The following is a 56,827-nucleotide window of genomic DNA, read 5'->3' as shown; positions in this document are numbered from 1 at the left end:
TATACGAAGATGGCGCACGAAGGCATCAGCCACATTGTGGCGCTCGCGCCACCGGACGATCCGTCGAACGGCTGACCGCAAACAAAATGCCCGGCGCGTTGCGCGCCGGGCATTGCCAATCGGTGCCGGCTCAGTGCTTGTCGTCGAGCTTCTTCGGCTTCGGCGGCGACGGCACCTTCGCGTACTGGAACGCGGGCGTCGCCTTCAGCGCATCCTTCGTCGCGCCCGGCAGGTAGATGTTGCCGTTGCGCACGTCGAGCGATGCGATCGGCACCGCGACGTCATGCGCGGCCACGCCGAGGAAGCCGCCGGCCGACACGATCGCCGCCGATACCGAGCCGTCCGGCGCGACGATCAGGTCGCGCACGGTGCCGACCTTCTGGTTCTCGTCGTTGTAGACGGCCTTGCCGAGCACGCTCTTCTTCACGCTCCAGCCTTCGAGCAGCGCCTGCGATTGCTCGACGGTCACGCTGATCGGCTGCGCACCCGCGATCTGCGCATGTGCGCTGACGCTCGAGGCGAGGACGGTTGCTGCGATGAGGGTCTTGTAGAAAGCCATGCTGTTATGCACTCCGGTGAATTGTTGTCGGTGTCGGCGGCCGGCCAAGCCGCCTCCGTGCATGCGCCGCGTGAAACGAAAAGGCCTCTGTACGACGCATCACACCGGCCCATGGTAGCGCCACTCGCGAAACGCTGCATCGGACGTGATGACGCAGCCGCTGTCAGGCGCGTCTTGCCATGGCGACGTTACGGATACCGCAGCGAATCACGTACATCGCCCTCGTCACGCGCTGCGCGCCTGCACGCGCCGTTGCCGCACTGCCTCCGCCAGCACGTCGAGCACCGGCTCCGTCTGCGTCCAGCTCAGGCATGCATCCGTGATCGAGACGCCGTACTTCAGCGGCACACCCGGCTTCAGGTCCTGGCGCCCGGCCTCGAGATGGCTTTCGACCATCACGCCGACGATCCGCTGCTCGCCCTGCGACAGTTGCCGCGCGAGATCCTGCGCGACGTCGATCTGCCGGTCGTGCGACTTGTTCGAATTCGCATGCGAACAGTCGACCATCACCTGCTCGCGCAGGCCGGCCTTGCGCAGCACCGCGCAGCTCGCCTCGACATGCTCGGCGTCGTAGTTCGGGCCGTTCTTGCCGCCGCGCAGGATCACGTGCGCGTCGTCGTTGCCGCGCGTCTCGAAGATCGCGGCCATCCCCATCTTCGTCATCCCCATGAACGCATGGCTCGCGGCCGCGGCGACGATCGCGTCGGACGCGACCTGCACGCCGCCGTCGGTGCCGTTCTTGAAGCCGATCGGGCAGCTCAGGCCCGACGCGAGCTGGCGATGGCTCTGGCTCTCGGTCGTGCGCGCGCCGATCGCGCCCCACGCGATCAGGTCGGCGATGTATTGCGGGCTCAGCAGGTCGAGGAATTCGGTCGACGCCGGCAGGCCCAGTGCGTTGATGTCGAGCAGCAGTTGCCGCGCGGCGCGCAGCCCTTCGTTGATGCGGAAGCTGCCGTCGAGGCGCGGATCGTTGATGTAGCCCTTCCAGCCGACCGTCGTGCGCGGCTTCTCGAAGTAGACGCGCATCGTGATCAGCAGGTCGTCCTTCAGCGCATCGGCGGCGATCTTCAGGCGGCGCGCGTAATCGAGCGCCTGGTCGTGGTCGTGGATCGAGCACGGGCCGACGACGAGCAGCAGCCGGTCGTCGCGGCCGTGCAGGATGTCGCCGATCGCGCGGCGCGTATCCTCGACGAGCGTCTGCGTGGCGGCCGGCACCGGCAGTTCGTCCAGCAGCAGCGCCGGCGAAATCAGCGGGCGCACGGCGCCGATGCGGACGTCGTCGATGCGCGTGGTGTCCTGCGTCGCGTCGGCGCTGCCTACCTCGCGATCGTGGGAAGGATTGTCGAGGTTCTGCATGGTGATTCTCCGGGGGACGTCTGGAATGATGGGCAGGCTCGATTATGGCACCCGGGCGGGACGGTGGCGGGTTGCGGCGGGGAGACCGACGCGGCGGCCTTGCCGCAGCGCGACGCAGATCAAAAGGCGAAAAGAAAAAGGCGACCCGCGAAGGGTCGCCCGGCCATGCGCCGCCTCACTCGCGGCGTGGCGGCTAGTGCAGCGTCTCGGGCGCCAGCGAATTGCTCGGCAGCAGCGACGTCAGCCAGCAATTGCTCGGCGCGGCCCTCCCGTTGAAACGGTCGTAGAGCCACGGCAGCATGCCGGCCACCCACGGCACGATCGCGCCCGCATGTTCGAGCGGATACTCGTTGTACGTGACCGGCGTGCCGCTGGCGCAGAACTTCTGCGCCAGCGCGCGCACGTCGTACGCCATCATCACGCCGTCGCCCACCTGGCTGCTGAAGGTGCCATCGAGCGCGCCGGCCGTGCCCTGGCCAATGAACATCGGGATCGTCGGCGATGCGGCCAGCCCCGCATTCACCTTGTTCGCATACGTCACGTACACGGGAATGCTGTTGATGTCGTTCGCGTATTGCGGCTTGAACAGCGTGCCCCAGCGCAGCCCCGTGTACTTCGGCAGGATGTAGGCGAGCGACTGGCTCTGGATGTCCTTGAACACGGCGACGCCGGTATCGCTGAGATAGGGCGTCAGGTCGAAGCCGTAGCCGCGCGACAGCCCGGCCAGCGCGGCCGCGGCCACGCCGCCCCACACGATGCTGCCGTCGACGTAGCGCAGGTTGTGCGCGGGATCGACCAGCACGCCGCCTTCCGCCGCGCCGACGAGCTGCCGGTTGATCTCGGGCGCATAGCTCGGCGCGAGCTGCGCGGCCCAGTTCGTCGCGATCGCGCCGCCGGAATAGCCGATCATCGCGACCTTGCTCGACGGATTCAGGCCCGTGGACGGCGTATTGAGCGCCGCGCGGATCGAATCGAGCGTCGTCATCCCGTATTCGGGGCCGGCGGCGAAGTCGGCCGTCTGGCCTTCCGTATCGGGCACGATGACGTTGTAGCCGAGCAGCAGCAGCGTCGACAGCGGGATCGATTCCGCGCTGTAGAGCAGCGTGCCGACGTTGATGATCTTGGTCACGTCGCGGTCGCCGGCGATTACCTGCGACGGCTCGTCGTACGGATTCAGCGAATCGTAGGCCGACTGGTACGAGATGGCCTGGCCGTTGCTGACCGGGCTCCGGATCACCGACGTCACGTTGACGACCGGCTGGTTCAGCGCGTTATGGGTGCGATACAGCAACTGCTGCGCGGTCAGCGCGGTGGGGATGCCGGCCACGTGGTAGGTGACGTTGCGCGTCTTGAGCACCGTGCCCGGTGGAATCGATGCCAACGGCGTGGTGCCGGTGTACGTGTAGAACGGGTCGGATACGGCTGGCGCGGCGGCGCTGGCTGCCGGCGCGTTGATGGCCAACGCGGCGGACATCGCTGCCGCGGCCATCATGAAACGTCTGGAGGACATGGTTGGGGCCCCTGGGATAACCTGCTTTCATCGAAGGAAGTTCGCGGTGTTGCAGACCATCGCGTGTGCCGCTTCAAAACCGTTTCCGAGCCATCGACTGTCTCCTGTGAATGAGTAATCCGGCCTGTTCTGAACCTGTAATTTTAGTAGGACTACAAACCGGATGAATTGAAGCACAACGAGCGCGCGCCCGATGGGCGTTTTCGATTGTTTGAAGGTAAACGTCTAAATCGGTCGCCGCGCGATGCGGGTTGCGCAGGCCATTCGGCCGACTGTCCGCGTGTTGTCGAAGTGCCGTACGATCACGGCTGTCCGGTACCGAAGGCCACGTCGTGCGATGCCGGCCGCGCCGCATACTGACTGCCTGTAACCGATCGCTCCCTGCCCAATCGATACGCCACGATGACCGTCTCCGAACTGCTCCGCGCCATCCGCCAACCGTATGCCGACCTGCTCGCGAAAGCGGCGGCGCAACCGGCCGTGATCGTCGAACCGGCCTACCGGCGGGCCGACGGCACGCTCGCCACCGAAGGGCCGCTCGCGTTGCCGTGCCGGGCCGACCTCATCGCCACTGAAGGCGAATCGGCCGGCCAGCCGGCGATGGTCGATTCCGCCACGCAGCTGGCGTTCGAGCCGTTGGCGTTCGACCTCGAAACAGCAGCCGTGTCGATCCGCCCGTTCGTGTGGGACTGGGCCGCGATCGAGGCCGATGGTCTCGACGCAAGCGCGGCCGTCGAGGCGTTCAAGGCGTGGTTCTTCGCGTGGTTCGACGTCGACGACGAGAACACGCCGGCCGAAGACGGCCTGCACGGCATCGCTCACTACCTGTCGGAACCGGTTCGCACGGAACACGGGTGGCGCGTCAATGCGGATCTCGGCTCCGCGCCCGAGACGGCCGTCGAGGATCTGCTGTTCCGGCTCGTCGATGCAGGCGCGACGCGGATCGTGCTCGGTTGATGCCGCATTTCATTCTTCACCGACCCATCATGAAAAAAATCCTTGCCGCCCTGCTGCTCTGCGCGTCGCTGCCCGCGTTCGCGAAGGTCTCCACCGAGGTGTACTGCTTCAAATCGGACGGCGACAAACCGGTGCGCTTCGAGATGCGCACCTACTACGACGACGCCGTCGGCTGGTCAGGCGGCATGGTCCGCTATGCGAAAGCGAAAACGGCGCTGCCGCTGGTGGTCGAGCACGTGGACGAGGAAGTGCTCGCCGAGGGCCGCCCGCACCAGTTCACGACAACCTGGGTCGAGATGGTCGACGGCAGGATCAACGGGCGGTACGAGATGATGTCGCAAGGCGCGATGATCTATTCGATGACCTATACCAGCGCGCGCACCGGCAAGCAGACCGCGTTCGGCAGGGTACTGGACGTCGACGCGTCCGAACAAACCGGGTGCCGCTGGTGATGCGCCCGCTGATCCGGATCGTGCTGGTGCTGATTGCGTTGCGCGCGGGCTGTGTCGATGCCACGCCGCGCACGGTCTATGAAGGAACGCTGCAGGGCGCCGGCGCCGTCGTGATGGAACTCGACGATCGCCCGGCTGCGGATGGTTCGATCTCGGGCCGCTACTTCTATGCGCAGCACGGCGTCGATATTCCGCTGCACGGCACGCCCGCGCAACTGGTCGAACCGCTCGTGCGATCGCAGTTGCCGGACGATGCCCGCAGTTCGTTGGGATTCGGCCAGCAAGCCGATTTCGATCATGCCGCGGCCACCTGGCAGGGCACGCGGGACAAGGCCGGCTATCGCGGCCGCTGGATCGATGCGCGCTCTGGCAAGTCACGTAATTTCACGCTGCGGCGCGTTGCGGAATACGATCCCGATGCGGTTGCGCCCGGTGCCGTCGAAGCGATCACTGCCGTGTACGGGAGTGGTGTCGGCAGCGGCATCGCGCGTAGCGCGGACATCGACATGCAGCACGCGCCGTATGCCACGCTGAAGCTTGCCGGGCATGCACGGCCGGTGGGCCCCGAGATCGGCGACGGCACGGTCGCGTACCGGATGTGGAGCGACCCGCGCACGGTGCTCGCATATCCGCGGCTGAGCCGATACCCCGATCCGGCCGTGATGGCGCGAGTCAACCATCTGCTGGAACAACGGCACTGGCAGATGAGTCTCGCGGCGCTCGAATGCGCATCGACGCGCTATAGCGACGACGGGTCGGCATCCGGATCGCTCGGCGGCTACGACGACGAGCAAGTGACGGTCACTTGGCTGTCGCGTGCGGCGATGGGTATCGTCGAATCGGGCAGCCTGTTCTGCGGCGGCGCGTACCCGGACAATCACTACGATCCTGTCACGTTCGACCTGCTGCGCGGCGCGTACCTCGAATGGAACCGCGTGATTGACGCGACCGTGGCGGGCAAGGACGGCAATCCGGAAACGAGCCCCGCGCTGGCGGGTTTCATTACGCGATTGCGCGACAAGACAACACACGGTCTGCAAGTGACGGACGGCAAAGGCGATTCGCTGTCGTGCGCCGACGTGTTCCCCGAATATCTGGCGTTCGAGCTCGATGCCCCCGGCAAGCTGTCGTTCGCCGTATCCGGGATTGGCCACGCGGCAGGCGCCTGCCTCGGGCCGCAACTCGATGCGCCATTTGAGGCGCTGGCGCCGATCCTGAAACCAGGCGGTTCGCGCTATCTCGTACCGGGCGTCAAGCTGAAGTAACGCGGCGATGCGGGTAGTCCCCGCATCGCGCCCCGACCCGGCCGTGCTGCGACGTGGCCATCCCGTGGCGGGCCACCGCCGCCATCTACATCAGCCCGCGTCGCCTTGCGCGTCGACGTCGATGCCCAGCTCGCCGGCCATCCGCAGAACCAGCGCATTCAACCGCGCCACTTCATCCGCGAGGCGCTTCTGTTCGGCCTTCAGCGCTTCGAATTCGGAAGGCGGCACCGAGTCCGCACTGCCGGACTCCGCGCTGGCGAAATCGGCCAAATTCACTTCGCCGCACATCAGGTGCATCCAGCGGTTCTCGCGCGCGCCCGGTGCACGCGGCAGCCGGACGACGAGCGGCTGCGCACGCGCCGCGAGTTCGTCGAGAAACGCCTCGACCGACGAGATGTCCGCGAAACCGTGCAGGCGCGCGCTGTTCAGGCGCAGTTCGGCGGCCGTCTGCGGGCCGCGCAGCAGCAGGATCGTCAGCAGCGCGATCGCCTGGCTCGGAATGCCGAGCACGCGGTTCATGTTGTGCTCGAAACGCGGCACGCGGCTGCTGCTGCCTTCCATCACGATGCTCAGGTGCTTCAGCCCGTCGAGCGCGGTCGTGACCTCATCCTCGCTGACGTTCATCACCGGCGAGCGCGCGGTTTTCTGGTTGCAGCCCGCGGTCAGCGCATTCAGCGACAGCGGATAGGTGTCCGGCACCGTGTGCTGTTTCTCGACGAGCACACCGAGAATGCGGGCCTCGAGGGGCGTGAGTTCGCGAAGGGCGCGTGGCGTGGGCGTATCCGGCGTGGTGTTCATGAGTGGGTCGCAGCGTGCAGCAGGTGAAGGGAAACGGTCGCGGCCCGTCCGGCATCGCGCACGGGCGAGCCATATAATAGCTCGCGTCGCGTGGCCCGGCGCCGCGCGGCGCGCCGGCGCGCGCACTTGCCGCAGCAGGCTTTCGTCCAACGTATCGGCGAGCCCGCGCCGCGCGGCGTCGGATACGCGCAGCACCGCGGATTCCGCCTCCGCACACACGGCGGCGTTTGCACGCCCCGCATGCGAGCGCTACGATATGCGTCACCCCGACGTCTGCGGCGCCGCGCGGCCGCCATCGCACGCAATACCACGCATCGTCTGTCCCGCACGCCATGCCGCCACGCATGCGCACCGCTCGTCGACGCCGCTTATCCCGTTCACCCCTTCGAACAGCTCATCACCATGACCGCATCCTCTTCCGCCCCGCACGTGCGCGCCATCGTCACCGGACACACGCGCGGCCTCGGCGCGTCGCTCGCCGAACAACTGCTGCTGGAAGGCGTCGCCGTGCTCGGCGTGTCGCGCAGCCGCCATCCGTCGCTCGCGTCGCAAGCCGGCGACCGCTTCGCCGAAATCGAACTCGACCTGTCGGACCCGGCGGCCGTCGCGGCCTGGCTGGCCGGCGACACGCTGCGCCGCTTCGTCGACGGCGCGTCGATCGTGCTGCTGTTCAACAACGCGGGCATCGTCGATCCGATCGGCCCGCTCGCCGCGCAAGACCCGTCGATCGTCGCGCGCGCGGTCGGCGTGAACGTCGCGGCGCCGCTGATGCTGTCGGCCGCGCTCACGCAAGCGGCAGGCGCCACGACCGAATGCCGGATCCTGCACGTGTCGAGCGGGGCGGCACGCAACGCGTACGCGGGCTGGAGCGTCTACTGTGCGACCAAGGCGGCACTCGATCACCATGCGCGTGCAGTCGCACTCGACGCGAACCGCGCGCTGCGGATCTGCAGCGTCGCGCCGGGCGTCGTCGATACGGGCATGCAGGCGACGATCCGCTCGACCAGCGAAGACAACTTCCCGATGCGCGAGAAATTCGACCAGCTGAAGTCGAGCGGCGCGCTCGCGACGCCCGAGGCGGCCGCGCGACAGCTGATCGGCTATGCGCTGAGCGACGCGTTCGGCTCGGTGCCCACCGCCGACGTGCGGGAACTGCCGAGCCACTGAGTCACGCGGCACGCGGCACGCGGCACGCGGCGCATCATCGTCCTTCGAGCCGCTTCGTCCAGTCTTCGACCTGCCGCTCCGTCCGGCGCCTTTCGAGCATCGTGCGCCAGCCGGGCGGCAATATCGGCACGGCGCACAGCGCATCGAGCGCGGCCATGTCTAGCGTGCGCCGGTACAGCACGTCGAGCACCGCCGCCAGCGGCCATTGCGGGTAGCGGCGCTCATCCAGCGTCAGCACGTCACCCGACTCCACCCAGCCTTCCTGCAGCACGCGGTAGTACCAGCCGGTCCGGCCGCTTTGCTGCACGAGCGCGGCCATCCGCGGATGATCGAAGCGCGCGTTCAGCTTCCAGCACGGCTGCCGCGACTGCGACACCTGAAGCACGGCGCCGCCCAGCGTGAACACATCGCCGAGGCACACGTCGTGCTCGGTCACGCCGAGCGTCGACAGGTTCTCGCCGAACGCGCCCGGTTGCGCCAGCACGTCGCGCGCGCCGATTTGCGCCGACCACCACGCATAGTGATCGTGCGCATAGTGGTGCACCGCCTTGTCTGGCCCACCGTGATGCCGCGCATCGGCCTGCTCGTCGCCGGCGAAGCCGAGCGTGCCCAGCCACAGACGCGCGTCGACCGGCTGCTTGTCGATCGCGCTGGCGTGCGGCGTGCCGGCCAGCGGCCGGCGCTTGCCGACCTGCACCGCGTCGATGGCGGCAGAGATCAGCGGCCGTGTCGTATCGCTCATGTCGTCACACCGTCGGGCAGCGCCGCGAGCAGGCGTTCGAGTTCGCGCGTGCGCGCGTCGCCGAGCGGCATCAGCGGCTTTCTCGGTTCGCCGGCATCGAAGCCGCGCAGGCGCAACCCGGCCTTCACGGTCACCGGCAATCCGCCGTTGACGATGAACTGCAGCAGCGGCAGCTGCGCATGAAAGACCGTCCTCGCACGCGCCAGGTCGCCCGCCTGCATCGCGTCGAACAGCGCCAGCGGCAACGCCGCATTCAGGTTCGGCGCGGCCGTGCACCATCCGGCCGCACCCGCCGCGAGCGCGGCGAGCGCCATCGGATTGCTGCCGTTGTAGAACGGAATCGCGCCGTCGCTCAGTTGCGCGAGCCGGTGCATCCGCCCGATGTCGCCGGTGCTCTCCTTCACCATCGTCACGTTGTCGACGGTCCGGCAGATCGTCGCGATCAGGTCGGGCGACATGTCGACGCCGCTCGTCGCGGGGTTGTTGTACAGCATGATCGGGATGCCGATGGCAGCGCCGATCGCGCGATAGTGCGCGACGATCTCGTCGTTGGCGAGCTTCCAGTACGACACCGGCAACACCATCACCGCATCGGCACCGGCCTGTTCGGCAAAGCGGGCGCGGCGCACCGCGCCCGCCGTGGTGAGATCGGAAATGCCGACGACGGTCGGCACGCGCCGCTTCACCGCACGAATCGACGCGGTGGCGACCGCGTCCCATTCGGCGTCGGACAGGTACGCGCTTTCGCCGGTACTGCCCAGCGGGGCGATCGCGTGGACGCCATCGGCAATCAGCCGCTCGATCAGCGCTTCGAGCGCTTTCAGGTCGACGCCGCCGTCAGCGGAGAACGGCGTAACCGGGTAGGCAATGATGCCTTTCAGCAGGATGGACACGATAGGTATTCCTCAATGATGATCTGGGACAAGAACGACGAATCGCCCGCTCATGCGACGCAGTCCTGATGCGTCCGCAATGCCCGGCGTGCGTAGTAGTCGAACGTCACCGCATCGCGCTTCGGCTTCGAAATCCAGTCGTGCGCTTCGCGCGCCAGCGCCGGCGGCACCGGCTTGATTTCACCGGCCGCCATCGCGAGCAGCTGCAGCTTCGCGGCCCGCTCGATCAGCAGCGCGAGCATGCACGCTTCCTCGATCGTCTTGCCGACCACGAGCTGGCCGTGGTGCGACAGCAGGATCGCGCGCTTGCTGCCGAGCGCCTTCGAGATGATCTCGCCCTCCTCGTTGCCGACCGGCACGCCGGGCCAGTCCTTCAGGAACGCGCAATCGTCGTACAGCGGGCAGGTATCCATGTGCGACACGACGAGCGGCTGCTCGAGCATCGACAGCGCCGCGACATGCGCCGGATGCGTATGGATGATGCAGTTCACGTCCGGGCGCTCGCGGTAGATCCACGTATGGAACCGGTTGGCCGGATTCGGGATGCCCTCGCCGTCGACGACGTCGAGATCCTCGTTGACCCGCAGCAGGTTCGCCGCCGAGATCTCGTCGAAACCGAGCCCGAGCCGCTGCGTGTAGTACGTGCCGGCCTCGCCCGCGCGGCAGGTGATCTGCCCGGCCAGGCCCGAATCGTGACCGGCGTCGAACAGGATCCGGCACGTGAGCGCGAGCTTCTGCCGCGCGGACCAGCCGCTGTCGCCCACCGCGTTGTCCAGACGCCGCTCCGCCAGCGCGACCAGCGCCTCCTTCGTCAGATTCAGCGTTTCCGCCATGTTCACCTCCTGAATGGATCGGGTCGGTCGCGCCGTCCGCGGCCGCTTTCCCGGCAAAACATGACACACGATACACCACAGGACACTTTGTGTCATGCGTTACAATCGGTTTTTCGAAGGACACCTGGCGCCCCATGACGATTCGCCTGAAGCTGCTCAGAAAACAGAAGGGCTGGACGCTCGACGTGCTGGCCGACGAGACGGGCCTCACCAAGAGCTACCTGTCGAAAGTCGAGCGCGGCCTGAGCGTGCCGTCGATCGCGGTCGCGCTGAAGCTGTCGAAGGCGCTGAACGTCGACGTCGAGCAGTTGTTCTCGGAAAGCCACAACCGCGAGCTGATCACGGTCACGCGCGCCGGCGAGCGCACGACGATGGGCGCCGCAGCCGACAGCCAGGCCCACCGCTTCGAAAGCATCGCGGCCGGCGTCGCGCCGAAGAAGATGTTGCCGTTCGTCGTGCATCCGCCGCACGAATTCGTCGCGTCGACGTTCCGCGAGCACGAAGGCGAGGAATTCCTGTTCGTGCACAAGGGGCGCGTCGAAATCGAATTTCCGAACGAGACGGTGCAACTCAAGGCCGGCGATTCAGTCTATTTCAACGCACTCATCCCGCACCGCACGCGCAGCCTCGGCACCGCGCAGGCGGAGATCCTGGTCATCGTCAGTCACGACGACTAGCATCGTCACCTTTTCGCGCAAGGATCCCCGATGGTCACGAAGGCCACCGCACCGTTCCAGCAGATCAAGACGCTCGTTCGCCAGAACGTCGAAGCGGGCGACTGGCGCCCCGGGGACCGCATTCCGTCCGAGCTCGATCTTGCCGCCCAGTTCGGCGTCGCACGCATGACGGTCAACCGCGCGCTGCGCGAGCTGACCGAGGAAGGCGTGCTGAAGCGCATCGCGGGCGTCGGCACGTTCGTCGCCGAAGTGAAGCCGCAGTCGAACCTGCTGATGATCGCGCACATCCGCGACGAAATCCGCGCGCGTGGGCACGAATATCGCTGCCGCGTGCTGAGCCAGTCGAGCGAGCCCGCGTCGTTCGACGTCGCGGCTGCATTCGGCCTGCCGGTCAACACGCCGGTGTTTCATGTGGTGTGCGTGCACGAGGAAAACGGCCGCCCGATCCAGCTCGAGGATCGCTACGTGAACCCGGCCGCCGCGCCCGGCTTCATCGACCAGGATTTCCAGGTCGAGCCGCCGTCCGAGTACCTGTTCAACAACGTGTCGCACGACGAACTGGAGATCGAGCACGTGGTCGATGCGTCGCTGCCGACCGGCGAACAGGCGCGGCTGCTCGACATGCGCGCCGACGAGCCGTGCCTCACGCTCACGCGCCGCACCTGGACGAACGGGCAGCCCGTCACGTTCGTGCACTTCCTGCACCCGGGCAACCGCTACCGGCTCGGCTCGCGCTTCAAGCCGGGCGCCGGACGCCACCCGACCTGATCCCTTTCCCAACGTAAAAAAGCGCGCGGCGGCCGTTTCGTCAGAAAGCGGCCGCCGCGTCCGTCACGCACACCCGCCCGCGTCAGATCGCGCGGGCCTGCCCCGCGTCACGCGACCACACGACCGGAAACAGCGGGTGATCGAGCGGCGCGCCGTCGGGCAGCTGCTCGGCGAGCCCCGGGAAATCGGGCGACGTCTTCCAGCGGCGCGGCGCGTGACGGATATCGTCGCCGACGAAGCGGATCGAGAACGCACGCCGACGGTTCTGCGTCCCCCCCGACGCGTGCAGCGTGAGCATCCGGAAACACACCATGTCGCCGGGCTCGAGCGCCCAGTGGCGGATCGGAAACGCCGCGCGGTCGCCTTCGATGTCGGGCAGGTCAGCCAGGCTCCCTTCCGGGAACCACTTCGCTTCCTTGTCCATGAACGTGCGCGGCATCAGCCACGGCCCGAGATGCGAGCCCGCGACGAATTCCAGCGTCGATTCGAGCGGCACCGGATCGACCGGAATCCACATGCTGACGTTGTCGTCGCCTTCGATGTTGTAGTACGGCTGGTCCTGGTGCCACGGCGTGCGCTGCCGCGTGCCGGGCTCCTTCACGAGCAGGTGGTCGTGATGCAGTCGCACGTGCTCGGTGCCCATCAGTGCGGCGGCGACCGACGGCGCGGGCGAGCGCACGATGAAGTCGCGATACGCGTCGTTGTGCTGCCAGTTGCAGAAATCCTCGAAGAACCAGCCCGGATCGTCGGGCCGGCTCGCGACTTTCGCGCGCTCGCTCGGGTGCGCGAGATTCGTGTCGATGCCGGCGCGCAGCGCGGCGACTTCGTCGGGCGAGAAGATGCCCTTGACGCAGACCGCGCCTTCCTCGCGGAACGCGGCGATCAGTTCGGGCGTCACGGCTTGTGCGACGCGGTCCTGGATACTCGTCATGGTGTGCCTGTCGATGGAGTGAATCACGGAATCACGGAATCACTGATTCACGGTGCGGACGTCAGTTGCTGCTTCGCACCGTAGATGTCGAAGTCGAAATATTTCGCGGCGATCTTCTGGTACGTGCCGTTCGCGCGGATCGCGACGATCGCGTCGTTCAGCTTCTTCTTCATCGCTTCATCGCCCTTGCGCACGCCCATCGCGACGCCGTAGCCGGTGATCCGCACGTCGGTCACGTCGGGGCCCGCGAACGCGTAGCCCTTGCCGCGCGGCGTTTTCAGGAACGAGTAGCCGGCCTGCGTCTTGTCCTGGAAGGTCGCGTCGAGGCGGCCGTTGACGAGATCCTGGTACACCTGGTCCTGGTTCTGGTACGAGACGATCGTCACGCCCTTGGTCGCCCATTCGGCCTTCGCGTACGCCTCCTGCGTCGTGCCCTGGTCGATCCCGACGCGCTTGCCCGCGAGCGACGCGGCGGTCGGCAGCAGCGTCGAGCCGACCGGTGCGACGAGCGCACCCGGCGACGCATACAGCTTGTTCGAAAAGTCGATCTGCTTGAGCCGCTCGTCGGTGGCCGTCATCGCGGACATGATCACGTCGAACTTGCGTGCGCGCAGCGCCGGAATCATCCCGTCGAAGCCCTGCTCGACCCACACGCACTTCGCATGCAGTTGCTCGCAGATCGCATTGCGCAGGTCGATGTCGAAGCCGGCGAGCGAGCCGTCGGGCAGCTTCGCCTCGAACGGCGGATACGTGGGGTCGATGCCCCAGCGGATCGTCGACGTGTCCTGTGCAAAAGACGTGAGCGGCGCGAACGCGAGCGCGGTAACGAGGAGCTTTGCAGTGCGGTTCATGGTGCGTCCTTGTAGGTCTCGACGCGGCGGGCGAACGCCGGCGTCCGGTGGGGAGCGGTGCGCCGGATCGCCCGGCGCGGTGCGCGAAAGACAGGGACTTCGATGAAACTGCATTGCAGTCTAGACCGCTCAATTTTTGAGCGCAAGCGGGGACAGCGGGCATAGAAAGGCAGTGAAGGCGGACGCGAACCTGAAGGCAAGTGCAGTGGCTGGTCTAGGGCTAAAGCGGTGATTTTTGCGTGTTTACCCTGTGCGAGGTGCATCCGACACACAGCGTATTTCCCCGGATATTCGCGAACGGCGACGTCTACACAGGCGATTGACGCAGCACTTTCCAAGCGCGGTTCAGATCGCTCCAGCAAAGCGCCCTATACCGCCACTGGAGTATGCGCCAGACGCCTCAACAGCCCGCGCGACGCCACGCCCCGTCCGGCGAAACCGCGATTGCCCACTCCGTCCGGCCATGTTAAAAGTCGTCGCACGCATTTGGAAATGAAATGTTCGAATCCACAGAAGTGCATAAATGAATAGACCCCTGTTCGACCTCGACCTGCTGCGCGCGCTCGTGATGGTCGCCGACTGCGGCAGCTTCACGACGGCGTCCGCGCGTCTGCATTCGACGCAGTCGACGGTCAGCCAGAAGGTGCGCCGGCTCGAGGAAATCGCCGGACACCGCCTGCTCGACCGCGGCACGCGCGACGTGCGGCCGACCGACGCGGGCGTGACGGTGCTCAGCTATGCGCGGCGCATGATCGCGCTGAACGACGAGATGCTGGAAGCGTTGTCGGGCGCCACGGTCGCGCTGACGATCCGGCTCGGCGTGCCCGACGATTTCGCGGCGGGCCGCACGACGCATGCGCTCGCGGCATTCAAGCGCGCGCATCCGCAAGTGAAGCTCGAAGTGATGTGCGGGCTGAGCCGCGACATCAGCGCCGCGTACGACCGTGGCGAGCTCGACCTCGTGCTGATCAAGCAGCGTCGCGACAGCCGCGAGGCCGTCGTGCGCTGGCCCGAGAAGCTGCGCTGGATCGACAGCGCGAAGCATCCGTCGATCGATCTCGATCCGGTGCCGATCGTCGTGTTTCCGCCGCGCGGGCTCTATCGCGACGACATGATCAAGGCGATCGAGGAGCGCGGCCGCCGCTGGCGGATCAGCTTCACGACGTCGAGCCTGAGCGGCATCCAGGCCGCCGTCGCAGACGGGCTCGGCATCAGCGTGCTGCCCGCGCGCGTGGTGACGGACGAGCACGTCGTGCTGACCGCGAAGCAGGGTTTCGCGCCGATCGAGCACATGGACATCGCGATCCTGCATCGGCCGACGGCCGACCCGATGGTCCGCGAACTGACGAAGGCGCTCGCGACGATGCTGGAGTTGGAGGAGTAGCAAGCAGGCCGGACGCCGCGGCAACGTGAAGGACGCCGCGGCACGGCCGATACGACGAGATCGCGGGCGCGTCGACATGCCCGAGCGCCCGGCCCTCGTCAGAACATCGTGTTCCCGTTCGCGGCCTGCTCGGGCACGGGTTGATTGACGTCCCAGTGCTCGACGATCTTGCCGTTCTCGAGCTTGAAGATGTCCACGATCGCGCTGCCGCGCGTGCCCGGTTCGCGCACCGCATGCACGTGCAGGATCACGTAGTCGCCGTCGACGAACGAACGCTTGATCTCGCTGTGCGACTGCGGATATTTGTCGCGCAGGAACGCGACGAACTTGCGGAAGCCGTCGCGGCCGTCGGCCGCGTTCGGGTTGTGCTGCACGTAGCGATCGCCGACGTACGCGAGCGCGGCGTCGGCGTCCTTCTCGTTCAGGCCTTTTTCGTAGAACGCGAGCACCGTCCGCCGGTTGGCTTCCTGCTGTGCGTCCGTTGGGCCGGCCGCCACCGCGTTCACGGCGCTCACGGCGAACAGGGCCGCCGCCATCCATCGTGCGGCCCGTGCCGCTGTCGTGCGTCGCATCGTCGTCTCCCGGGCAATCCCGCTGAAAACCCAATCATACCGGGGCGACGCTGCGCTCACGCTTCACTCAGACCAGCGCGCCGTCGCGCGCGACGATCTTCCCCGACGACACGACGAGCCGCCGCACCGGCCGTGCGACGACAGCCTCGGCGAACGTCAGCGCGTCGACCAACACGACGTCCGCGCGACTGCCCGGCTGCAGCCCGTAACCGTCGAAGCCGCAGCCGCGCGCCGCGCCGTGCGTCACGCAGTCGAGCGCGACTTCGAGCGCATCGTCGCGGCGGAAATCGTTGCGCATGCCGATCAGCATCGCGCGTTCGAGCATGTCGGGCGACCCATACGGCGTCCACGTATCGCGCACGCCGTCGTTGCCGCCGATGACCGTCACGCCCGCCGCGCGGCACGCGGCCACCGGCGGCACCGGCACCGCCGCGGGCGCGGTCGTGACGAGCCCGACGCCGAGTTCGGCCATCCGCGCGAGCAGCGCATCGCGCTCACGTTCGGCGATATCGCCGAGACAGAACCCATGGCTGATCGTCACCTTGCCCTGCATGCCGTGCGTAGCCGTGCGCTGCAGGATCAGGTCGAGCGAGTACGCGCCCATCGATCCGCGCTCGTGCAGATGAAGGTCGAGCCCGCGGCCGTGGCGCTCGGCGATCGCGAACAGCACGTCCACCGCTTCGACCGGATCGCCTTCGATCGCGCACGGGTCGAGCCCGCCGAGCAGATCGGCGCCGGCGGCCAGCGCTTCGGACAGCAGCGCATCGGTACCCGGCCGCTTGAGCACGCCCGATTGCGGAAACGCGACGATCTGGATCTCCACCTGCCCGCGCAGCGTCTCGCGGGTCGCGAGCACACCGTGCAGATGCCGCAGCCCGGCTTCGGTATCGATGTCGACGTGCGTACGGATGCGCGTCGTGCCGGCCGCGAGGAACGCACGCGCCAGCGCGAGCGACGCGGCGCCGGCGTCATGGCCGCTCGTCGCGCGATAGTGGCGCTCGTTCTCGATGCGGTCGACGAGGCGCGGCCCGACCTGGTTGCGATACCACGGCATCCCCCAGTGCGTCTTGTCGAGGTGCGTGTGGCCTTCGACGAGGCCGGGCAGCGCGAGCGCGCCTGCACCGTCCTCGATCGCGCAGCCGGCGGGCGCGTCGAGCGACGGGCCGACACGCGCGATGCGATCGCCTTCGATCAGGATGTCGAGCGCGGCGTCGGCGTTCGGGCGGACGTTGCGGATCAGCAGGTTCGTCATGTCGGTTCCGGTGAGGTCGGTCAGTGCAGTCAGTGCGTTCAGTGCGTTCAGTGCGAAGGAGGCACGGCGCACGCCGTGCCGCCGGTCAGGTCGGTCAGCGCGTGAAGCGCAGCGCGGGAGCGAACGGTGCGCCGGTGTCGCTTTCGCCGCGACGGAACACCCAGCGCTCGGCCGGCACGCCCGCGACGGCCGCCGCCGCATTCGGCGCACGCACCGCGACGAACGTCGCATCGCAGCCGACTGCAATTCCGTAGTTCTCCTTGCCGATCACGCGTGCGCCGGCGTGCGTCGCCATGTCGAGCGCGATGCCGAGCGCTTCGTCGGTGTAGAAGCCCGACCGATAGCCGACCATCATCGCGCGCTGCAGCATGTCGCCGTTGCCGAACGGCCACCAGGCGTCACGGATGTTGTCGTTGCCCGCGAATACGTGCACGCCCGCGTCGCGCAGCGCTTGCACCGGCGGAAACGCGCAATCGCCCGGCGCATTCGTCAGGATCGACACGCCGGCGTCGGCCAATGCCGCCGCGGTGCGCTGCACGTCGTCATCGCTCACCTGGCCGAGCGCATACGCATGGCTCACGTTCACGCGGCCGCCGAGCCCCGCCGCGCGCGTGCGCGCCGCGATCCGCAGCAGCTGCGCGATGCCCGTTTCACCGGGCTCGTGCAGGTGGATGTCGATCTTCGCGCCGCGCTTCTCGGCGATGCCGAACACGATGTCGAGCTGGCCGTCCGCATCGCCGTCGAGCGTCGTCGGGTCGATCCCGCCGACCACGTCCGCGCCTTCGCGCACGGCCGCGTCGAGAATCTCGGCGGTGCCGGGGCACGTGACGACGCCGGCCTGCGGAAACGCGACCAGTTCGATATCGACGATGCCGCGCCATTGCTCGCGCGCGGCCATCACTGCCTGCAGGTTCGACAGGCCGGTGGTCGCATCGACGTCGACGTGGCTGCGCATCGCGACCGTGCCGAAGGCGGCGGCCTGCGCGATCAGCGCGTTCGCACGCTCGACGATCGGCGGCGCGGCCGCGAGCTGGCGCTTCTCGACCGCGAGCCGCTCGCGCAGCGTGCCGACCGGTTCGTGCGGCACCCAGCGATCGCCGACGAAGCTCTTGTCGAGATGGATGTGACCGTCGACGAAGCCGGGCAGCACGACGCGGCCGTCGAGGTCGATCGTTTGCGCGCCGGGCGCGGCGGCGCAATCGGCGCCGATCGCGGCAAAGCGGCCGTCACGGACGACGAGGTGGATGGGCTGGCCGCCGGCGTCGACGGCGTTGATGAAGATACGATCGGTCATGGCTCGGAATGTGGGGCGGTCACGGCACGTCACGGCGCGGACAGGGGAAGGCGCCGCAGCCGGCACGGCGCGACCGTTGGCAGGGAATCCGGCCACGATATCGGACGCCGTCGCCCGAGGCCAATTAAATGTCGCGATGCCGCGCATTCGATTTCGCGATGCGCGGCGCGCGCGGCCGCCGGGCCACGCACGGCGATGGGGCGGGATCACGGGGAAGACGGCGGAAAGGCCGAAGGTCGCGCAGTATCGGCATCACCGGAATGCGGATGTCCGGAAGGCGTGTCGCGCCCTTGCCGGGCGTCGCTGCCGCGCCCCGTCCGCGCGGCGATTTACGCGGCAACAGACTTTACACGTTGTTACCCGGCCGCACCGGACGCGCCTCCGGCCATTCCTTATACTCACGCCGAGTTCGCCACCCGTTCCGGCATTCGTCGGCGAACCCGTTGCCGATGCAGGAATCATCATGATGCGCATGCCTTCCACGAAGACCGTTCTGTTCGCCTCGCTCGTCGCCGTCGCGGCGCTTCCGCTGACCGCCTGCGTCGCGCCGGGTTACTACGGCGCGCAGCCGGGGTATCCGCAGCAGCAGCAATACGCAACGCCCGGCTACGCGCAGCCCGCGTATTCGCAACCGGGTTACGTGCAGCAGCAACAGCCGTATCCGAACCAGGCGCCGCAGCCGTACGATCAGTACGGCAACCCGCAGCAATACGGGTCGCAGCCATATGACCAGTACGGCAATCAGCAGCAGTACGGCAACGGCTACGGCACGCAATACGGCACGGTCTCGAACATCCAGCCGGTCAATGGCTCGGTCGGCCCGTCGGGCGTCGCCGGCACCGTCGTCGGTGCGCTGGTCGGCGGCCTGGTCGGCAACCAGTTCGGCCGCGGTCACGGCCGCGATGCGGCCACCGTGATCGGCGCGCTCGGCGGTGCGGTGGCCGGCAACCAGATCGGCCAGCAGATGGGCGCCGCGCAAGGCCCGAGCAGCTACCGGATCGACGTGCAGGTCAGCGACGGCACGATGCGCTCGTTCGACGTGCAGTCGCCGGGCAACCTGCGTCCGGGCGATCGCGTGCAGATCAACGGCAATCAATTGTCGCGTTATTGATTCCGATGCGGAGCGCCTGACCTGATCGGGCGCCTCGTCGCGCGTTTGGCGTCGGGCACCGGTTCGGCGCGACGGCGCGCCTGTTTCACCTCGCTCTCGTTCTTCATGCCCGCGCGGCGCGCATCACGCGCCGCCGATATTTCCGCGGCACCCTCGCCCGCAACGCCCCCGTCGCGCGATCACTCCAACGCTCACCCGCACCGGTGCCCCGGGCATCGGCGTCACACCCGCTCGACACCAAGCCCGACGCGCGTCGACCGCGCAGCCGCCTGCAGATGCCGCGAACGCCGGTAGAGGATCGCCATCAGCGCCATCACCGCCGCGCCGGCATACAGCGACCCGCGCGTCGACGGATCGACGCCAAGCATCACGAACACGAACGCGACGAACACGAGGCAGATCCACGACGTGACCGACGCGTACGGCAGGCGGAACGCCACCGTCTCGCCGCGCGCGGCCAGCGCGCGCCGGAACCGCATGTGGGTCAGCACGATCATCGCCCAGATCACGGCCACGTCGAACGACAGGAACGACATCAGCCAGCCGAACACGCGTGCCGGGATCACGTAGTTCAGTACCACGCCGACCGACATGAACAGCACGGTCGCCCGCACCGCGCGCGACGGCGACCCGCTTGCGCTCAGCGCCGCGAACGACGCGGGCGCGAGGCCGTTGCCGGCCATGCTCGACAGCATGCGCGCGCCGCTGAACACGATGCAGTTGAAGCTCGACAACGCGGCCGTCACGACCACGAAGTTGACGATGCCGGCGGCCTGTCGCAGCCCGAGCGATTCGAACGTCGTCACGAACGGGCTGCCATGCTCGCCGAGCTCGTGCCACGGATACAGCGCCATGATGATGAACAGCGCGCCGACGTAGAAGATCAGGATGCGCCACAGCACCGAGTTGATCGCACGCGGAATCATCTTCTGCGGCTCGCGCGCCTCGCCGGCGGTGAGGCCGATCATCTCGACGCCCGCGAACGAATAGGCGACGATCGGCAGCGCGCTCACGACCCCGAGCACGCCATGCGGAAACACGCCGCCGTGGCGCCACAGGTTCGACAGGCCGACGGGCTCGCCGCCATGGCCGATCCCGGTGAACACGATCAGCGCGCCGCCCGCGATCATCAGCACGATCGTCACGACCTTCACGATCGCGAACCAGAACTCCAGCTCGCCGTACACCTTCACGTTGAGCAGGTTGAACGCCGAGATCGCGGCGATCGCCGACACGACCCACAGCCACTGCGGCACATCCGGAAACCAGAAGCCCATGTAGATGCCGATGGCGGTCGTCTCCGCGACACCGACGCCGACCATCAGCAGCCAGTAGCTCCAGCCGACCACGTAGCCGGCGAACGGCCCGACGTATTCGAACGCATACGCACCGAACGAGCCGGACACCGGCCGGTGCACGGCCATCTCGCCGAGCGCGCGCATGATCAGGAAAATCATCGCGCCGCCGATCAGGTAGGCGACGAGCGCGCCGGGCCCGGCCGCCTTGATCGCGGACGCCGAGCCGAGGAACAGGCCGACGCCGATGGCCATGCCGAGCGCCATGAACGAAATCTGGCGCGCGCCGAGTTCGCGCCGCATCGTGTGCTGTTGCATGTTGTCTCCAGTCGTTGATCGTCGCGGCGAGCCGGGTCGGCCGGCCGCTGGATGGAGCGGCCGGCGTCGTGTGCCGGCCGCCCTGCTGCAGCGCACGGTCGCCGGTTCAGCGGCCGTGCAGAAAGCGTTCGACGCGAAACGGCGTCGGGTCGACGAACGGCTGCGTGCCGGTCATCAGGTCGGAGACCAGCCGGCCGGTCACGGGGCCGAGCGTGAAGCCGTGATGCGCATGCCCGAACGCGAACCACAGATCGCGGTGGCGCGGCGCCGCACCGATCACGGGCAGCATGTCGGGCGTGCACGGCCGGCGGCCGAGCCACGGCGCGCCGTCGACGCGCGCGCCGAGCGGAAACAGCTCGCGCGCGACCGGTTCGACGGCGGCGAGCTGGACGGGCGTCGGCGGCGTATCGCAAAGCCCGAGCTCGACGCCGGTCGTCAGGCGGATGCCGCGCGTCATCGGCGTGATCAGGAAGCCGCTGTCGGCATCGAGCACGGGCCCGTTCAGCCGCGCGCCCGGCTGCGCCGCGTAGTGCATGTGATAGCCGCGCTTGACCGCGAGCGGCAGCGTGTAGCCGAGCCGTTCGCACAGCAGGTCCGACCACGGCCCGAGCGCGACGACCGCCGCGCGCGCATCGACCGGGCCTTGCGCGGTGTCGACGCGCCAGCCGTTCGCGGCCGACAGCGTCAGCGCGTCGCCGGTCAGGATGCGGCCGCCGAGCTGCTCGAAGTGGCGCGCATACGCGGTCACGAGTGCATTCGGATCACTGATCGAATCGGAGCCCGTGTAGCGCAGCGCGCCGACCAGCGCGCGGCTCAGGTTCGGCTCGGCGTCGCGCAGCGCGGCCGCATCGAGCGCGTCGAAGGTCACGCCGTATTCGGCGTGCCAGCGCTCGGCGGCGCGCGTTTCGGCATCGCGCGTCGCGGCCGTGCGGAACACCTTCAGCCAGCCGCCTTCGCGCAGCAATGCGCCCGCGCCGGACGCGTCGATCAGCGCGCGATGCTCGGTCACGCAGTGTTCGATCAGCGGCGCATACGCGCGCGCGATCTCCGCATGGCGCGCCGGATGCGAGTTGCGCCAGTAGCGGTACAGGAACGGAATCAGTTTCGGCAGCGCACCGACGTGATAGCGGACGTCGGGCGAGCGGTTGCACGCGTATTTCAGCAGCGTGCCGAAGCCGCGCGGAAACGCGTACGGATACACGCCTTCGCGCTGGATCAGCCCGGCATTGCCGAGCGACGTCTCGTTGCCGGGCGCCTTGCGGTCGACGAGCGCGACCGACAGGCCGCGCTGTTGCAGGTGCACGGCAACGGACACGCCGATCATGCCGCCGCCCAGGACGAGCGTGTCGAATGTCATCGGGCGTTCCTCGGGGCGCGCGGCGCGGGCGTCAGGCGAGCGCGGTCACGGCGATCTCGACGTCGAGACCGGGTTTCATCAGCAACGCCTGCACGCAGGCGCGGGTCGGCGCGTGGCCGGCCGGCACCCAGGCGTCCCACACCGCATTGAATGCGTCGAAGTGCGCGGCATCGCTGAGCCATATGTTGGCCGTCAGCACGCGCGTCTTGTCGACGCCGGCCGAGGCGAGGAGCGCGTCGATGCGCGTGAGGATTTCGGTCGCCTGCACGGCGATCGGCGCGCCGGCCGTATCGGGCACCTGGCCGGCCAGGTGGACGAAGCCGTTCGCGATCACGACCTGGCTCATGCGTGCGCTCGTCTGCAGACGTTGGATTTCACTGGACATGATGGTTTGCACCTTCGCAAGGCCGGCCGCGACCGGCCGGGAAAATAAATGGCTGGGAAAGCCGCTGCCGTATGCGGAATCGTCGGGCAACCGCCGCACGGGCGAGCTGTGCCGATACGCACACGTGTCGTTCACGCCGGCCGCACCGGCCCCGCGAGTTTCGCGCCGTCCGATGCTAGAGTGGCCGTCACGCCCACCATCGGCGATTTCGACGAAAATTATCATATACGAGAAAATTTATTCTCGTATACGACAAAACCCGTATTCACGTCACGTACGCCGCGCCCCGTATCCGCATGCCCAAAGCCACCGCCCCCGTTCCGCCGCCCACCGACGCCGCGCCGCAGCTCGACCACCAGACGGTCGGCGCGCGGCTGCGCGACGCGCGCAAGTCGCGCGGCCTGACGCTCGCGCAACTGTCCGAGCGCTCCGGTATCGCGGTGTCGACGATTTCGAAGGCCGAGCGCGGCGACATCGCGCTCACCTACGACAAGTTCGCGGCGCTCACGCATGCGCTCGCGCTCGACTTCGACACGATGTTCGGCCGCCCGGCGCCCGCCGGCGCGATGACGCCGTCGTTCACGCCGGCCGGCCAGCAGATGGTCTATGACACGCCGAACTACGCGTACGGGATGCTCGCGAACGACCTGACCGGCAAGCGGATGGTGCCCGTGCGCGGGCGCATCCATGCGCGCAAGCTGTCGGACTTCCCCGACTACATCCGGCACAGCGGCGAGGAGTTCGTGTTCGTGCTGAGCGGCGAGCTGGAGCTGCGCTTCGAGAACGGCCATGCGTACCGGCTCGGCGCCGGCGACAGCCTGTATTTCGACAGCGCGGTCGGGCACGTGTACCTGAGCCTCGGCGACACCGATGCCGAGGTGCTCGCGTGCTGCGTCGACGGCGATGCCAGGCGGCCGCGCGACGCGATCTGACGCTCTGACGATCTGAATGCGATCACGCGGCGGTGCCGAACGTCGCCGCGCGACACCGGGATTCCTATTACGATAAGGACGATGCATCCCGCGGCCCCAGCGGCTCGCGCCGGCATGCACGACCTTCAACCGGAACGCCCCCGATGACGATCACCACCCGCCTGCTCGAAGCGGCCGACGCCGCCCGTTTCCAGACCGTTCGCCTGCGTGCGGTCGACACCGCCCCCACCTCCTTCCTGCCGACGCTCGACGAAGAATCGCAGGTGCCGGTCGACGAATTCGCGACGCGCATCACGCCGACCCATGAACGCGCCGTGTTCGGCGCGTTCGACGGCGATACGCTCGTCGGCATCACGGGCGTGCGCCGCGATGCGCGCGTGAAGATCGCGCACAAGGCGACGATCTGGGGCGTGTTCGTCGATCCCGCGTATCGCGGGCAAGGCATCGCGCAAACGCTGCTCGAAAGCGCGACCGCGCACGCGGCGCGGGAATGGGACTGCAAGCAACTGATGCTGTGCGTGAACGAGGTCAACGCCACCGCGGAGCGGCTGTATGCGTCGCAGGGATTCGTGCGGTTCGGGACGGAACCGCGCTCGATGTTCGTCGATGGCCGCTTCTACGACGAGCACCACATGGTCAAGACGCTGGCGTAGCGTGCCGCTGCTGCGAACGGGAAGCGTCAGGCACCGCCAAGCGAGCACCCACTCACCGGCACCGCGCGTCGGCGCTCCCGTCATTCGCAGCGACGTCGGCACACCATGGACCGGCGCCGAACACACGTCGAACGAAACAGCCCAAGTGTGAGCACACACTAACTTTCCATGCAATACGACAGCGGCCAGTCGTGCCGCTGTCGGTTTATGCGCAAAAACTTTTATTGCAGCAACCCGGCCGGCCAGATCCTTACTTGTCTACCGCCGCCACCCTGCCGCCCGGAACCGTATCGTCCCCCGCCGACGCGACCGGTTCGAACATCAGCACCAGATCGCCCCGGTAGCTTCCGTTGACCCCGGCTGCCCCGCGCGTAGCGGGCGCATTGGCACGGATCGTCAGGTTGCGGGTTTCGTCGTAGCCATTGATGCCGGGCTTGACCAGGGTGAGCGTGCGCGCACCATCGTGCGCGATGTCCGCGCCGGCGGCCTTGTCCGCCAGCACGACCTTCGCGTCGGTCATGTCGTAGCGGCCGTTCGACAGCCTCAGCGGCTGCAGCAGCGCGACGCGGACGTCGGGATTCGTCGTGTAGACGCGGATCGGCAGCGTTGCGCCGAACGTCTGCGGCGAGCCGTCCGTCGAATTCAGCTCGACCACGCCATGGGCGGCCGCATCGCCCGACGTCGACACGAACAGGCTGTCGCCAATGTGCGCCGTCAGCCGGATCGTCTTGACGACGGCGTGCGGCGACGTCGGACCCGCCTGGGCAATGCCGGTGAATGCAATGCATGCGCCCGCCGCGATAATGTATTTGCCGATCTTCATTTTTCTATTCCGTATTCAGGCCGTTTCGTGAAATCCGAACGCCGCCCACGAGCGGTTCGATTCGGACAAAACATTCCGCCCATTCCATTCAAATTCGATATTCCAGTATCTCGAAATTTGAATGCAATATCCCCGTGGAATGCCATTTCCGCCATTGCGCGCATGGGGCCGGCAATGCCCTTTCGCCGGCCTGCCCACCCTGCCGTCACCCTCCCGTAAGGCAGTATTCACCTAGCCATGTGGACATATTCACGCAACGACATGCGTCAACGATAGGTTGCGAAAAACCGGAATCAAATACATGGAAACCTTTATGCCGATTTCCGTTTTTTATTTACCCATGCTATCTCCCAATCAAATTGAATCGAATGGAAACATGAGCCGGGTCTTCGTGCTGCACGCACGTCAACGTGCGCATCATTGAATCGCCGCGTCCGAGCACCTGCGTCCGCCTCGGTAATTCCGCCTCTATTCAGCCCCCCGCGCTCCGCGCTATCGTCTTCGTCATCCTCACAGCCCAGGAGCTGCCTTTGCCTTCCCGCCACGGAGTCGACCTCATCCGCGCCCGCGCGCTGTTCGATCGCGAGCGCCGTGCATTCACCGAAGCCATGCCGGTCTCCCGCGCCCTGTCCGCGGAAGCGTCCGAGCACTTGCTGTTCGGCGTGCCGTTGCACTGGATGCAGGACTGGTCGACGCCGTTCTCGCTGTATGTGAAAGAAGCGCGCGGCGCGACCTTCACCGACGTCGACGGCCACCGCTACGCCGACTTCTGCCTCGGCGACACCGGTGCGATGTTCGGCCATGCGCCCGAACCCGTCGCGCGGGCACTCGTCGAGCAGGCCACGCGCGGCTACACGACGATGCTGCCGAGCGAGGATGCCGCGTGGGTGTCGCGCGAACTCGCGCGCCGCTTCCGGCTGCCGGTCTGGCAATTCGCGCTGAGCGCGAGCGACGCGAACCGCTTCGTGCTGCGCTGGGTGCGCGCGGCCACCGGCCGCAACACGATCGTCGTGTTCAACGGCTGCTATCACGGCACGGTCGACGACGTCTTCGTCGATCTCGTCGATGGCCGCCCCGTGCAGCGCGACAGCCTGCTCGGGCAGTCCTACGACCTGCTCGCGAACACCCGCGTCGTCGAATTCAACGATCTCGCCGCGCTCGAAGCGGCGCTGAAAGGCGGCGATGTCGCCTGCGTGCTCGCCGAGCCCGCGATGACGAACATCGGAATGGTGCTGCCAGATCCGGGCTTCTGGCAGGCGGCCCGCGAACTGACGCGCCGCCATGGCACGCTGCTCGTGATCGACGAGACGCACACGATCAGCAGCGGCCCAGGCGGCTATGCGGTCGCGCACGATCTCGAGCCGGACATGCTGGTGGTCGGCAAGCCGATCGCGGGCGGCGTGCCGTGCGCGGTGTACGGGTTCAGCGCCGAATTCGCGGAACGCGCGAAGCAGGCGAAGCTGAACGCGCCGCCCGGCCATTCGGGGATCGGCACGACGCTCACCGCGAACATGCTCGCGATGCATGCGATGCGTGCGACGCTCGCCGAAGTCGCGACCGACGCGGCCTATGCGCATATGTTCGAACTCGCCGCGCGGCTGGCGACGGGGCTCGAGCAGGCGATCGCGAAACACAACCTGCCGTGGTGCGTGACGCGCATCGGCGCGCGCACCGAGTTTCAATTCGCGCCCGTGCCGCCGCGCAACGGCACGATCGCCGGCGCGCAGCTCGACAGCGAACTCGAGCACATCGTGCACCTGTACCTGCTGAATCGCGGCGTGCTGATCACGCCGTTCCACAACATGATGCTCGTCTGTCCGCAGACGACGGCCGATGACGTCGACCGGCTCGTCGCGCAGTTCGACGCGTGCCTCGGCGAGCTGGTGTGATGGCGTGACATTCGCGGCAGGCAACACATCGCGCGATCGCGGCCACGATGTGTTGCCAGCGGCTGCGGCGTCGCTCGTGTCGCGTGACAGTGAAACGGACCGCCGCACAGCGAGCCGTTTCCCGTCGCATCCGCCTCATGCAGCGATGCGCTACGCCGCCTTCAACGCCTGCCGCGCCACCGCCTCGAAATACCGCGCGCCGATCGACAGGATCTCGTCGTTGAAGTCATAGCCCGCGTTATGCAGCGGCACGCCGCCGCGCCCTGCCGCCTCGCCGTTGCCGATGAAGACGAAGTTGCCGGGCACCGCCTGCAGGAACGCGCCGAAGTCTTCCGAGATCATCATCGGCTGGACGTTCGCGTCCACGTTCTCCGCGCCCGCCACCTGCGCCGCGGCCCGCACGGCCGTGTCGACCCATTCCGGCGAATTCACCGTCGGCGCGAACTCATGCGTGTACTCGAACGTGCAGGTCGCGCCGTGCGTGCGGCAGATCCCTTCGCTGATCTCGCGCATCCGCGTGGCCAGCAGCGCCTGCACGTCGCGCGAATAGCTGCGCGTGTCGCCCTTGATCGTCACCGTCGACGGCAGCACGTTGCGCAGCCCGTCCGTGATGAACTCCGTGCACGAGATCACGGCCTGCTCGCCCGGATCGAGATTGCGCGACACGATCGTCTGCAGCGCGAGCACGACCTGCGCGCCGATCACGATCGGGTCGATGCCCATGTGCGGGCGTGCCGCATGCGTGCCGCGCCCGTCGATCCGGATCACGAAGTTGTCCTCGCTCGCCATGATCCCGCCCGCACGCGTCGAGAACGTGCCCGCGCGCATGCCCGGCATGTTGTGCGCGCCGAAGATCGCATCGACCGGAAAGCGCTCGAACAGCCCGTCGGCCATCATCGCCTTCGCGCCGCGGCCGTGCTCCTCGGCCGGCTGGAAAATGAAACGCACGGTGCCGTCGAAATCCTTGCGCTCGGCCAGCAGCTGCGCGGCGCCGAGCACCATCGACATGTGGCCGTCGTGCCCGCACGCATGCATCTTGCCGGGCGTGCGCGACGCGTGTTCGCGGCCCGGCGCGTGCTCGGCGATGTTCAGCGCGTCCATGTCCGCGCGGATGCCGATCGCGCGCTTGCCGGTGCCGGCCGTCAGGTTCGCGACGAGCCCCGTGCCGCCGATCCCGCGATGCACGTCGAGCCCGAGCGTCGTCAGGATGCGCGCGACGTAGTCCGACGTGTTCACCTCTTCGAACCCCGTCTCCGGATGCTGGTGCAAGTGGCGGCGCCAGGTCTTCAGTTGCCCCTGCAGCGTGCTTTCTTCGGTTGCGTCCATCGCGTTGGCCTCGTCAGTCGTGGTCGATCGGGATCGGTCGGGATCGGTCGGGATGTCGTTCAGGCCGCCACTGCCGCGCGGTCCAGCCAGGCGCGCTGCCGCGCGAGCACGGCATCGGCCGTTTCGCCGACGCAGTTCCGGTACACGGACGGCGCCGTCGCGCCTTCCGTATTGATCGCCAGCACGCGCGAGTGCGCATCGAGCCCCACCTGCCGTGCGAGCGCAGGGTCGCGCATCAGCACGTCGAGCCCCGCGACGCCGGCCGCGCCCGATTCGCCGGCCACGAGCGGCACGTCGCGCACGCTGCCGGCCGCGAGGCCGCGCATCGCCTGCACCGCGTCTTCGTCGTCGATCAGCATGAAGTAGTCGATGCACATCTCGAGGAAGTCCCACGCCAGCGGCGACGCCTCGCCGCACGCGAGCCCCGCCATCACGGAGTCGACACTGCCGGTCGCCCTGGACGCGCGCCCAGCGAGCGCACTCTGGTACAGGCAATCGGCCTGGCGCGGCTCGACGACGATGAAACGCGGCCGCTGCACGCCGTCGCGCTCCCACAGGTAACTCGCGACGCCCGCGGCGAGGCCGCCCACGCCCCCCTGCAGCAGCACATGCGTGAACGGGCGCCCGTCGTCCTGCGCCGCCTGTGCGGCGGCCTCGGCGGCGATCACGCCATAGCCCTGCATCACGTCGCGCGGAATCGCTTCGTAGCCGTCGTACGACGTATCGGACACGACATACCAGCCGTTTGCCTGCGCAAGCTGCGCCGCGCAGACGACCGACTCGTCGTAGTTCCCCTCGATGCGCACGATCCGCGCGCCGTACGCGGAGATCGCGCGTTCGCGCTCGGCGTCGACGTTTGCGTGCAGCACGATCACGCACCCGCAGCCGATCGCACGCGCGGCGGCGGCGAGCGCGCGGCCGTGATTGCCGTCGGTCGCGCTGATCACCGTCAGGTCGGCCAGTTCCGCCGCGTAGCGGCCGGTGACGAGCCCTTGCGGATCGAGATCCTGCGTGCGTCGCAGGCGCTTCACGAGCCGCACCAGCGCGATCGGCGCACCAAGCGCCTTGAAGCTGCCGAGCGGCGAGCGGCACGACTCGTCCTTCACGCTGACGCTCGCGACGCCGAGCCGCGCGGCGAGATCCGGCAGCGCGCGCAGCGGCGTGCGCGCGTTGCCGACGAGCGGCCAGTGCGACAGCCACGCGCCGCTTTCGTCGGCCGATGCGATGTTCATCACGCGGCGCAGCGCGTGGGGATAGGCGGTGCGCGAGGCGCGGGGGTTGGCGATCAGCATGGCGGGCAGCACTCCGTGAGGCGGTTCGGGTCGGGCGCGCACGGGTTGCACGCGCCGCCGGTTCGAAAAATAATATTGCGCATGCGGGTCAATAAAATCGCCAAATCGGCGGCCGCCACGCAAAAATTTCTCATTCTTTCGAGGTTTCACGCGCCATCATGACCACCCCACTCGATGCGTTCGATCGCAAGCTGCTGATGGAAATCCAGCGCGACGCGCAGACGCCGCAAAGCGAACTTGGCGCGCGCGTCAACTTGTCGACCGCGGCCGTGAACCGGCGCCTGAAACGTCTCGCGGACGACGGCGTGATCGAGCGCTACACGGCCGTCGTCGCGCCGGACAAGGTCGATCATCCGCTGACGATCGTCGTCAACGTCGAGGTCGAAAGCGAGCAGATCGACCAGCTCGACGCGATGAAGCGCACCTTCGAGCGCTGCCCGCAGATCCAGCAGTGCTACTACGTGACGGGGGAATGGGATTTCGTGCTGATCCTGGCCGTGCGCAACATGGATCAGTACAACGCGCTCACGCGTGAGCTGTTCTTCGCGAACAACAACGTGAAGCGGTTCAAGACGCTGGTGAGCATGAGCCGCGTGAAGGTCGGGCTCGAGGTGCCGGTCGAACCGGGCGAGTAAATGAGCGGTTGCACACATGAGGCGACCGGCGCGCGAATGCATGCGCCGGCCGCCTCCCATCGACGGCTACGTCAGCGACAACTGAAGCTCGCCGCCGAATTCACGTCGCCCGATCCGTTGTAGCGCGCCACCTGCGGATACGGGCACAGCGGCCGCGTACGTCCCGCACCCCATGACGCGGGCACATCCGCATTCGGCGCCACGTTCGTCGCATCGCGCGCAGTGGCCACCACCGCACCGGGCGCCTGCCCCTGCTCGACCCAGGCCACGAGCGGCGTCAGCAGGTCGAACTGGTCGGCCGCCGGGCCGCCCGAGCAATGGTTCATCCCCGGCACCGGATAGAAGCGCGCGAAATCCGACGCATCGCCGCCGTTCGCCTGCGCAACCCGCGAGTACCAGTCGCGCGTATCGTCGAACGAGAACACCGGGTCGCCAGTGCCGTGATAGACGAGCAACTTCGCACCACGCGTCTTCAGCGCGGACAGGTTGGTCTCGTCGGGCGGCGTCATGAACGTCCACGCGGATTGCGTGTACACGCCGCTGGTCGCGAAGATCGCCGGCGCGTCGTTGTCCATGTCGAAGCCGAGCGCGAAACCGGGCAGGTTCGCGAGCGCCGCGGCGGTTTTTGGCGGCGACATGAACGTGAACGCCATCGCGGCCGGGTCGAGCGTGATCGAATTCGACTGCTTCCATGCTGCCCAGCCACCGCCGGCGATGCCCGGATCGTACGGAAAGCCCGCGTAGAGCGCCGTGCCCGCGCTGTTGCGTGCGCCCGTGAACACGTTCCCGAGCGCGGTCTTCTGCGCGGTCGTCAGGCACGCACCCGTGCGCGTGCCGTTCGCGCAGGTCGGGATGTCCGCATCGACGCTGAAATGCGCCTGGCACGCGGCGACGTCCTGCACCATCCCGTCGGCCGCACCGTCGAGCGCATCGCATTTCTCGAGGATCTTCGCGCCGACGAACTGCCGCTCCGCGTCATTGAAGCCGCTGCGGATATCCGGCAGCCCGTTCGACCCAGTCGCCGATGCGATCTTCGCGAACTGCTGCGCGCCGTACATCTCGCCGATCGCCGCCTTCGGCAGATGAAAGCCCGGATCGCCCGCGATGATGCCGTCGTAGTCCGCCGGGTTGCGCACCGCCGTGACCATCGCATGTCGGCCGCCGTTCGAGCAGCCGCCAAAATAGCTGCGATCGGGCGCCTTGCCGTATGCGAGCCGGATCACCTGCTTCGCCATCGGCGTGAGCGCGTCGACCGCGCCGTAGCCGTAGTCGATGCGCGCCTGCGGATCGAGGCCGAACAGCGGATTCTGCGCGGCGCTGTGCCCGGAATCCGAGCTGATCACCGCGAAGCCCTGGTTCAGCGCGTCGGTCAGCGGCCCGCCGCCGCCGATCTCGCCGGTCGCGGTCACGACGTTGCCGTCGAGGCCGCCGTTCGCCTGGTAGAAGAAGCGGCCATTCCACGCCTTCGGCAAGCGCATTTCGAAGCCGATCGCATAGGTCTTGCCGTCGACCGTGCTCACGCGCTCGTTCATCTTCCCTGCGATCACGCAGTGCTCGGCGATCGGTTTGCCCGCCACCGTGAGCGCGCCGGCGGCCGCGGTCGTCACCGACGTGAACGACGTGTTCGCATACGCGAGCTTCGCGGCGAGCGCGTCGCAGGTCTGCGCCATCGCGGCCGGTGTCGCGGCGCTCAGGTGCGTCGGCGCGGCGCTGATCGAATCGTCGCCGCCGCAACCGGCGAGCATCGCGGCGGCGGACAGCGGCGCAATACAGAGGAATGCAGATTTCCTGTTCAAGATAACTCCCGTTCGGTTCGTCACGCCGGTGAATCAGAACATGTGCCGCACGCCGACCATCGCGCCGAGCTGCCCCATCCCCGCGCCGGGCGTCGTGCCGGGCCCGCCGCCGCTGACCGAGTAGCGCGCATGCGCGCTGTTCCACAGATACGACGATTGCGCATAGACCGCCGTGCGCTTGGTCAGCAGATAGGTCGCGCGCAGCGTGGCCATCGTCGCGCGCGTGTCGTGCGCGCTGTTGACGATCCGGTAGCCTTCGCCGTCGACGACGAAATCCGGCTTCACCGCATACGACGCGCCGACGAAGAACAGGTCCGAATGCGCGCCGGCCGCGGCCGGCGAACCGGTCGACACGCGCCGCCCGATCCAGCCCGCGCCGATCTTCGCGCCGGCCGCCTGCGCATACGCGCTCACGTGCGTGCGCGCGTCCTTGCCGCCGCTGCTGGTGAAGGGAACGGGCGCCACGCCGTCGAAGAAGTTCGCGGCCGCGCCGGTGCCGCCGCGCTGTTCCTCGTACGACGCCGCCGCACCGAAGTACGCGCTGTCGTACTTGAGCATCACCGACCAGTTGCGGCACTGCACCGCGTCGCCCGGCACTTGCCCCGCGCACGTGCCCTGCCCCGGCGAGTTGCCGGTGCCCGCGCCGTCGCGGCCGAACGAATACGCAGCGCCGAACGTCACGCCGCGATACGCGCCGACGTAGGTCACCGCGTTGTCGGCGCGGCCATTCGGCACGTACGCGTCGAACGAGCCGAGCCCGTAGATGTCGGGGCCGATGATGTCCGCGCCCTGCAGCGCGAGATAGGTCATCGTGTACTGCCGGCCGAATGCGAGCGTGCCGAAGCCGCTCTTCAGCCCGACGAATGCCTGCCGCCCGAACAACCGGCCGCCCTGCCCGAGATCGCCGCCGCGCACGTTGAAGCCGCTTTCGAGCGTGAACACCGCCTGATAGCCGCCGCCGAGATCCTCGGTGCCGCGCAGCCCCCAGCGCGACGGCAGCTCGCCCGTCACGCCCGGCATCCGCACGACGTGGTCGCCTGCCGCGTTCGCGTGCGACACGAATTCGACGCCCGTATCGATGATCCCGTACAGCGTCACGCTCGACTGCGCATGCGCGACCGGCGCGGCAAATGCGCAGCACGCGCCGGCGGCCAGCAGGCCGTTCCTTGTCTTCGTCTTCATCGTTGCGTCTCCAGACCTTGAGTAAGCGCGCTCTGACGGCGCGCATTGAAAAAACGAACCATCAGTCGCCGGCTTGCGGGCGGCGAATCAGCACGAATGCAGCGAAGGCCGCGACGAGCGTGACGGGGATGCTCGCGCCGATCACGACCGGCGCGCTGCGGCCGGCGGCCAGCAGCGTCGCGGCCGCGAGCGGCCCGACGACGGAACCGAGCCGGCCGACTGCCACCGCCGCGCCGACACCCGTGCCGCGCATCGCGGTCGGGTAGTAGATCGCCGCGAGCGCGTACAGCACCGACTGCCCGCCGACCACGAACATCCCGGCGGCGAACGCAGCGGCCGCGAGCGACGCGAAACCGGGCGCCGCCGCGAGCGCGGCGAGCGACAGCACGATCCCCACGTACATGCCGCCGACCACGCGCGACGCGCGCATCCGGTCGAGTGCCGCACCGATGCCGAGCGCACCGAGCCCCGCGCCGACGTTGAACGCGATCTGCACGAGGCCGACGTGTGCGCGATCGAGCCCGCGCGAGGCCATCAACGACGGCAGCCAGTTCAGCAGGAAGTACAGGACGATCAGCGTGCAGAAGTAGCTGACCCACAGCGCGACCGTCGACGTGGTGCGGCCGTCGCCGAACAGCGTGCGTGCGACGCTGGACCGCGCGGCCGGCGTGCCGGCGACGTCGAGATACGCGCGCGACTCCGGCAGGAACCACGCCAGCAGCGGCACGAGCAGTAGCGGCCCCACGCCGCCGACGTAGAAGATGTGTCGCCATTCGGTGTCGCCCGCGAGCAGCACGCCGATCACCGACGCGATCACGCCGCCGAACGGGATCCCGCAGTACATCGTCGCGACCGCGCTGCTGCGCGAGCGCGGCTCGACCGCTTCGGACGACAGCGCGATCAGGTTCGGCATCGCGCCGCCGAGGCCGATGCCGGTCAGCACGCGCACGACGACGAGCATCGCGAACGTCGATACCTGCGCGGTCGCGATCGACAGCAGCCCGAACAGCACGACCGATGCGATCAGCACGCGCTTGCGGCCGATCCGGTCGGCGAGCCGCCCGCCGAGCATCGCGCCCGGCAACAGCCCGAAGGTGCCCGCGCTGAACGCGATACCCATCTGCGATACGGACAGCCCGAATTCGCGCGCCATGCGCGGCGCGGCGACGCCGACCGACTGCAGGTCGAGCCCTTCGAGAAGTGCGATCGCGAAACACAGCGCGAGCGTGGTCGCGACCGTGGGTTTTTCGGCAACGTAAGTGTTCATCCTGTCTCCAGTCCCATGTCTTGTAGTCGGTCGGCCCGCTGACGGCCGCCGCGCGCCGTCGCCGGCCAGTGGCGAAGCAGCGCGCAAGGTGTCGTCCGAACGGCCGCCTTTATCAGGCAGCCTGATTCACTGGCCGCAAGCATGCCTGCCGGTATCGTGGCCGGCAGGTCGTTGTGCGTGCTTGTTGATGCTTACTGCTCGCGCTTACTGCTTACGCGTAAATCACGTCGGGATCGCGCCGCGCCGGGTCGTACAGCGCGTCGATCGTCGCCGCGCGATGCTTCTGCACGGCCGCCTGGTTCAACGAACCCTTGTCGGTCACTTCGCCGAGGTCGAGCGACGGCGGCGTGTCGATCAGCCGGATGCGCGCGACGAACGTCGAACCGCCGCTCGCCTGCCGGTTCAGCTCGACGAGCCATTGCTCGAACACCGCGCGCACGGCCGGCGCGCGCAGCACGTCGGTCACCGAGGCATCGGCGGCGAGCCCCGCCAACGCGCGGCACGCGTCGACACGCGGAAACACCAGCAGCCCGATGTCGTCGCGATTGATCCCGGTGACGACCACGTCCTGCACATACGGCGCGCCGGTCGACACCGCGTTCGCGCGCAACGGCCCGACGCTGACGAAGGTGCCGCTGCTCAGCTTGAAATCCTCGGTCAGCCGCCCGTCGAACAGCAGCCCGAGCTCCGGCCGCGCCGGATCGGCGAACACGCCCGCATCACCGCTGCGGTAATAGCCTTCGTCGTCGAACACGTCGCGCGGATCGACGTCCGCGTGCCAGTAGCCGCGCATCACGTTCGGCCCCTTGAAACGCAGTTCGAGCTTGCCGCCGCAAGGCACGAGCTTCGCGTCGCAGCCGGGCGCGGGCAGCCCGATATAGCCGGCGCGCATCAGCGGCCCCGTCGTGAACAGGCACGACGGCGACGCCTCCGTCATCCCGAGGCCGGCCATGATCCGGATCCGCTCGCCGCAATGCGCGTGGGTCACGCGGTCGAGCCGGTCCCACGCGGCCTGCGACAGGCCCGCGCCGCCGAAGAAATACAGCTTCACGCGCGAGAAGAACGTGTCGCGCAACCCGGCATCGCGTTCGAGCGCGGCCGTCAGTTCTTCCCAGCCTTTCGGCACGTTGAAGTAGATCGTCGGCGCGATCTCGCGCAGGTTGCGCACGGTTTCGTCGAAGCGGCCCGGCATCGGGCGGCCGTCGTCGATATATAGCGAGCCGCCGTTGTACAGCGCGATGCCGAGGTTGTGACTGCCGCCGAACGTGTGATTCCACGGCAGCCAGTCGACCAGCACCGGCGGTTCGCGCGTCAGTTCGGGCATCGTCTGGCGCAGCATCTGCTGGTTGCTGCACAGCATCCGGTGCGTGGTCGGCACGGCCTTCGGCTGCTTCGTCGAGCCGGACGTGAACAGGATCTTCGCGAGATGATCGGGGCCGACCGCCGCGTGGATCGCGTCGATCGTCCGCGGGACCGTGGCTAGCAAGTGCGAGAGCGGCACCGCGCGGCCCTTTCGGTCGGCGTCGACATCGGCATCGGCATCGCGTGCGACGATCAGCGCCGCATCGGCCGGCAACACGGCGTCGAGCGCACGCGCGAACGGCGCGCGTTCGGCGACGAACACCGCGCCCGGCCGCAGCACGCCGAGCGTGTGACGCAGCTTGCCGTAGTCGGTCGATACCAGCGAATACGCGGGCGAGATCGGCGAATACGGCACGCCGGCCAGCATCGCCGCGAACATCAGCTGCAGATGCTCGAGGTCGTTGCCCGACAGCACCGCAAGCGGTCGCTCGGCCGACAGCCCGAGATCGACGAGGCCCTGTCCCAGCGCACGGGCGCGTTCGAGCATCTGCGCGTAAGTGATCTCGATCCAGCGGCCGTCGTCGCCGCGCTTCGCGGCCAGCACGCGATCGGGATGCGCTTGCGCGCCGTTCACGAGGCAGTCGGTCAGGCGCGTCGGGTAGTCGCCGAGCGGTTCGCGCGAACGCAGGTACCACGCGCCGTTTTCCGCACGACGAATCTCGGCCGCGCCGACGGCGACGGCCGCGGCGCGATAGCGCACGCCGCCGGTATCTTGTGCGGCCTCGCCCGGAGGCTTCGCTACATTCATCGTCGCCTCGCTCATATCGGGTAATGACGCGGCGTGGTCTGCACGGTGATCCAGCGCAGCTCGGTGAATTCGGCGATCGACGCACGGCTGCCGAAGCGGCCGTAGCCGCTCGCCTTCGTGCCGCCGAACGGCATCTGCGCCTCGTCGTGCACGGTCGGCCCGTTGATGTGGCAGATCCCCGATTCGATCCGTCGCGCGACCGCCATCGCGCGCGCGACATCGCGGCTGAACACGCTCGACGACAGCCCGAACTCGCTGTCGTTCGCGAGCGCGACCGCTTCGTCGTCGCTGTCCGCGCGCAGGATCGCGACGACCGGCGCGAACGATTCCTCGCGATACAGACGCATGTCGCGCGTCACGCCATCGACGATCGCCGGCTGCATCGTCGCACCTTCGACGCGACAGCCGAGCGGCAGCTGCGCGCCATGCGCCCGCGCATCCTCGACGAGCGACGCCGCACGCGCGGCCGCCGCCGCATCGACCATCGTGCCGAGCGGATGGCCGGCCAGCGGGTCGCCCGCGACCAGCGTGCGCGCCTTCGCGGCGAGGCGTTCGACGAGTGCATCGGCAATCGGCAGCGCGGCGATCACGCGCTCGGTCGACATGCAGATCTGCCCCTGGTTGAAGAACGCGCCGAACGCGATCGCGTCGACGGCCGCGTCGAGATCGGCATCGTCCAGCACCAGCACGGGTGCCTTGCCGCCGAGTTCGAGCAGCACCGGTTTCAGGTGCGCCGCCGCGTGGCGCGCGATGATGCGCCCGACATGCGTCGACCCGGTGAAGTTGATGCGTTTCACGTGCGGATGCGCGATCAGCCGCTCGACGAGCTCGGGTGCGTCGGCCGCCGCGTGCGTGATCACGTTGACCACGCCCGCACCGAGCCCCGCTTCGTCCAGCACCGCGCCGATCAGCGCATGCACGCCGGGGCACGCTTCGGATGCCTTCAGCACGACCGTGTTGCCGCACGCGAGCGGCATCGCCAGCGCACGCGTGCCGAGGATCACCGGCGCGTTCCACGGCGCGATGCCGAGCACGACGCCGCACGGCACGCGCATCGCCAGCGCGAGATTGCCGGGCACGTCGGACGGGATTACGTCGCCGGCGATCTGCGTCGTCATCGACGCGGCCTCGCGCAGCATGTTCGCCGCGAGCGTCACGTTGAAGCCGATCCAGCCGGGCGTCGCGCCGGTTTCGGCCACGCCCGTCGCGATGAACGCGTCGATGCGCGCGTCCATCAGGTCGGCCGCCTGCAGCAGCAGCCGGCGGCGCTCGGTCGGCGCGAGCGCCGACCAGGCGGGAAACGCGCGGTGCGCGGCGTCGATCGCCGCGTCGGCGTCGGCCACGCCGGCCGCCGGCGCGCGTGACGCCAGCGCGCCCGTCGCGGGGTTGAATCGGTCGAAAGTGCGGCCGTCGCGAGCGTTGCACCACTCGCCGCCGATCAGCATCCGTCTGTCGGTCATGTCGTCTCCTGCCTTGCCTGTCTCTTGCGATTACGCCGGCGGGGAAGCCGGCGGCTGCGTCCGCGCTTGTATCAGCGCTTGTATCAGCGCTTGTAAGCCTGCAGGCCGGGCTTGATCGTCTTGTCGTCGAGGAACTGCTTCAACCCTTGCTCGCGGCCATGTTCCGGATCGCGCAGCTGCGCCTGGTCGAGCTTCGCGTACAAGTAATCCTCGCACTGCTCCCACGTGAGTTCGCGCGCGCGCTTGAAGCCGTGCTTCGCCGCGCGCAGCACGACCGGGTTCTTGTCCATCAAGCGGGCCGCGAGCGCGATCGTCGCTTCACGCAGTTCGGTCAGCGGCACGCTGCTGTTCACGAGGCCCATGTCGGCAGCTTCCACGCCGGTGAACGTGTCGCCGGTCATGATGTAGTGCAGCGCGCGGCGGTGCCCGACCGTGTCGGCCATCGCCTTGCTGACGAGGTTGCCCGGCGGGATGCCCCAGTTGATCTCCGACAGCCCGAACACGGCTTCGTCGGCCGCGATCGCGAGGTCGCACGCGACGAGCGGCGAGAAACCGCCGCCGAAGCACCAGCCGTTCACCATCGCGATCGTCGGCTTGTTGTACATCCGCAGGCGACGCCATTGCCATTCCGATGCGTCGCGGCGCACTTTTTCCTGCAGTGCGTCGGAGCCGCCGTCGATCTCGCGGAAGTACTCCTTCAGGTCCATGCCGGCCGTCCATGCAGCGCCCGCGCCGGTCAGCACCAGCACCTTCGCCTCGTCGTCGAACTCGACCGCGTCGAGGACTTCCAGCATCTCCCGGTTCAGCGTCGGGCTCATTGCGTTGCGCTTCTCGGGGCGATTCAACGTCACCCACGCAATGCCGGCCTCCACCTTCACTTCAACGGTCTGCCAGCGGTTGTCGTACTTGCTCATGTCGGTTCCTGTCGTTCGTTTCCAGTGCGATTCGGTGCGCAGCATTCCTGCTGCGGACGGCTTCATTTAATATCAGGCTACCTGATATTGCAAGCGGCACGCGCGCCGGTGTAAACCCGGAGCGGAAAGCGGAGAAAGCGGCGGAGAAATCAGGGAGCGGTCGGGCGGCCGTCGATGGCGCGGACGAAGCGAGCGCGGGCCCGGCGGGCCCGTGTCGTGAAAATCGGGGAAGCGGTCAGCCGCGCAGGTTGCGCGAGAACAGTTCGAGCGCGCGCTGCACGTCCGCGGCTGTGTCCGCGGAGACGTCGCCGAGCATGCGCGTCTCGAGCGGGCGCAGCACGGCTTCGCATTCGCGCAGCATCGCCGCGCCTTCGTCGGTCAGCGTCAGCAGGATGATGCGGCCATGCGACGGGTCGGCTTCACGCGTGACGAAACCTCGGGCGGCCATCACGCTCATCACTTCATTCGCCGATTGCGGCGTGATCCACGAGCGCTCGGCCAGTTGCGCGTTCGACGATGCGCCGCGCGCCTCGAGCACCGACAGCGCCGTGTATTGCGCGAGCGTGATGCCAAGCGGCGCGAGCGCGTCGGTCATGTGGCGGCGCAACAGCCGGTCGAGACCGCCGATCACGTAGGTCAGGCGCTGCTGCACGCGCGCCTTCGGCTTGTCGCCCGTCGCGCGGGCGGCGGGCTTCGTGGCGTTCTTCGGATTCGCGGGTTTGGTCGGTGCGGAACTCATGGTGCGGGCGGGATGGAATTGCGGGCCATCTTACCAGCACGTCGGGAGGCGAACGGGGCGTTCCAGACATGCCGGACAGCCGCTGCGCACTCACGCGCGCATGGCGGACCGCCGGCCTGGCCGCGAAACCCGCTGTGTCAGCGGCACCCCATGAACGGCATCCCGTACGCAATCAGCCGCGCGGCGTTCCCGCAAACCGCGCCGTCGGCAACCCCGCGTGCCGCGTCTGCGCGACGAACACACCGCCCGCATGCGGGTCGTCGGCCAGCGCATCGTCGCTCAACCCGATGCGCGCGCTCGTCACGTAGAGGCGACCCTCACCGTCGAGCGCCGCGCAACTCGGCTGCGCGGTCGGTACAGCCACGCGATCCGTTTCGACACCGTCCGGCCCGTAGCGCACCACGCGCCTGCCGCCCCACTGAGCATTCCACAGGCCGCCGTCGCGATCGACGATCGAGCCGTCCGGATCGCCGTCGGCATCGGTCAGCCGCGCGAACGGCCGCACGTTCGCGACATCGCCGCCCGCACGGTAATCGCAGACGAAGATCTCGCGCACGAGCGAATCGCAAAAGTACATCTTCGTGCCATCCGGCGAGAACCCGATGCTGTTCGCGATCGCCGCCGGCGGCAACGCGAGCCGCTCCAGCGTGAGGTCCGCATTGAGCCGATAGAACCCGCCCACCGCGCGCGGCGGCTCGCTGCCTTCGTCCTTCATCCCGAACACGAACGCGCCGAACGGATCGCAGCGCCCGTCGTTCAGCCGCGTCGCCAGCTCGGGCTCGACGTCGACGATCCGCGTGAACGCGCCGCTGCGCAGATTGAAGAACGCGAGATGCGTAGCGAGCCCGACGAGCAGCACGTCCGGGTCGCGCGTGAGCGCGAAGCACGCGAGCCGCTCGGGCATCGCCCACGGCGTGAGGTCGGAGCCATCCGCACGGCAGCGCCACAGTTGCGCACCTTCGATATCCACCCAATACAGCGCGTGCGTACTGTCGCACCACGTCGCGCCTTCGCCGAGCGTGTTGCGGCTGTCGGCCAGCAGCGTCGCCGACGCGGCCGGATGAATCTGTTGCATGCCGTCTCCCGATATTCGTCGCTTATGCAGGCGGCCGCGCGTTCGCCAGGGGTCAGATCTTCATCGCGCGCCGCTGGTTGCGACGATACTGGTCGAACAGCACCGCGAGCAACAGAATTCCGCCACGTATCAGATATTGGTAAAACGTCGGCACGTTCAGCAGGCTCATCGCATCCTGGACGGAGCCCATGATCAGCACGCCGACCAGCACACCGGAGATCGTCGCGACGCCGCCCGTCAGCGACACGCCGCCCAGCACGCACGCGGAAATCACGCCGAGCTCGAGCCCGACCGACGTCTTCGGGTCGCCGAGGCTCATCCGCGACGCGAGCATCACGCCGGCAAAACCCGTCACGAGCCCCTGCAGCACGAACACGGTGATCTTGATGCGCATCACCGGCAGCCCCGCGAGCAGCGCGGCCTCGCCGTTGCCGCCCACTGCGAGCACATTCTTGCCGAACACCGTCTTGCGCAGCAGGAAGCCGAACACGACGAAGCCGACGATGTTGCTCCAGATCGGATACGAGATGCCGAGGAACGAGCCGCCGCCGAGATCGAAGAAGCGTTCCTCGGAGATCATCACCGCGTCGCCGTTCGATGTGATGAACGCGAGACCGCGCACGACTTCCATCATCGCGAGCGTGACGATCAGCGAGTTGATCCGCCAGCGCGCGATCAGCACGCCGTTGACGAGCCCGACCGCGCCGCCCGCGAGCACGCCGCCCGCGATGCCGAGCACGACGCTGTGCGTCGCGGTGATCAGCGTCGACGCGACGACGCCCGAGAACGCGACGATCGACGCGACCGACAGGTCGACCTCGCCGAGCGCGAGTACGAACATCATCGTCACCGCGATCGAGCCGATCAGCGTGACCGACAGCAGCAGGCCCTGGATGTTGCGCGGCGTGAGGAAGTCCGGCACGGTCAGCGACAGCGTCGCGAACAGCACGAGAAACACCATCACGATGCCGGAGCGGTTGATCAGCTGCCACACGCCGCCGCGCGCTCGCGCGGGTGCGACGGCGGCATCGGGGGACGGGGAAGTGCGTTGGGGTTGCATTGCCTGGCTCATGTCGTTTGCATCCGGTTGATCGTTGCGGGGCGCTAGCGCGGCAGCGCGAGCTTGATCAGCGCGTCGGGCGTCGCCTGCGCCTTCGCGACCTCGCCCGCGATCCGTCCTTGCTTCATCACGATGATCCGGTCCGACACGCCGATCACCTCGGCCAGGTCGCTCGACACGAGGATCACCGTGCGGCCCGCTTCCGCGAGTTCGTAGAACAGGTTGTAGATTTCCGCGCGCGCGCCGACGTCGATGCCGCGCGTCGGCTCGTCCATCAGGAACACGTCGATGCGCTCGGCCAGCCAGCGCGCGAGCACGACCTTCTGCTGGTTGCCGCCGGACAGCGCGCCGATCGGCGTGTCGCCGTCACGGGTCTTGATCGCGAGCCGCTCGATGTAGCGTTGCGCGAGTTCGCGTTCGCGCCGCCCGTCGAGCAGCACCCGCGCCGGGCTGAAATGCCGGCGCGCGCTGATGTTCAGGTTGTCGGCCACCGACGCGATCGCGACGATGCCCTCCTGCTTGCGGTCTTCCGGGCACAGCGCGAGACCGGCGCGCACCGCGTCGCGCGGGCTCCCGAACGCGACCCGCGTCCCGTTCAGCTCGACGTGCCCCGCGCTCGGGCGCGCGGCACCGTACAGCAGCTTCATCAGCTCCGAGCGGCCCGCGCCGACGAGCCCGAAGAAACCGACGATCTCGCCGCGCCGCGCGGTGAACGACACCGGCTCGGACAATCCGGGCCCCGCCAGCCCCTTCGCCTCGATCAGCACGTCGCCGGCCAGGCGCGGCCGGTAGCCGTACACGTCCTCGATCGAGCGGCCGACCATGCAGCCGATCAACCGGTCGCGGTCGAGATCGGTCACGGAATCGAACGTGTCGATGCGGCGGCCGTCGCGGAACACCGTCACGCGGTCGCACAGTTCGTACACTTCCTCCATCCGGTGCGTGACGTAGATGATCGCGCGCCCTTCCGCGCGCAGCGCGCGGATGATCCGGAACAGTTGCGTGGTTTCGCGCGCGGACAGCGAACTCGTCGGCTCGTCGAACGCGATCACGCGCGCGTCGCGCATCAGCGCCTTGCCGATCTCGATCATCTGGCGCTGGCCGATCGACAGGTACTTCACCGGAATGCCCGGATCGATGTGCTCGCCGAGCCGCTCCAGCGCATCGAGCGCGCGCGCGGCGAGCGTGCGCTCGTCGACCACGCCGAGCCGGCTCGGCAGTTGCCCGAGCATCAGGTTTTCGGCGACCGTCAGCTCGGGCACCAGATGCAGCTCCTGGTAGATGATCGCGATGCCGGCCTCCAGCGCCGCGCGCGTCGACGTGAAGCGCTGCTCGGTGCCGTTCAGCGTCAGCGTGCCGGCCTGCGGCTGGTTCACGCCGGACAGCACCTTCAGCAGCGTCGACTTCCCCGCGCCGTTCTCGCCCATCAGCCCGTGCACTTCGCCCGCGCGCACCGACAGCGACACGGCGTCGAGCGCGCGCACGCCCGGGAACGTCACCGTGATGCCGTCGAGCGCGAGCAGCGGGCCGCCCGGCGGCGTCTCGGCGACATCGTTGCCGGATACGGCCGTCATCGTCTGCGTCGTCATCGCGTTCTCGCCTCGTGCGCTCAGATGCCGAGCTCGGCGCGCACGGCCTGCCAGTTCGCACGCGTCATCAGCTTGCCGCTCGTCTGCGTGTCGGCCGGCGGCGTCTTGCCGTCGCGAATCCATTCGACGAGGTTCTGCGTGCTGTCCTTGCCGTGGTTCGTCGAGCTGACGGCGATCGTCCCGTAGAAGCCGGTCGGCTCCTTCTTCTGGAATTCGGCGAACGCCTCGCCCGCGCCGTTGATGCCCACGCCGATCACGTCGGCCGCCGGGATGTGCAGCTGCTCGGTCGCGCGCACCGCGCCGAGCACGGTTTCCTCGTTCAGCGCGTAGACCACCCACTTCTTCACGTTCGGATGGCGGGCGAGCACCGGCGCGGCCGCGCTGAAGCCGCCTTCGTCGTCGGTCGTCTTCTGCGGCGCGTCGAAGATGTTCTCCTTGCGGAACCCGCTCGCGAGCAGAGCCTGCGTCGCGCCGTCGGTGCGCAGCTTCGCGGTCGGCAGCTCGTAGTTCGTGATCCGCAGCGCGCCGACTTCCTCGGGCTTCCAGCCGCGCCGCTTCATCTCGTCGGCAATGGCCTGGCCGACCTGGTTGCCGATCTTGGTCGCCGACATCCCGAGGTGCGGCACGTTCGGCAGCGGCTTGCCGGTCGAATCGACGAGCTGGTCGTCGACGGTCACGAACTTCATGTTGTAGCGCTTCGCGCGCGCGGCGATCGCCGGGCCGAGGCGCACGTCCGGCGCGCAGATCACGAAGCCCTGCGCGCCCTGCGACCCGAGGTTGTCGATCGCGGCGAGCACCTTCTCGCCGTCGGGCGTGCCGATCTTCACGACCGAGAAATTCTCCTTCTGGCCGAGTGCGGACGCCGCGTTCTGCTCGTTGATGAACCACGCCTGCTCGGGCATCTTCACCAGGAAGCCGATCTTCAGCGGTGCGTCGGCGCGCGCGGCGCCCTGCATGCCGAGCGGTGCAATGCACAGTGCGGCGAGCAGCGCGCGCAGGGTATGGCGGCGGATCGTGTGAGTCGTGCGGTTCATGCGGTGTCTCCTTTGTATCGGCTCATGCCGTAATGATTCGTCGTGTGCGATCGCGCCGCGGCGCGCCCGCGTGATCAGCGGCCGAACGCGTCGGTCTGTACGCGCCGGCCGAACAGGAACGCATCGGCGACGAGCCGCAGCGGCCGCACGTCGACGTCGCTTTCGCCACGCGCGATCAGCGCATGGAAGTGCGCATACAGCGCCGGATACTCGCGTTCGGGCCCGAGCTCGACCGGCTCGCCCGCGATCGACAGCTGCGCGCCGCCGCGGCTGATCGCGAGCACGCCGTCGGCCGTGTCGACCGCGATCTCCCATTGCTCGACCGGGCCGTGCCGCCAGTCGAATTCCGCACGCACCGGCACGCCGTCGGTATCCGCGCAATCGAGCTCGGCGGCGATCGGCGTCTGCACGTCGCTCGGCACGATGAGCGTCGCCTCGCGCAGCACGAGCTCGCGCGGCAGGATGCGCGTGACGATCGACAGCGCGTTGATGCCCGGGTCGAACACGCCGAGGCCGCCCGGCTCCCAGATCCACTGCTGCCCCGGATGCCAGCGCCGCACATCCTCCTTCCAGCGCACCTGCACCGCGCGGATCGCGCGCGTCGCGAGCCACGCGCGAGCGGGCTCCACCGCACTCGCGCAGCGCGAATGCCAGGTCGCGAACAGCGTGAGGCCGCGCTCGCGCGCGAGCGCTTCCAGCACGGCCACTTCGCCGAGCGTCGCGCCCGGCGGCTTCTCGAGCATCACGTGCTTGCCGGCTTCGAGCGCGGCGCGCGCCTGCGCGTAGCGCACCTGCGGCGGCGCGCACAGCGACACGGCGTCGAGCTCGCACTCGGCGGCCAGCAGCGCGCGCAGGTCGCGATAGTTGCGCACGCCGGCGACTTCCGCGTGACGGCTCGCGCACGCGGTCAGCTTGAAACCCGGTTCGGCGTCGATCGCCGGCAGATGCTGGTCGCGCGCAATCTTGCCGATGCCGACGACCCCCAGCGAAACCTGATCACTCATCGTGCATGCCTCCTTCGCGAATCGTTCGGTGACCGTTCAGTGCGCCCAGCGCAGCACGAGCGGGTCGAGCCGGCGCGCGATCGCGAGCAGTTCCGCGCGCGTGTCCGGATGCAGTTCCGGCATCGGGTGCCGCGGCCGCTCGCACGCGATCACGCCGCCTGCGCACATCAGCGCCTTCGCGGTGAGGATCCCGGACTGGCGGTTCTCGTGGTTGATCAGCGGCAGCCAGGCCTGGTAGCGCGCGTAGGCGTCGTCATGGCGCCCTTCGCGCCACGCTTCGAGGATCGGCCGGATGCCGTCCGGAAACCCGCCGCCCGTCATCGCGCCGGTCGCGCCCGCGTGCAGGTCGGCGAGCAGCGTGATCGCCTCCTCGCCGTCCCACGGCCCCTCGATTGCATCGCCGCCGAGCCGGATCAGCTCGCGCAGCTTGTTCGCGGCGCCCGGCGTCTCGATCTTGAAGTACGCGACCTGCTCGATCTCGCGTGCCATCCGCGCGAGGAACGGGGCCGACAGCGCGGTGCCGCTCGCGGGCGCGTCCTGGACCATGATCGGAATCGCGATCGCATCGGATACGCGCGCATAGAACTCGAAGATCTGCGCTTCCGGCACGCGGAACGTCGCGCCGTGGTACGGCGGCATCGCCATCACCATCGCCGCGCCGAGCTGCTGCGCGCGCAGGCTGCGCGCCGCGCACACCTGCGTGCTGTAATGCGACGTCGTGACGATCACCGGCACGCGGCCCGCGACGTGCTCGAGGATCGTGCGCGTGAGCACGTCGCGCTCGTCGTCGGTAATCGCGAACTGCTCGGAGAAGTTCGCGAGGATGCACAGCCCGTCCGAGCCCGCGTCGATCATGAAATCGACCGCGCGCTTCTGGCTCGCGAGGTCGAGTTCACCGGTGTCGGCAAACGTCGTCGGAACGACGGGGAAGATGCCGCGGTAGCGCGGCGTGCTGCTCGATGTCATGGTTCGCGTCCTGCTTCGGCCTCGGTGACGACCGGCCGTCATGCGTTTACGGTTTCACGTTGCGCGGGCCGGGAACGCCCGCAACCGGCTGCCGCGCAGCCGCTCAATGCGAATGGCTCGGCACTTCCGCGCCGCGCGTGCCGACCAGGAAGTCGAGGTCGCACCCCTCGTCGGCCTGCAGCACGTGATCGATGTACAGCCGCGCGTAGCCGCCCTTGCCGAGCTGGCCGGCCACGCCCGGCGCCGCGGTCGGATCGACGTCCGACAGGCGGCGCTGCAGTTCGTCATCCGTAATGTCGAGATGCAGCGTGCCGGCCTCGCAGTCGAGCTCGATCCAGTCGCCGTTGCGCACGGCCGCGAGCGGGCCGCCGGCGGCGGCTTCCGGCGCGACGTGCAGCACGACCGTACCGTACGCGGTGCCGCTCATCCGCGCGTCGGAAATCCGCACCATGTCCTTCACGCCCTGACGCAGCAGCTTCGGCGGCAACCCCATGTTGCCGACCTCGGCCATCCCCGGATAACCGCGCGGCCCGCAGTTCTTCAGCACCATCACCGAGCTTGCGTCGATGTCGAGCGCCTCGTCGTTGATCGTCGCCTTGTAGTGGTCGAGGTTCTCGAACACGACCGCGCGGCCGCGATGCTTGAGCAGCTCGGGGCTCGCCGCCGACGGCTTCAGCACCGCGCCGCGCGGCGCGAGATTGCCGCGCAGGATGCGGATGCCGCCGTCCGCGATCAGCGGCCGGTCGAGCGGGCGAATCACTTCGTCGTCGTAGTTCGGCGCTTCGCGCACGTTGTCCCACAGCGACTTGCCGTTCACCGTCAGCGCATCCGGGTTCGGCAGCAGCCCGCCTTCGCCGAGCCGGCGCAGCACCGCCGGCAGCCCGCCCGCGTAATAGAACTCTTCCATCAGGAAGCGTCCCGACGGCATCAGGTCGACGATCGTCGGCGTGTCGCGGCCGATGCGCATCCAGTCTTCCAGTTCGAGCGGCACGCCGATGCGGCCCGCGATCGCCTTCAGGTGGATCACCGCGTTGGTCGAGCCGCCGATCGCCGCGTTCGCGCGGATCGCGTTCTCGAACGCCGCGCGCGTGAGGATCTTCGACAGCACGAGCCCTTCGAGCGCCATCTCGACGATGCGGATGCCGGACATGTGCGCGAGCACGTAGCGGCGCGAATCGACGGCCGGAATCGCCGCGTTGTGCGGCAGCGCGACGCCGAGCGCCTCGGCCATGCACGCCATCGTCGACGCGGTGCCCATCGTGTTGCAGGTGCCGGCCGAACGCGACATCCCGGCTTCGGCCGACAGGAAGTGATGGACGTCGATCTCGCCGGCCTTCAGCGCTTCGTGCAGTTGCCACACGGCGGTGCCGGAGCCGATGTTCTTGCCTTCGAGCTTGCCGTTCAGCATCGGCCCGCCCGACACGACGATCGCCGGCACGTCGCAGCTCGCCGCGCCCATCAGCAGCGCGGGCGTCGTCTTGTCACAGCCGGCGAGCAGCACGACCGCGTCGATCGGGTTGCCGCGGATCGCCTCCTCGACGTCCATCGACGCGAGGTTGCGCGTGAGCATCGCCGACGGGCGCAGGTTCGATTCGCCGTTCGAGAACACCGGGAACTCGACCGGGAAGCCGCCCGCCTCGGAGATCCCGCGCTTCACGTGCTCGGCGAGCTTGCGGAAGTGCGCATTGCACGGCGTCAGTTCGGACCACGTATTGCAGATGCCGATGATCGGCCGGCCGTCGAACTCGTGATCGGGGATGCCCTGATTCTTCATCCAGCTCCGGTACATGAAGCCGTTCTTGTCGTTCGTGCCGAACCATTGGGTGGAGCGCAGCCTGGGTTTCGTTGCCGACATCGTCAGTCCTGTGGTGACGGGATACCGGCGCAGTCTAGGCAGAATTTTGATAACTGGCTAATGACGTTTTTGGCGATTACGATATCGATTCCGATATCGATATAAACCCGTACGATGCCCGAAGCCAGCCCGTGGGGAAACCGTGGCCGCCTGAAGACGCGCCAGCTTCTGCTGGTCGTCGCGCTCGCCGACGAAGGCAGCATTCACCGCGCGGCGGCCGCGCTGAACATGACGCAGCCGGCCGCGTCGAAGCTGCTGCGCGAACTCGAGGAATCGATCGGCGCGGTGCTGTTCGAGCGCCTGCCGCGCGGGATGCGGCCGACGCTGTACGGCGACGCGCTGATCCGCCATGCGCGCGCGGCGCTCGGCAGCCTCGACCAGGCGCACGAGGAACTGGCCGCGCTGAAGGCCGGCCATCTCGGGCACGTGGCGGTGGGGGCGATCACGTCACCGGGCCTGCGGCTCGTGCCGCCGGCCGTCGCCGCGGTGAAGAGCACGCATGCCGGCCTGCACGTGTCGGTCGAGATCGACACCAGCAACGTGCTGCTCGAACATCTCGCACAGGAAAAAATCGACATCGTGATCGGCCGGCTCTCCGCCGAACACGACAAGCTGCGGCTGCGCTACGAGCCGCTGACCGGCGAGTCGGTCGCCGCGGTCGTGCGGCCCGGCCATCCGCTGCTCGCGCAAGCGCCGCTGTCGCTTGCGGACGTGCAGCGCGCCGCGTGGGTCGTGCCGCCGGCCGGCAGCGTGCTGCGCCACCGCTTCGATCTCGTGTTCCAGCGCGCGAGCCTCGCGCCGCCGGCGAATCTCGTCGAGACGTCCGCGCTGCTGTTCATCACGCAGCTGCTCGAACAGAGCGACATGATCGCGGTGCTGGCCGAGGACGTCGCGCGTTACTACGCGCGGCACGGGATCGTCACCGTGGTGCCGCTGGAGATGGATTGCCGGATGGACGATTTCGGGATCATCACGCGCACCGACCGGCTGCATTCGCCGGCCGTCGCGATGATGGCCGATGCGATTCGCGCGGCGGCGGGGGAGGTGTATGGAATCGGGTTGTGAGGCCGCGGCCGGATTACGGACTGCCCAGGTAAAGCCTCGCCCTTGCGTCGATGGCAACACTGACGTCGCGGCGGAAACGTGGCTCGTGGCGCCCGGACGATAGACCGGCGATTTGCGTGCCCAGCAAGGCCGTCAGTTCCCGGTCCTCGTCGGCGTCGTTTCCGACGACAGCGTGCCGAGTATCGGCGCGCTCCCCTTTCATCAGAACTGTGCAGTGACCTGGAAACCGACGGTTACCCGTGCCGTCGGGAATCCGGATGGCTTGTAGATCGGCGTACCGGCAAACAGGTCGTAACCGTAGGCGCCCAATCGGGTCGCGACGCTGCCCTTTACGCCGATCACGGCGCCGGCCAGTTGCGTGCCGACGAGTGTGACCGGCTGCGGGCCCCACACGCGGCCGTAGTCGATGCCCGCATATACCGCCTGCCCGGTTTGGCCGATCGGCGCCTGCAGCTCGTTACGCCAATAGAAGCCACGCGACGCGGCCAGCATGGTTTCCCCGTCGAAGCCGCGCACCGTGTAACGGCTGCCGATCGTCAGGTCGTCGATGTAGTACAGCGTATTGCCCGTGTACTGGCCATGGAACGTCGTCACGTAGCGGAACGGCTGCTGCGCGATGACGAACGGCACCGACAGGTTCGCGTCGAGCACGGCCATCTTGTAGCGGTAGGTCGGGCCACCGTCGCCTGCCAGGATGTCGTCCTGTGCGCCGAATGCGCCGATGCCCTGCCGGTACGCAAGCGTCCCGTCGAACTGCGCGTTGCCGAAATAGTGGCGATCAGTCAGGCCAAATTCGACGAACGTGTTGTTGCGGCGCTGCTGCGGAATCTCCGTGTCTTCGATAAAGCTCTGGCCGAAGCGGCGCGAGAGCCGGAACTGTGCGCCAAAGACGTCGTTCTGGCTGCGCGACAACACGCGGTTCAGCTTGAAATCGACCGTCTTTGAATTACCGCTCGCGATGAACGTCTGGTTCACGCCGGCGATCTGTTGGTAATACGTATTGGTGTATGCCGAGAGCGTCGCGGTCCAGTATCCCCACGGGATCGAGTAAAAGCCGTTCCAGCCGTGCGAGCCGAGACGCTTGTCGCCGAATTCCAGATCCTGGCTCACGCCGATGTTGAAGATGTCGTTCAGGCCCAGCGGATTGTCGATGCCCAGCGACAGGTTGCCCTGTAGCCGGCCGGTTGCGCGCGTGCCCGAGTTGTCGATCGACGCGACCACGGTCCACGGCTTGCCGCGCTTTACGTCGAGCACGACGTCGCTCTCGCCCGGCACGTCGGCAGGGACGATCTGCATCGACACGTCCTGACTTGTCACGCGCTTCATCTGTTCGAGGCCTTGTTCGAGGTCGCGCAGGTTCAGCAGTTCGCCATCGCGGGTCGGGAAGGCGGTTTTCCACGTGCCGCGCAGTTTCTCGTCGACGAAGCGCACGTGGCGGATCACGCCGGGGATCAGCGAAAATTTCAGGGTGCCGGTCGACAGATCCTGTTCGGGCAACAGTACGCGTGTTGTGACGTACCCGCGTGCCAGGATCGCTTGCGACAGGCCCTTGACGAGCACGTCGAGGCCTTGTTTGCCGACGCACTGGCCGGTGTAGTGGTCAAGCCATTCGCGCGCGAATGCGAAGCGATCCATCGGCAAGGCCGACGCGCCTTGCGCTTTCACTGATGCGGGCAGCGCGTCGGGCACATCGAGCGAGAAACGGCCGATGCGAAAGCACGGCGACTCCGGCGCCAGCGTCGGATACCCGGCACTCGCCGTCACGCCCGAACGCACCCCAGGCGCGGAGACAGCACGCTCGCGCTCGCGCGCTTCTTCCTGCTGTCGGCTTTGCTGATCGTTTCCCTGAGCAGCCAGGCGCGGCGCTTCCTGCGCCGACACACTTGCCGCTATCAGCAGCAGTGCTGCTGCAGAGTTCCCCCGGCGAATAGTTCTCATGCATTTTTCTAGGTATGTGATTGTGGACTACGGCTGAATCGCGCGCTATCGATGCGTCACTTTCGATCAACTGCCGGCCATCCCGCAAACGCAAAAATCCAAATTGCGGCAAGATTCACACCAGGAATTAACAACGCAAGCACCCACCACCCGGAATGTCCGACTCGGCGTAAAATCCGAACATAGGGATAAAGAAACAGCCCATAAAAAATGGGCAACATCATTAGAGCTACTGGTCCCCAACTTGCAAACGACGTCATTACTTGATTCATTTCCGTACCTTCTATTGAAATTCAGGTCCGCCCAAACAAACGGGCGATCAGGCCACGCTTCTGCGTATTGACTGCCGGAGACGGCTGACGCGCGGCTCCTAGATCTGGCATTTCCTCACGACGGAGTCGTTCCAGCGCACCCTCCAAGACTGTATCTGTATAGAACGGTACTGCGGGTCGGAGCCGCGCGTAGGCCGGCTGCATCAGCGGATGATCGATAACGGGATTCTCAAGTCCTCGAATCTCGCGAAGGCGCTGCCACGCCAGCATCACCGCCGGAAAACGTGTGAGAAGATGGCTGTTGCTGAATTCATACCAATCTTTGCGTCTTGTTCGATGCGTGTAGTAGTCACACAGCCAGAGGATCTGCTCTTGCATCGGCGAGAGATCACCGTCGCGCCAGTGGTCAAACAGTTCATTTAGCACCGACTCGCTCAAAGAATCAGGTTTTTCCTCATGGGAGCGCCCCCATGCGTCAAACGGGAGATTCCAGTGATCGAAGCAGATCCGTAGCAGCCAGTGATAGAGCGGATAATGTTCCGCATCAAAGAACCGTTGCCTCTCGTAAAGCATCCTGATTTCCTCGGCTACCAACCGTGCCTGGTCAATCCAGCCAGCGCATAGGCAAGTCGACAGCGTCTCGACTGCTTGATTCAGCGATACTCTAATATCAGTACGGGTGGAATCGACCAGACTGTAATGCTCAATCCGCGTAGCCCAATATTCATATACCCAGCATTTTGCCAATAACGCCGCCCAATTTGATTGACCATCAAAACCGAACATAGCGCGCAATGCGCGTGCACTCTCGTACTGAGAGCACCCCATAATCGAAGCACGAACCCTCGTAAAGAGCTGACGGGATTCGCCTAGACCTAGAGTATCTGGATAAGGATTTTCTCCTCGTGCGTACTCCTCCAGATTTCTGCGATCCGAAAGCCATTTTCCATCTATCCAAGCGTTCCAAATATTATCGACTTGAGCCAGCAATTCTGGCTCTGTTTCCCAGCGAGGAAAAATGCCAAGTCGCCTCATAAGTTCAATCCTCACGGTGTCGGCGGCCAAGGACGAAGTCCTGCCGTTACAGAGCCCGTCGCACCTGGCCGGGGAATTTGTACGTTCATAACGTTGTGGCTGACGGTGTAACCGCTTCGCGTGGCTTCATCAATTTCACTCGCTAGGTTTCGCATACCATCCGGAAGCTTCTGCCCATTCAGGGTTCCATTCGATGCCTGTCCAACCCACTTGTCAAAACGACCCGTCAGATCATCAGCGGGCGTTTTGCCGATCAGATCACTGTAGTTGGTTTTCACTTCGACATGGTAAATCGTCTTGGTCTGCTGATCGATAAAGACCAGATCGATGCCGTGCCCGGACGCGTTCTGAATTGGTACAAAATTCTGCCCGGTTGCCTCCTTCAGCAATTGGGCCGACAACTGCTCGCCGAGTTGACCATTGTTGCGAGCAATACTGGAAAGCGTCGGCAACTGATCTGCCGTAAAGCGGTAGGTGCCTGCCATGTCAGCGGCAGCGCCGGTCACGAGCGGCGGTGCCCGACGCGCGAGTGTCTCAAGCGCTCCGGCGGTCACATCCAGTCCTACCCGACCAAGGGCCGCACTCGCTTCGACCGCGCCTTTGGCCGCCGTGACGACGCTGGTGGCCTGCCACAGAAGATTGCCTAAATCGCGCCCGAGTTGCTCGGCATTCGCGTCGCCGCCGACCGTCAGCGCATTGTCCATGCCGGCGATCCGTGTCTTCAAAGAGGTGACGATCTGATCGCCGAGCGCTGCGCGAAGCTGGGGATCTTCCACCAGCGCCTGGAGGCCCTTCAGTCCAGCGACGGGATCCGCCGCGAAACGCACGAGCCCTGCGGCGTCAATGACCGCAGCCTCGTTCAAGCCCTTCCACACGCCCCCAGCCGTAAGAAAATCTTGCTTCCCGCTGACCGCAAACCACTTCGCGTTGGTCTGCAACTGACATCCGAGGTTGCCGTTACAGGCAACCAGATCCTTATTCATCTGAACGCGCTGTTCGGTCGCGAGCCAATTGTTCTGCGCAGCCGCCGTCGCACTGGTCGTTGCCGTAGCCGCCCCCGAAGCACCACCCACGCCGGATTCCGCCGCCACACCGGCCACGATGGAAGAAATCAGATTCTGCTTCGCCTCCTTCTCCTGCTCGGTCATGTCCGGCGTCGGCCGTGCAAACAGATTCGTCAGCAGGCTGGATGCCGCCGCGCCCATCGCGCCAGCGCCGCAGCTCTGGCTACTGGCCGCAGCACCCGCACACCCAATAATCGCGTGCAGGGCCGCATGCAGCGGACTACCTTCCGTCACGGTGCCGTTCTCGACCAGTTTGCCGATGTAAGATGCGCCTTGTTGCTGCAGGTAGTTCACCATCCCCGCCTGCGCGAACTGACCGGCGCCTCCGGTAACGTTGCCGCCCGCAGCTGCGGTCAATGCCGACAACACCTGCCGATACGTACCACCCGGCCCCCACTCAGCCGTCAACTTGTCGGCCTGCTGCTGCGCCTGCAATCGTTGCTCGGGCGTCAGGTTCGGATTCTTCGCGGCAGCTTGGGCCGCATCTGCTTCCTTCAACCGATTGTCAACGAAGGTCCCAGCCTGATTGATGAACTGGCTCGTGATGTCGAAACCGGCCTGAATCTTGTCCTTGTCGAAGATCGGTGCAAGCGCGCCGCTCGTGTTCGACGTGTCCCGATTGACATTCGCAACCGCCTCGGCGGCAGTCTCACCCGTCAGCTGCTGTTGCTTCGCGCCATCGGTAATAGTGAGCGCCCCACCGCTCACACCGCTCTTGGTCGCCGAGCTTGCATCACCCGATGCGCCCAGCACCACCGGCGGCGCAACCGATATCCCACCCTTGTTCGGCACACTGGTCCCCGGTACCGGATTCACGTTATCCGCCGTGCCTTTCTGGTCCTTGCCGATGGCGCCGCCATAGCCGCCCGAGAGTCCGATCGAGGAGGCATCGTACGAAGCATGGTTCTCGATATCGCTATGGGTGAGGGTGCCGGTTGTCAGTGTGTTCAGGTTGTCCTGCACCGCCTTGTCACTGCTCGCGATCACACCGCCCTTGAGATCGGTGTTGCCCTTCACGTCGACCTGGAAGCCGCCATCGCCCGCCTTGATCCCCGATTGCTCGATCACGCTGGCGTAGTCGCTGTTCATCTTCGTCTGGCCAACGCTGCCCGCCACGCTCGACACACAGGGCGGCGGACAAACGCTTACCGACACCCCGGCGTTTTGTTGCTTCGAATCAAAATGATCCTTGTCTTGCAGACTCTCGATGTTCAGGTTTCCGCCAACATCGGCGACCACCTGCTTGCCCGACGCGACTGCGCCCTTCAAATTCGTATCACCGCCTGACTGGATCGTGAGCTGGTTGCCAGCCGCCACATGAGTATTCGTCCATGTCGACGAATCGCCGTCCGCGTTACCGCGATTCCCGGCAACGCCCGCCGTGAGCGCGACACCGGTCTTCGCGCCGACGGTGAACGACACGCCCACCGAGGCACTCGCCCCGCTGTTCGTACTGTGCTGACTACTGGTGCTTTCCGCGGCCTGCAGGTTCACATTGCCTTCGGCGGCCAACTTCGCGTTGTTGCCCGCAGAAATCGTGCTGCCGATCACGTCGATATTGCTGTCCTTGCCGGCGCCAGCAGCGGCGATCGTTACGTTGCGACCCGCTGACACGGTACTTCCCACTGCCGTGCTCGACTGTGCCTGCATTTGACTGTCGCTCTTGCTCGCGCCGACCGACACGTTGATCCCGACGCTTTTCGCAGCGTTCACCGGGTCCCCGCCCATTTGCTTCAGCGAGTCATAGGTATTCTTCGCCGCAAGGCCCGTCGTGGCCGCTGCCAGCGCAATCAAGCGCGGATCGCCACCCACGCTTTGCGCAGCGTTCGACATCTGCCGACCAGTCTGCACTGCCGCCACGACCGGATTCGTCACGCCCACCGTCACGCCGGCCTGACGGAACTGCTGCTGCTCCGCGAAGCTGGATGTATCCGTCGCGGCGTCGATCTTCACGGTCTTGCCGGCAAGATTCACGTCGTTGCCCGCATGCAGGATGCTGCCGGTCGCGTGTAGATCGTTACCCGCACTCACCGTGAGATTGCCGTTCAGCGCACCGATCGCACTTCCATTGTTCGTGACCGATGAAGACTGCTGCTTGTCGGAGTTCGAACGAGAGCCGACCGATACCGACAGACCACCGTTCGACATGAGGCCGGTTTCCTTCTTGTCGAAATAGGTCGACGATTGGACCGTGTCCTGCGAGGTCTTGATATTCACGTCCCTCGCAGCCGACAGCGACACATCGTTTGTACCGACGATATTGCTGCCCGTCACGTTGATGTCCCGGCCGCTCGTGACCGTCACGCCATCCGCCGAAATCGTGCTGCCCTGGCTATAAGTCGCTGTCTGGTCGATTCCGCTTGCGACCTTCGCCCCGCTCACCACATTGCTGTGGCTATGCGTTTCGTGCGAGTTCAACTCGTGCGTTTCAGTTTCCGCGCCGACGTTCACATCACCGGCCGCCAGCAGGTTTGCGTTGCCCTTGTCGAGACTGATCGCGCTGCCGGAGAGCGTTATGTCCTTGCCCGACACGATATTGACCGTGTCGCCGCCTTTGAGTACCGTCCCGGTCAGCGCCTGATCCGCCGTGTGCAGCGTTTCCGCATAGCTGCCGTGACTGTCGCTGCCCGAACTGTTGCTGTTCACGGTCGACGTCGCGCTCGCCGCGCCGAGTGTCACGTTGCCCTTGGCAGCCAGCGTGCCGCCCTGACCAAGGTCGATCTGTGCACCCTTCGCCGTCAGGTCGCCCCCAACAACGACATTCGATTGCCCACCGACTGTCACCGAGCTGCCAGTGACCTTGTTGATGTCGGTATTCGACACGCCGTTCGCCCGCTGCACGATCTTGTGCTCGCCGGTCTGCACCGCGCCGAGATCCCAGTTACCGCCGACATTCATGCCGAGATTGCCACCGACCGACAGGTTGCCCGCGTTCTGCTGGAAGTTGCCGCCCGTCGTGATCGACGCATCGCCCGCCACGTCGAGTTTCGCGGTCGGTCCGAGCGTGGTCACCACGCTCGTCGCGCCGTCGCGGCTCACCCGCGTGTTCGTCTTCGTCCCCGTATCGAGAATGAGGTCTTTCCCGGCATCGAGCTGCAGGCTGCCGGCCTTCACGTTCGCCGACG

At 67.2% G+C, this 56,827-nt stretch carries 50 protein-coding genes (1 of these 50 cut by a window edge); 14 read left to right on the top strand and 36 right to left on the bottom strand.

What is annotated here, in order from left to right; translation table 11 throughout:
* Window positions 1-75, top strand: the 3' portion of a protein-coding gene (locus G3N98_RS10120) for an Ohr family peroxiredoxin (protein ID WP_089475879.1). The gene continues 441 nt to the left of window position 1, outside the view; 75 of the gene's 516 nt are visible here — the last part of the coding sequence; its start codon lies off the left edge, out of view; its stop codon occupies window positions 73-75.
* Between the two features lie 55 nt (window positions 76-130).
* Here G3N98_RS10120 and G3N98_RS10115 read toward each other — a convergent pair whose 3' ends face one another.
* The 3 genes from G3N98_RS10115 to G3N98_RS10105 form a co-directional block, all read right to left on the bottom strand.
* Window positions 131-559, bottom strand: a complete 429-nt coding sequence (locus G3N98_RS10115; RefSeq protein WP_046548755.1) for a PRC-barrel domain-containing protein — start codon at window positions 557-559, stop codon at window positions 131-133.
* A gap of 225 nt (window positions 560-784) precedes the next feature.
* Window positions 785-1,915: a 3-deoxy-7-phosphoheptulonate synthase gene (locus G3N98_RS10110; RefSeq protein WP_089475880.1), complete on the bottom strand. Its 1,131-nt coding sequence runs from the start codon at window positions 1,913-1,915 to the stop codon at window positions 785-787.
* A gap of 193 nt (window positions 1,916-2,108) precedes the next feature.
* Window positions 2,109-3,425: a lipase family protein gene (locus G3N98_RS10105; RefSeq protein WP_089433502.1), complete on the bottom strand. Its 1,317-nt coding sequence runs from the start codon at window positions 3,423-3,425 to the stop codon at window positions 2,109-2,111.
* Between the two features lie 402 nt (window positions 3,426-3,827).
* On the opposite strand from G3N98_RS10105, the gene G3N98_RS10100 reads away from it, so the two are divergent.
* From G3N98_RS10100 to G3N98_RS10090, 3 genes are read left to right on the top strand one after another with little or no spacing between them, the layout of a single operon-like run.
* Window positions 3,828-4,382, top strand: a complete 555-nt coding sequence (locus tag G3N98_RS10100) for a hypothetical protein (protein WP_206148085.1) — start codon at window positions 3,828-3,830, stop codon at window positions 4,380-4,382.
* A 29-nt stretch (window positions 4,383-4,411) separates the two neighbouring features.
* Window positions 4,412-4,834, top strand: a complete 423-nt coding sequence (locus tag G3N98_RS10095; protein ID WP_175239624.1) for a hypothetical protein — start codon at window positions 4,412-4,414, stop codon at window positions 4,832-4,834.
* Window positions 4,834-6,099, top strand: coding sequence for a hypothetical protein (locus G3N98_RS10090; RefSeq protein WP_206148084.1), 1,266 nt, complete (start codon window positions 4,834-4,836; stop codon window positions 6,097-6,099). Before G3N98_RS10095 ends, G3N98_RS10090 begins: the two co-directional genes overlap by 1 nt.
* A gap of 90 nt (window positions 6,100-6,189) precedes the next feature.
* Here G3N98_RS10090 and G3N98_RS10085 read toward each other — a convergent pair whose 3' ends face one another.
* Window positions 6,190-6,897, bottom strand: a complete 708-nt coding sequence (locus tag G3N98_RS10085; RefSeq protein ID WP_089475884.1) for a YceH family protein — start codon at window positions 6,895-6,897, stop codon at window positions 6,190-6,192.
* 402 nt (window positions 6,898-7,299) lie between these two features.
* Between G3N98_RS10085 and G3N98_RS10080 the strand changes: the two genes are divergently transcribed.
* The gene (locus G3N98_RS10080; protein WP_175239620.1) at window positions 7,300-8,064 is read left to right on the top strand and encodes an SDR family oxidoreductase; all 765 of its coding nucleotides are present in this window, start codon (window positions 7,300-7,302) and stop codon (window positions 8,062-8,064) included.
* A 34-nt stretch (window positions 8,065-8,098) separates the two neighbouring features.
* Here G3N98_RS10080 and G3N98_RS10075 read toward each other — a convergent pair whose 3' ends face one another.
* Genes G3N98_RS10075 through G3N98_RS10065 form a run of 3 tightly spaced genes read right to left on the bottom strand, consistent with a single transcriptional unit; the run spans window position 8,099 to window position 10,532 of the window.
* Window positions 8,099-8,806 (bottom strand): MOSC domain-containing protein, encoded by a 708-nt coding sequence (locus tag G3N98_RS10075; RefSeq protein ID WP_206148083.1) that lies wholly within the window; start codon window positions 8,804-8,806, stop codon window positions 8,099-8,101.
* Complete coding sequence (locus G3N98_RS10070) at window positions 8,803-9,699, bottom strand: dihydrodipicolinate synthase family protein (RefSeq protein WP_206148082.1); 897 nt, start codon at window positions 9,697-9,699, stop codon at window positions 8,803-8,805. The genes G3N98_RS10075 and G3N98_RS10070 overlap by 4 nt, the downstream gene beginning before the upstream one ends.
* Window positions 9,700-9,749: 50 nt before the next feature.
* A complete protein-coding gene (locus tag G3N98_RS10065) occupies window positions 9,750-10,532 on the bottom strand; it encodes an aldolase (protein WP_124583211.1) in 783 nt (260 codons plus the stop codon).
* 134 nt (window positions 10,533-10,666) lie between these two features.
* On the opposite strand from G3N98_RS10065, the gene G3N98_RS10060 reads away from it, so the two are divergent.
* Window positions 10,667-11,209, top strand: coding sequence for an XRE family transcriptional regulator (locus G3N98_RS10060; RefSeq protein ID WP_089475889.1), 543 nt, complete (start codon window positions 10,667-10,669; stop codon window positions 11,207-11,209).
* 30 nt (window positions 11,210-11,239) lie between these two features.
* Window positions 11,240-11,977: a histidine utilization repressor gene (hutC, locus tag G3N98_RS10055; protein ID WP_069252748.1), complete on the top strand. Its 738-nt coding sequence runs from the start codon at window positions 11,240-11,242 to the stop codon at window positions 11,975-11,977.
* Between the two features lie 82 nt (window positions 11,978-12,059).
* On the opposite strand, the gene G3N98_RS10050 is transcribed toward hutC, so the two are convergent.
* Window positions 12,060-12,908 carry a phytanoyl-CoA dioxygenase family protein gene (locus tag G3N98_RS10050; protein ID WP_206148081.1) on the bottom strand — a complete coding sequence of 283 codons (849 nt, stop codon included), beginning with the start codon at window positions 12,906-12,908 and terminating at the stop codon, window positions 12,060-12,062.
* A gap of 47 nt (window positions 12,909-12,955) precedes the next feature.
* On the bottom strand, window positions 12,956-13,759 hold the full coding sequence (locus G3N98_RS10045) for an ABC transporter substrate-binding protein (RefSeq protein WP_206148080.1): 804 nt from the start codon (window positions 13,757-13,759) through the stop codon (window positions 12,956-12,958).
* Window positions 13,760-14,282: 523 nt separating this feature from the next.
* Between G3N98_RS10045 and G3N98_RS10040 the strand changes: the two genes are divergently transcribed.
* Window positions 14,283-15,143, top strand: coding sequence for a LysR family transcriptional regulator (locus G3N98_RS10040; protein ID WP_206148079.1), 861 nt, complete (start codon window positions 14,283-14,285; stop codon window positions 15,141-15,143).
* A gap of 98 nt (window positions 15,144-15,241) precedes the next feature.
* Here the strand turns inward: G3N98_RS10040 and G3N98_RS10035 are convergent, their stop codons facing one another.
* The 3 genes from G3N98_RS10035 to G3N98_RS10025 all read right to left on the bottom strand — a co-directional run bounded on the left by G3N98_RS10035 (window position 15,242) and on the right by G3N98_RS10025 (window position 18,261).
* Window positions 15,242-15,715, bottom strand: coding sequence for a nuclear transport factor 2 family protein (locus tag G3N98_RS10035; RefSeq protein ID WP_206148078.1), 474 nt, complete (start codon window positions 15,713-15,715; stop codon window positions 15,242-15,244).
* Window positions 15,716-15,782: 67 nt separating this feature from the next.
* Window positions 15,783-16,967: an amidohydrolase family protein gene (locus G3N98_RS10030; protein WP_206148092.1), complete on the bottom strand. Its 1,185-nt coding sequence runs from the start codon at window positions 16,965-16,967 to the stop codon at window positions 15,783-15,785.
* Window positions 16,968-17,061: 94 nt separating this feature from the next.
* Window positions 17,062-18,261, bottom strand: coding sequence for an amidohydrolase family protein (locus tag G3N98_RS10025; protein ID WP_206148077.1), 1,200 nt, complete (start codon window positions 18,259-18,261; stop codon window positions 17,062-17,064).
* Window positions 18,262-18,724: 463 nt separating this feature from the next.
* Between G3N98_RS10025 and G3N98_RS10020 the strand changes: the two genes are divergently transcribed.
* Window positions 18,725-19,372 (top strand): glycine zipper 2TM domain-containing protein, encoded by a 648-nt coding sequence (locus tag G3N98_RS10020; protein ID WP_089428777.1) that lies wholly within the window; start codon window positions 18,725-18,727, stop codon window positions 19,370-19,372.
* A 221-nt stretch (window positions 19,373-19,593) separates the two neighbouring features.
* On the opposite strand, the gene G3N98_RS10015 is transcribed toward G3N98_RS10020, so the two are convergent.
* The 3 genes from G3N98_RS10015 to G3N98_RS10005 form a co-directional block, all read right to left on the bottom strand.
* Entirely contained in the window at window positions 19,594-20,985 is a 1,392-nt protein-coding gene (locus tag G3N98_RS10015; RefSeq protein ID WP_175239601.1) for an amino acid permease, read from the bottom strand.
* A 106-nt stretch (window positions 20,986-21,091) separates the two neighbouring features.
* Window positions 21,092-22,342 carry an FAD-binding oxidoreductase gene (locus G3N98_RS10010; protein WP_206148076.1) on the bottom strand — a complete coding sequence of 417 codons (1,251 nt, stop codon included), beginning with the start codon at window positions 22,340-22,342 and terminating at the stop codon, window positions 21,092-21,094.
* Between the two features lie 31 nt (window positions 22,343-22,373).
* Window positions 22,374-22,727, bottom strand: coding sequence for a RidA family protein (locus G3N98_RS10005; RefSeq protein WP_089429210.1), 354 nt, complete (start codon window positions 22,725-22,727; stop codon window positions 22,374-22,376).
* 296 nt (window positions 22,728-23,023) lie between these two features.
* Here G3N98_RS10005 and G3N98_RS10000 point away from each other — a divergent pair, with 296 nt between their 5' ends.
* Entirely contained in the window at window positions 23,024-23,659 is a 636-nt protein-coding gene (locus G3N98_RS10000; protein WP_206148075.1) for an XRE family transcriptional regulator, read from the top strand.
* A gap of 143 nt (window positions 23,660-23,802) precedes the next feature.
* Window positions 23,803-24,312, top strand: a complete 510-nt coding sequence (locus tag G3N98_RS09995; protein ID WP_206148074.1) for a GNAT family N-acetyltransferase — start codon at window positions 23,803-23,805, stop codon at window positions 24,310-24,312.
* A gap of 250 nt (window positions 24,313-24,562) precedes the next feature.
* Here G3N98_RS09995 and G3N98_RS09990 read toward each other — a convergent pair whose 3' ends face one another.
* Entirely contained in the window at window positions 24,563-25,135 is a 573-nt protein-coding gene (locus tag G3N98_RS09990) for a fimbrial assembly protein (protein WP_206148073.1), read from the bottom strand.
* 530 nt (window positions 25,136-25,665) lie between these two features.
* Between G3N98_RS09990 and G3N98_RS09985 the strand changes: the two genes are divergently transcribed.
* Entirely contained in the window at window positions 25,666-27,024 is a 1,359-nt protein-coding gene (locus G3N98_RS09985) for an aspartate aminotransferase family protein (protein ID WP_206148072.1), read from the top strand.
* Window positions 27,025-27,174: 150 nt separating this feature from the next.
* Here the strand turns inward: G3N98_RS09985 and G3N98_RS09980 are convergent, their stop codons facing one another.
* Window positions 27,175-28,350, bottom strand: coding sequence for a M20 aminoacylase family protein (locus G3N98_RS09980; protein WP_089475904.1), 1,176 nt, complete (start codon window positions 28,348-28,350; stop codon window positions 27,175-27,177).
* 59 nt (window positions 28,351-28,409) lie between these two features.
* A complete protein-coding gene (locus G3N98_RS09975; RefSeq protein ID WP_206148071.1) occupies window positions 28,410-29,642 on the bottom strand; it encodes a diaminopropionate ammonia-lyase in 1,233 nt (410 codons plus the stop codon).
* A gap of 158 nt (window positions 29,643-29,800) precedes the next feature.
* Between G3N98_RS09975 and G3N98_RS09970 the strand changes: the two genes are divergently transcribed.
* A complete protein-coding gene (locus G3N98_RS09970) occupies window positions 29,801-30,277 on the top strand; it encodes an Lrp/AsnC family transcriptional regulator (protein WP_039340400.1) in 477 nt (158 codons plus the stop codon).
* A gap of 71 nt (window positions 30,278-30,348) precedes the next feature.
* On the opposite strand, the gene G3N98_RS09965 is transcribed toward G3N98_RS09970, so the two are convergent.
* From G3N98_RS09965 to G3N98_RS09900, 14 genes are all read right to left on the bottom strand, one after another.
* Window positions 30,349-32,073, bottom strand: coding sequence for a tannase/feruloyl esterase family alpha/beta hydrolase (locus tag G3N98_RS09965; protein ID WP_206148070.1), 1,725 nt, complete (start codon window positions 32,071-32,073; stop codon window positions 30,349-30,351).
* 33 nt (window positions 32,074-32,106) lie between these two features.
* Entirely contained in the window at window positions 32,107-33,255 is a 1,149-nt protein-coding gene (locus G3N98_RS09960) for a porin (RefSeq protein WP_089475907.1), read from the bottom strand.
* Window positions 33,256-33,316: 61 nt separating this feature from the next.
* A complete protein-coding gene (gene mhpT, locus G3N98_RS09955; RefSeq protein ID WP_206148069.1) occupies window positions 33,317-34,522 on the bottom strand; it encodes a 3-(3-hydroxy-phenyl)propionate transporter MhpT in 1,206 nt (401 codons plus the stop codon).
* Between the two features lie 211 nt (window positions 34,523-34,733).
* Complete coding sequence (locus G3N98_RS09950; RefSeq protein WP_206148068.1) at window positions 34,734-36,632, bottom strand: feruloyl-CoA synthase; 1,899 nt, start codon at window positions 36,630-36,632, stop codon at window positions 34,734-34,736.
* An 11-nt stretch (window positions 36,633-36,643) separates the two neighbouring features.
* Window positions 36,644-38,092 (bottom strand): aldehyde dehydrogenase, encoded by a 1,449-nt coding sequence (locus G3N98_RS09945; RefSeq protein WP_206148067.1) that lies wholly within the window; start codon window positions 38,090-38,092, stop codon window positions 36,644-36,646.
* Window positions 38,093-38,175: 83 nt separating this feature from the next.
* A complete protein-coding gene (locus G3N98_RS09940; RefSeq protein ID WP_206148066.1) occupies window positions 38,176-39,006 on the bottom strand; it encodes a p-hydroxycinnamoyl CoA hydratase/lyase in 831 nt (276 codons plus the stop codon).
* A gap of 235 nt (window positions 39,007-39,241) precedes the next feature.
* Entirely contained in the window at window positions 39,242-39,745 is a 504-nt protein-coding gene (locus G3N98_RS09935) for a MarR family winged helix-turn-helix transcriptional regulator (RefSeq protein WP_206148065.1), read from the bottom strand.
* Window positions 39,746-39,917: 172 nt separating this feature from the next.
* Complete coding sequence (locus tag G3N98_RS09930) at window positions 39,918-40,820, bottom strand: SMP-30/gluconolactonase/LRE family protein (protein ID WP_206148064.1); 903 nt, start codon at window positions 40,818-40,820, stop codon at window positions 39,918-39,920.
* Window positions 40,821-40,872: 52 nt separating this feature from the next.
* Complete coding sequence (gene araH / locus G3N98_RS09925) at window positions 40,873-41,892, bottom strand: L-arabinose ABC transporter permease AraH (protein ID WP_089475916.1); 1,020 nt, start codon at window positions 41,890-41,892, stop codon at window positions 40,873-40,875.
* Between the two features lie 32 nt (window positions 41,893-41,924).
* Complete coding sequence (araG, locus tag G3N98_RS09920; RefSeq protein ID WP_206148063.1) at window positions 41,925-43,469, bottom strand: L-arabinose ABC transporter ATP-binding protein AraG; 1,545 nt, start codon at window positions 43,467-43,469, stop codon at window positions 41,925-41,927.
* Between the two features lie 20 nt (window positions 43,470-43,489).
* Window positions 43,490-44,503 carry an arabinose ABC transporter substrate-binding protein gene (locus G3N98_RS09915; RefSeq protein WP_175239574.1) on the bottom strand — a complete coding sequence of 338 codons (1,014 nt, stop codon included), beginning with the start codon at window positions 44,501-44,503 and terminating at the stop codon, window positions 43,490-43,492.
* 74 nt (window positions 44,504-44,577) lie between these two features.
* A complete protein-coding gene (locus G3N98_RS09910; RefSeq protein WP_206148062.1) occupies window positions 44,578-45,507 on the bottom strand; it encodes a Gfo/Idh/MocA family oxidoreductase in 930 nt (309 codons plus the stop codon).
* Between the two features lie 36 nt (window positions 45,508-45,543).
* Window positions 45,544-46,473 carry a dihydrodipicolinate synthase family protein gene (locus G3N98_RS09905; RefSeq protein ID WP_206148061.1) on the bottom strand — a complete coding sequence of 310 codons (930 nt, stop codon included), beginning with the start codon at window positions 46,471-46,473 and terminating at the stop codon, window positions 45,544-45,546.
* Window positions 46,474-46,576: 103 nt separating this feature from the next.
* Window positions 46,577-48,328 carry an IlvD/Edd family dehydratase gene (locus tag G3N98_RS09900; RefSeq protein ID WP_069252773.1) on the bottom strand — a complete coding sequence of 584 codons (1,752 nt, stop codon included), beginning with the start codon at window positions 48,326-48,328 and terminating at the stop codon, window positions 46,577-46,579.
* A gap of 114 nt (window positions 48,329-48,442) precedes the next feature.
* Between G3N98_RS09900 and G3N98_RS09895 the strand changes: the two genes are divergently transcribed.
* Window positions 48,443-49,393 (top strand): LysR substrate-binding domain-containing protein, encoded by a 951-nt coding sequence (locus G3N98_RS09895; RefSeq protein WP_206148060.1) that lies wholly within the window; start codon window positions 48,443-48,445, stop codon window positions 49,391-49,393.
* A gap of 201 nt (window positions 49,394-49,594) precedes the next feature.
* Here G3N98_RS09895 and G3N98_RS09890 read toward each other — a convergent pair whose 3' ends face one another.
* From G3N98_RS09890 to G3N98_RS09880, 4 genes are all read right to left on the bottom strand, one after another.
* Window positions 49,595-51,331 (bottom strand): ShlB/FhaC/HecB family hemolysin secretion/activation protein, encoded by a 1,737-nt coding sequence (locus G3N98_RS09890; RefSeq protein WP_206148059.1) that lies wholly within the window; start codon window positions 51,329-51,331, stop codon window positions 49,595-49,597.
* Window positions 51,332-51,387: 56 nt separating this feature from the next.
* Window positions 51,388-51,591: a hypothetical protein gene (locus tag G3N98_RS39755; RefSeq protein ID WP_241025840.1), complete on the bottom strand. Its 204-nt coding sequence runs from the start codon at window positions 51,589-51,591 to the stop codon at window positions 51,388-51,390.
* A 33-nt stretch (window positions 51,592-51,624) separates the two neighbouring features.
* The gene (locus G3N98_RS09885) at window positions 51,625-52,668 is read right to left on the bottom strand and encodes a hypothetical protein (protein ID WP_206148058.1); all 1,044 of its coding nucleotides are present in this window, start codon (window positions 52,666-52,668) and stop codon (window positions 51,625-51,627) included.
* On the bottom strand, window positions 52,650-56,827 hold a 4,178-nt coding region (locus G3N98_RS09880), incomplete at its 5' end, for a hemagglutinin repeat-containing protein (protein WP_241025838.1). The genes G3N98_RS09885 and G3N98_RS09880, both read right to left, overlap by 19 nt.

This window comes from Burkholderia sp. Tr-20390, assembly GCF_017104595.1.
In the GTDB taxonomy this organism is placed as follows: Bacteria; Pseudomonadota; Gammaproteobacteria; order Burkholderiales; family Burkholderiaceae; genus Burkholderia.
The sequence above is the reverse complement of the archived record's forward strand: the minus strand, read 5'-3'. Positions and strand labels throughout refer to the sequence as shown.

What these genes read in the sequence shown, in the direction of transcription:
- G3N98_RS10115 (WP_046548755.1), bottom strand. Translation starts at nt 559, where the DNA reads ATGGCTTTCTACAAGACCCTCATCGCAGCAACCGTCCTCGCCTCGAGC.
- G3N98_RS10110 (WP_089475880.1), bottom strand. Translation starts at nt 1,915, where the DNA reads ATGCAGAACCTCGACAATCCTTCCCACGATCGCGAGGTAGGCAGCGCC.
- G3N98_RS10105 (WP_089433502.1), bottom strand. Translation starts at nt 3,425, where the DNA reads ATGTCCTCCAGACGTTTCATGATGGCCGCGGCAGCGATGTCCGCCGCG.
- G3N98_RS10100 (WP_206148085.1), top strand. Translation starts at nt 3,828, where the DNA reads ATGACCGTCTCCGAACTGCTCCGCGCCATCCGCCAACCGTATGCCGAC.
- G3N98_RS10095 (WP_175239624.1), top strand. Translation starts at nt 4,412, where the DNA reads ATGAAAAAAATCCTTGCCGCCCTGCTGCTCTGCGCGTCGCTGCCCGCG.
- G3N98_RS10090 (WP_206148084.1), top strand. Translation starts at nt 4,834, where the DNA reads ATGCGCCCGCTGATCCGGATCGTGCTGGTGCTGATTGCGTTGCGCGCG.
- G3N98_RS10085 (WP_089475884.1), bottom strand. Translation starts at nt 6,897, where the DNA reads ATGAACACCACGCCGGATACGCCCACGCCACGCGCCCTTCGCGAACTC.
- G3N98_RS10080 (WP_175239620.1), top strand. Translation starts at nt 7,300, where the DNA reads ATGACCGCATCCTCTTCCGCCCCGCACGTGCGCGCCATCGTCACCGGA.
- G3N98_RS10075 (WP_206148083.1), bottom strand. Translation starts at nt 8,806, where the DNA reads ATGAGCGATACGACACGGCCGCTGATCTCTGCCGCCATCGACGCGGTG.
- G3N98_RS10065 (WP_124583211.1), bottom strand. Translation starts at nt 10,532, where the DNA reads ATGGCGGAAACGCTGAATCTGACGAAGGAGGCGCTGGTCGCGCTGGCG.
- G3N98_RS10060 (WP_089475889.1), top strand. Translation starts at nt 10,667, where the DNA reads ATGACGATTCGCCTGAAGCTGCTCAGAAAACAGAAGGGCTGGACGCTC.
- hutC (WP_069252748.1), top strand. Translation starts at nt 11,240, where the DNA reads ATGGTCACGAAGGCCACCGCACCGTTCCAGCAGATCAAGACGCTCGTT.
- G3N98_RS10050 (WP_206148081.1), bottom strand. Translation starts at nt 12,908, where the DNA reads ATGACGAGTATCCAGGACCGCGTCGCACAAGCCGTGACGCCCGAACTG.
- G3N98_RS10045 (WP_206148080.1), bottom strand. Translation starts at nt 13,759, where the DNA reads ATGAACCGCACTGCAAAGCTCCTCGTTACCGCGCTCGCGTTCGCGCCG.
- G3N98_RS10040 (WP_206148079.1), top strand. Translation starts at nt 14,283, where the DNA reads ATGAATAGACCCCTGTTCGACCTCGACCTGCTGCGCGCGCTCGTGATG.
- G3N98_RS10035 (WP_206148078.1), bottom strand. Translation starts at nt 15,715, where the DNA reads ATGCGACGCACGACAGCGGCACGGGCCGCACGATGGATGGCGGCGGCC.
- G3N98_RS10030 (WP_206148092.1), bottom strand. Translation starts at nt 16,967, where the DNA reads ATGACGAACCTGCTGATCCGCAACGTCCGCCCGAACGCCGACGCCGCG.
- G3N98_RS10025 (WP_206148077.1), bottom strand. Translation starts at nt 18,261, where the DNA reads ATGACCGATCGTATCTTCATCAACGCCGTCGACGCCGGCGGCCAGCCC.
- G3N98_RS10020 (WP_089428777.1), top strand. Translation starts at nt 18,725, where the DNA reads ATGATGCGCATGCCTTCCACGAAGACCGTTCTGTTCGCCTCGCTCGTC.
- G3N98_RS10015 (WP_175239601.1), bottom strand. Translation starts at nt 20,985, where the DNA reads ATGCAACAGCACACGATGCGGCGCGAACTCGGCGCGCGCCAGATTTCG.
- G3N98_RS10010 (WP_206148076.1), bottom strand. Translation starts at nt 22,342, where the DNA reads ATGACATTCGACACGCTCGTCCTGGGCGGCGGCATGATCGGCGTGTCC.
- G3N98_RS10005 (WP_089429210.1), bottom strand. Translation starts at nt 22,727, where the DNA reads ATGTCCAGTGAAATCCAACGTCTGCAGACGAGCGCACGCATGAGCCAG.
- G3N98_RS10000 (WP_206148075.1), top strand. Translation starts at nt 23,024, where the DNA reads ATGCCCAAAGCCACCGCCCCCGTTCCGCCGCCCACCGACGCCGCGCCG.
- G3N98_RS09995 (WP_206148074.1), top strand. Translation starts at nt 23,803, where the DNA reads ATGACGATCACCACCCGCCTGCTCGAAGCGGCCGACGCCGCCCGTTTC.
- G3N98_RS09990 (WP_206148073.1), bottom strand. Translation starts at nt 25,135, where the DNA reads ATGAAGATCGGCAAATACATTATCGCGGCGGGCGCATGCATTGCATTC.
- G3N98_RS09980 (WP_089475904.1), bottom strand. Translation starts at nt 28,350, where the DNA reads ATGGACGCAACCGAAGAAAGCACGCTGCAGGGGCAACTGAAGACCTGG.
- G3N98_RS09975 (WP_206148071.1), bottom strand. Translation starts at nt 29,642, where the DNA reads ATGCTGATCGCCAACCCCCGCGCCTCGCGCACCGCCTATCCCCACGCG.
- G3N98_RS09970 (WP_039340400.1), top strand. Translation starts at nt 29,801, where the DNA reads ATGACCACCCCACTCGATGCGTTCGATCGCAAGCTGCTGATGGAAATC.
- G3N98_RS09960 (WP_089475907.1), bottom strand. Translation starts at nt 33,255, where the DNA reads ATGAAGACGAAGACAAGGAACGGCCTGCTGGCCGCCGGCGCGTGCTGC.
- mhpT (WP_206148069.1), bottom strand. Translation starts at nt 34,522, where the DNA reads ATGAACACTTACGTTGCCGAAAAACCCACGGTCGCGACCACGCTCGCG.
- G3N98_RS09950 (WP_206148068.1), bottom strand. Translation starts at nt 36,632, where the DNA reads ATGAATGTAGCGAAGCCTCCGGGCGAGGCCGCACAAGATACCGGCGGC.
- G3N98_RS09945 (WP_206148067.1), bottom strand. Translation starts at nt 38,092, where the DNA reads ATGACCGACAGACGGATGCTGATCGGCGGCGAGTGGTGCAACGCTCGC.
- G3N98_RS09940 (WP_206148066.1), bottom strand. Translation starts at nt 39,006, where the DNA reads ATGAGCAAGTACGACAACCGCTGGCAGACCGTTGAAGTGAAGGTGGAG.
- G3N98_RS09935 (WP_206148065.1), bottom strand. Translation starts at nt 39,745, where the DNA reads ATGAGTTCCGCACCGACCAAACCCGCGAATCCGAAGAACGCCACGAAG.
- G3N98_RS09930 (WP_206148064.1), bottom strand. Translation starts at nt 40,820, where the DNA reads ATGCAACAGATTCATCCGGCCGCGTCGGCGACGCTGCTGGCCGACAGC.
- araH (WP_089475916.1), bottom strand. Translation starts at nt 41,892, where the DNA reads ATGAGCCAGGCAATGCAACCCCAACGCACTTCCCCGTCCCCCGATGCC.
- araG (WP_206148063.1), bottom strand. Translation starts at nt 43,469, where the DNA reads ATGACGACGCAGACGATGACGGCCGTATCCGGCAACGATGTCGCCGAG.
- G3N98_RS09915 (WP_175239574.1), bottom strand. Translation starts at nt 44,503, where the DNA reads ATGAACCGCACGACTCACACGATCCGCCGCCATACCCTGCGCGCGCTG.
- G3N98_RS09910 (WP_206148062.1), bottom strand. Translation starts at nt 45,507, where the DNA reads ATGAGTGATCAGGTTTCGCTGGGGGTCGTCGGCATCGGCAAGATTGCG.
- G3N98_RS09905 (WP_206148061.1), bottom strand. Translation starts at nt 46,473, where the DNA reads ATGACATCGAGCAGCACGCCGCGCTACCGCGGCATCTTCCCCGTCGTT.
- G3N98_RS09900 (WP_069252773.1), bottom strand. Translation starts at nt 48,328, where the DNA reads ATGTCGGCAACGAAACCCAGGCTGCGCTCCACCCAATGGTTCGGCACG.
- G3N98_RS09895 (WP_206148060.1), top strand. Translation starts at nt 48,443, where the DNA reads ATGCCCGAAGCCAGCCCGTGGGGAAACCGTGGCCGCCTGAAGACGCGC.
- G3N98_RS09890 (WP_206148059.1), bottom strand. Translation starts at nt 51,331, where the DNA reads ATGAGAACTATTCGCCGGGGGAACTCTGCAGCAGCACTGCTGCTGATA.
- G3N98_RS39755 (WP_241025840.1), bottom strand. Translation starts at nt 51,591, where the DNA reads ATGACGTCGTTTGCAAGTTGGGGACCAGTAGCTCTAATGATGTTGCCC.